Here is a 57076-nt window from a genome sequence, read left to right on the forward strand (position 1 = left end):
ACAGCTTTGCCGGCTTCATCGCCCTGGCTGACAAACTGCGCCCCACAGCGGCCCAGACCCTGCAGGAGCTGCACGCAGCCGGCATCTCCACCGTACTCCTGACCGGCGACAATGCGGCCGCAGCCCGCGCCGTCAGCGCAGCCCTGCCGCTGGATGAGGTGCATGCGCACTGCCTGCCCGCCGACAAGCTGCGCTGGATCGACAGCAGCCAGCAGCGGCAGCGGCCGGTGTGCATGATCGGCGACGGCATCAACGATGCTCCGGCCCTGAAAAAGGCCTTTGTGGGGGTGGCCATGGGCGGTGTGGGCAGCGACATTGCCGTGGACGCCGCTGATATGGCCCTGGTGCATGACGACATCAGGGAGCTGCCGCATATCGTTGCCCTCTCGCGGCGCATGATGCACACCATCAGCGTGAATCTGGGCTTTTCCCTGCTGCTCAACTTTGCCGCCATCTTCCTGGCCATGGCCGGTCTGCTCTCCCCCGTGGCCGGTGCCCTGGTGCACAATGCCGGCTCGGTACTGGTCATTGTACATTCCGCCCTGCTGCTGCACTGGCAGCGGCAGGAGCGCCGGTCTTCTTCCGCCGCACAGGCATGAAAAACGGGGCCGCCAGGATATCTTCCTGGCGGCCCCGTTCGCAGCACAGGGCATGTCCTGCGGGAACCTGTTCCTGTCACGCGGTCTTGTCAAAGGGGCCGACCGCCGCCAGCGCGCGGAAACGCCCCCCTTCCGGTCGCAGCGCCCACAGGGGAACCCATCCCGCGCCTAGACGGGCAGACTGCCGAACATGACAAAAAGAAAGAGCAGCAGCGGCATCAGGCCCAGCAGGGTCCGCGGCCAGTCCAGCCGAAAGGCCACCCGGCAGCCGTTGACGATGCAGGCAATGCTCCACATGACCCCCACCTGCGATCCCAGCAGCGGAATGATGCTGAGCAGCACCGGCGCGGCACTGTAGGCCATGATCTGGAACATGATGACAAAACTGGCATGCCTGACCCCGGTGAGACGATATCCCAGCAGCAGCAAGGCACTGATCACATAGAGCTGCAACACCAGACTGGCCACCGAAACCAGCGCGAAGAGCAGCGGATGTGTGAGCGAAAAATGCAGCACCTGCCCAAAGATGGAGTTGTTCTGGGCAATGGCCTGTTCCAGAATGTCACGGCTCATGCTGGTCCACACAAACTGACTGACCACCAGCGCCAGCACCACCACCAGATAATAGAGCAGCGCCCGCAGCTGCGGCGCTTCCGGGTCCAGTCGGGCAAAGAAGCGGCCTGCGCCGAACATGACCCGCAGAGTCGTCTGGTAGAAGGCGCTTGCATAGCCGGAGGGATAGGGCGCCATGTCCCACGGATTGCCCTCGTCCGGCACCGAATCCTCTGCCACTTCCGCGTGATGGTCTGCATGGCGCTGGCGGCGCCGTTCCTCGCGGGAGGGGCGTTCGTCCTCCGGCTGCGGCGCGTCCGTCGTATGCGGCGCATGCGCCGCGTTGTCCGCGGCAGACGGCCTGTCCTCCGGCCTGGCCGGGGCTGCCCGTTCATCCTCCGGCCTGGTCTGGCCGGACGAAGCACCCGGCACAATGGCGCCGGGAGGCAGGGGGTCATCTCCGTCCTCATGCGGAGCGTTGTCCGTGCCGTGACGCAGCACGTGGGAGGAGGCATCCTCCGGCACAAAACGAAAGCGGCAGGCACAGTGGGGGCAGGTCGCGATGACAGGTTTCGCGGGAACTCGATCCGACGGCAGGTCGCGGCTGAAACCGCAGTCCGGGCAGGTAATTTTCATCGTGAAACCATAGCAGAGAGGTCCGCCCTCCGCAAGCGTGTTCATTTTCCCCGTCCCGCCGGCTTGACAGCGCACCGCCGCATGCCTACAGTAACAGCCACTCAAGGGGAGTAACTGGGACAGCAAGTCCCTGGCAGCATCAACAGCCTGACAATCCTTTGTCTGGTGCTGCCGTCGGCACAACCGATTAGTGAGACCTTGGCATATGACATGCCAGGGTCTTTTTTTTGTTTTCATGGAAACAGGAGACCCTATGACACTGCGCAGCCTGCGACCCTACCTTCTGGCCGTTCTCATGACCGTGCCGGCCTTTGCCATGCACCTTCTGGCCGGTCCGGACACCTCTCCCATGCTTGTGGCCCTGCTGGCCGGCCTGGCCATTCTGGGCGCCTCCTTTCTGCTCACCTGGTCCTGTGAAGTGGCCCAGCTCGACATTCCGCAGGCCGTGGCCGTGGCCGTGGTGGCCTTTATTGCCGTGCTGCCCGAATACGCGGTGGACATGTATTTCACCTGGATGGCCGGCCAGCATCCCGAAAGCGCCTACTCCCACTATGCCATTGCCAATATGACCGGCGCCAACCGCCTGCTTATCGGCATTGGCTGGACAGCCATCGTGCTCATTTTTGCCGAGCGCTTCCACAGCGGGGTAGAACTGCATGCCGACAAGCGCACGGACGTGCTCTTTCTGGGCATTGCCACGACCTATGCCCTGTTCATCCCCCTCAAGGGATCGCTGACCCTGTTTGACGGCGTCATCCTGCTGAGCATCTATGCCGGCTACATCTGGATCATCGCCCGCCGCCCCTGCGAGGAAGAGGAGCCGGAAGGGCCGGCCGCCGTTCTGGCTGCCCTGCCCCGGCGGCACCGCCTCAAGAGCGTTATCGGGCTTTTTGTCTTTTCGGCTCTGGTCATCCTGCTCAATGCCGAATCCTTCAGCGAAGGGCTGGTGGCCAGCGGCAAGATTCTCGGTGTCAACGAATTCCTGCTGGTGCAGTGGCTGGCGCCCATTGCCTCCGAAGCGCCGGAATTCATTGTGGCGCTCATGTTCGCCTTTCGCGGCAATGCCGGTCTGGCGCTGGGCAGCCTGCTTTCCAGCAAGCTCAACCAGTGGACCCTGCTTGTGGGCATGATTCCCGGCGTCTACGCCGTTTCCTCCGGCGGCACCACGCCCATCAATCTGGATGCCCACCAGTTGCAGGAAATCCTGCTGACGGCGGGGCAGTCCCTCTTTGCCGTGGCCCTGCTGCTGGACATGCGGCTGGGCGTGCGCGAGGCCGCGGCCCTGCTGGTGCTCTTTGTGGCGCAGTTCCTGTCACCCATCTACGATGCCCAGCTCGAGGCTCTGCTGGGTCTGCCCCATGACCCCCTGCGCCTGCACGATTTCTATGCCTACGTCTACCTGATTCTGGCGGCTCTGCTGCTGGTGCGGCAGCGCCGTCTGGTCTGGGAACTGCGGCACGGTTTCAAGGTCTAGACGCCGCTTGACGAACGCCGGCGCAAGCCATACAAACGGCTCTGTCACCCCCCTGTGACAGAGCCGAATTTCCTTCTGTGAGGTTGCTCCATCATGCACGCTGCCGCCGCTTTTGCGCCGGGCCTGCCCCTTCTGCTCACCCTGCTGGCCTGCTTTCTTTTTTCCGGCACCGGAACAAGCGCATGTGCGGCCATGGAGCTGCCTGAAGAACAGGCCCTGACCGACCCGGCTGCCCCCGCGGCGGCGCCCGCCCGCCCTGTCCGGAAGGAACGCGTCATTCTGCGGCAGGGGCGTCCGCTCATGCCGGAAATCGGCCTGAGCTATCCTGTCATCGGCAACGATATGGTGGACAGGGACGTGCAGCGCTGGATTACCAATATTGCAGACACCTTTGACAGCGAAATCGGCGCGCTGGGCACCATGATCGACATGGACGGCAATGCCCCGGACGTGAGCCTCTATGCCCTGCAGGGGTCCTGTTCGGTGCTGTCGCCCTCGCCCAATGCCATCAGCCTGGTTTTTGAGCTGTGGACCTATACGGGCGGCGCCCACGGCAATCTTGACCTCATTGCCCTCAACTACAGCCTGATCAACGGGCAGCGGCTCAACTTTGTGGATATTTTCGAGGACGTGGACGGCGCTCTGGAACTGCTGTCGCGTCTGAGCCGTGATATTCTCGCGCGGCGTCTGTCCGGCGGCACGCCCAATCAGATGATTCTGGACGGGACGGCCCCCACGCTCAACAATTTTGCCAGTCTGGGGCTGACGCCGGAGGGCATACGCATCTTTTTCCAGCCCTACCAGGTGGCACCATGGTCCGCCGGTGCCCAGAAGGTGGATATTCCGCTGGCCGAACTGGCTTCGGTGCATCCCTTTCTGCAGTTGTGGGGAAAATGATGCCCCCCCTGCCTTCCCCGTGCGATCTGTGCTTTCCTGACGCGGCCTTTCTGGAAGACCATTTTCCCGCTGCTCCCTGCCTGCCGGGGTCCTGTCTGCTCGAGACGGTGCGCCGCAGCGCCGAGGCCGCCTTCCGGCGGCGGGTGGCCGCTCTGCCCCAGGCCCGCTTTCGCAGCTTTGTGCTGCCTGACGTTCCCTGCCGCCTGTACTGGCTGCCCCGGCAGGAAACGGATATGGTGGGCTGGCAGCTGCGCCGGCTCCCTGACAAAGGCAGCGGGGAGCAGACCGGCAGGCATCAGGACGCGCCCCTGCCCCAGGGCGCGGGGCCTGTCCTGCCCGCCTTCCCGGCAGCGGCGGAAGCGCTGGCGCCTCTGCTGGCCGACGGCCTGCTGCTGCTGGGCGAGGCCCTGCCCGCCCCCCGTTCCTGACGATACCGAGGACCTGTCATGCACCTGCACTTTTCCGGACCTGTCCTGCTGCTGGGTGGCGGCTGCCAGCTGGGTCTGGCCGTGGCCGACGCCCTGCGCCGGGAAGGCGCCCTGGTGCTCGCTGCCTGCGGCAGCGCCGCAGGGCAGCAGGCCTGCACCGCGGCCGGGGTTCCCGTGCTGCCCCTGGACGAGGCCGAAAGCCTGCCGCAGCGCTGCGCCACCCTGGCAGGCAGCACGCCTGCCCATGTGCTGGACCTGCGCCACTCCCGCTTTGAAAGCCTGCTGCCCGCAGCCAGTCCCGACGCCATCCAGCGCTGGGCTGCCGACGATATTGCCCTGCGGGCACGGCTGCTGCGCGCCCTTTCCCGGGCCATGCTGGTCCGGCGCGAGGGGCGCTGCGTCTTTGTTTCCTCCTCAGCGGCCCTGCGACCGTCACCGGGACAGGGCTGGTATGCTGCGGCCAAGCTGGCCGGCGAGGCCCTGTATCGCAGCCTTGGGGCGGAACTGGCCGCACGGGGCATCACGGCCTGCTCGGCCCGCCTGAGCTGGCTGGACGCGGGACGGGGGCGCCCCTACCTGGCGCAGCACAGCCGCGCGGCACGGGCCATGCCCGCCGGCCGACCGCTGGCCCTGGATGAGGCGGTGCAGGCCCTGGTCTTTCTGCTTTCCCGCGAGGCTGTGGGCATCAATGCCTGCAGCGTGGACATCGACGGCGGCCTCAATGCCGTCAAACTCCCGGAGGTATCATGAGTTCCCTCACCTACGATGCGGCCCTTGCCCAGGTCTGCCGCACGGTGGCTGACCTCTTTGAACGCGATGCCGGCAGCCTTTCTGCCCGGACTCGCCTCATGGAGGACCTGCCCTGCGAATCCATTGACCTGCTGGAAATCAGCGTCAGGCTGGGAGCTGCCCTCAAACTGCCCATGGATGACGATGCCCTTTTCCTGCAAAGTCTGCGCTACCATGCTGCCCGTGGGCCGGAAGCCCTGGCGACGGCATATCCGCATCTGGATGCGGAACGGCGCGCAGAGCTGCTGCGCTGGGCAGCCTCCGGCGACAGCCCCTCGCCCCTTACACTGGGCGATCTGGCCTCCTGCCTTGTGCATGCGGCAGCGCAGCAGACCGTCTGAGCGCATGCGCCCCCCGTCTTCGTCTTTCCGCCGCGTGCTCATTACCGGGGTGGGCTGCTGCACGCCGCTGGGCCACAGTCTGGACGACATGGCCCGCGCCCTGCGGGCAGAGGTCAGCCCCTTTGTGCCCTCCACGGTGCTGCCCGGCTACAGCGTCAGCCCCGTATCCTTTGATGCCGCGGCCCGACCCCAGCCGCAGCAGGACGCGGCCCTGCGGACCCTGCTGGGCTGGCGGCACCGGCATTACTGCCAGCGCGGCGGACAACTGGCTGTGCTGGCAGCCCTGCGGGCCGCCGCAGATGCCGCAGACGCCGCTGCGACGGCTGACGCACCGCAGCAGCTCCTGCCCCATGACACGCCCATGGTGGCCGCCCTGGGTCCCATGCTGGATATGACCGGCGAACCGGGACTGCCGCCCGGCAATACGGATGCCCTGGGCGCTCTCTGGCTGCTGCGCTGGCTGCCCAATACCCCGGTGGCCGCCGCGGCACAACTGCTGGGCCTGCATGGCGAGGGGCTGACGGTCAATGCGGCCTGCGCTTCCGCCCTTCAAGCCCTGGGCGAGGGCTTTCGCCGCATCCGCTGCGGCCTGAACACACGGGTACTGGTCATGGCCGGCGATTCGCGCCTGTCACTGGGAGGGCTGCTGGGCTATGCCAAGGCACAGGCTCTCAGCCGCCGTGGCGGCACGGAAGGCCCCCGGCCCTTTGATGCCTCCCGCGACGGTTTTGTGGCCGCTGAAGGCGGCGCGGCCTTTGTGCTGGAGGATGCGCAAAGCGCCGCCGCCCGGGGCGCCCGCTGGTATGCGGAAATTCTGGGCTATGGCGCTTCGCTGGATGCCGGCAGCCTCACGGCCCCTGATCCCCAGGGCCGGCAGGCCCGGCAGGCCGTGCTGACGGCACTGGCACAGAGCGGTCTGGACAGGCCGCACTGGATTTCCGCCCATGGCACCGGCACGCGCCTCAATGATGCCGCGGAATCCGCCCTGCTGGAGCAGCTCTTTCCCCGTCAGCCCCTGCCGGCCGTCATGGCCTGCAAAAGCCTGCTGGGGCACGGCTCCGCCGCGGCGGGGGCCCTGGAACTGTGCTGTGTGCTGGCAGGCTGGCAAAACGGCCTGATGCCGCGCATCCGTGGTCTGGAGCAGCCCTGTTCCCCGCAGCTGCGTTTTGTGCGCCAGGCATGCCCCTTTCCGGGACCGGACGGGCTGCTGGAAAACTTCGGCTTCGGCGGCCAGAATGCCGCCCTGGTGGTGCGCCTGTGCCCGCGCTGACCCGTTTTCTGCATGCGGCGCCACGCCCCTTTGTGCTGCTGGATGCCATAGACCGGGTGCATGCCCATGGCCTGCGGGGCATGCGCCATTTTCAGGGGGCGCCCTTCTGGCAGCTCTGGGAAGCCGGGGCGCAGTGCGCCGCCCTGCATCAGCGCCAGGCCTGCGGCTTCCGGCGGCATGCCTTTCTGCTGGGCATGTCTCACTGTCCGCTGGATGCCCGGCGGGCAAACCTGCCCGACGGCCGCGTCCTGCTGACGGCCCGGCGGGAGGGACAATCCAGCCGTGCGGCCCTCTATACGCTGCACTGCACCTTTCCCGACTGTCCCGGCTACAGTCTGCCGGGCGAAACCGGCGCAGCATGGGAAGTGCGCATCGGCCTTGTGGACTATGATGCCCGTTTCCGGCAGGAACTGCTGCAACCCCGCTACGAGGAGATATTTGCATGTCTGTGCCAGCAGGCAGCCTGTATGCCCGACTGAGCGCCTGCCTGGCGGCGGACAGCCGTGCCGGGCTGGAACGCCATGCGGAACGGCTGCGCCCCCGTCCGGGCGCTCTGGACTTTCTTTCCAATGACAGTCTTGGCCTGGCGGACGACGCCGCCTGGCGCCAAACGCTGGCCCGCTGCGTGGCCCGCTGGGCACCGTCCGGGCAGGCCTCGTGGGTGGCCGGCGGCCGTCATGCCCTGGCGGAAGAGGCGGCCACAGCCTATGCGGCCTATTTCGGGGCAGCGGAATGCCGCTTTTTTGCCAGCGGCTATCAGGCGCATCTGGCGGCTGTGGCCGGTTTGCTGCTGCCGGGGCAGCCCCTGCTGGTGGACCGGCGCATGCACGCCAGCGCCACACGCTTTCTGGCAGCCAGCCATGCCCGGATCATGGCCTTTGCGCATGCGGACATGGCGCATCTGGACCGGCGCCTGCTGGCCTGGAAGGCGGAAGCCCCTGCGGAACAGGCCATTGTCATGACGGAAAGCCTGTTCAGCATGGACGGCAGCCTCACCGATCTGGGCGCCCTGCACGCCCTCAAGAAAAAATACGGCTTTTTCTGCTGGGTGGACGAGGCCCATACCCTGGGAGCCTGCGGCCCGGACGGCCGGGGCTGCTGTGCCGAACATGCCGGCCTGGCCGATCTGCTGCTGGGCAGCTTCGGCAAGGCCCTGGGCTACTGGGGGGCCTTTCTGCTGCTTCCGGCGGGTTTCGGGCGCATTCTGGAACAGCGTTCCTCACCGCTCATGCACACCACGGCCCTGCCGCCGGCCCATGCGGCCGGTGCGCTGGCCCTGCTGGAACGTCTGCCCCGTCTGGAAGAGCGTCGTCAGGAACTGGCCAGCAAGGCGGCCTTTTTCCGGCACTGCCTGCACCAGGAGGATCTGCCCGTGCAGGGACAGGCCCATATCGTGGCCATTCCCGTGGGGGATGCCCGGCGCTGCGCCCGCTGGGCGGACCGGCTGGCCGGCCACGGCATGCTGGTGCTGCCCGCCCGCTGGCCCACGGTCCCCCACGGCCAGGCCCTGCTGCGCTGCAATGTGCGCGTGGGGCACAGTGCTGACGATCTGCGCCGGGCCGCCCGTCTGCTGCGTCTCTGCCAGCCGGAGGCCGACGCACGGCAGCCGGCCTGACCGCCCGGTTCGCCTGCGGCCGGCAAAGGGTACTCCGCCGCGTGCCGCGTTGTGACGCACGGCAGGCGGGATGCCCGGGCCGCCGGGGCTGGCGCCGCCACGCTCAGTGCTCAGTCTGCAGATGCACGCCCTGACGCAGCGCCTGCTCCACTGCCGCGCACAGCTGCTGTATGTCCTCCTGCGGGCTGATATAGGGCGGCATGAGATACACAAGATGGTCAAAGGGCCGGATCCAGACGCCCTGCTGCACAAAAAAGGATTGCAGAGCCTGCATGGGAACAGGCTGTTCCGTCTGCACCACGCCTATACCGCCCAGCACCCGCACATCGGCCACGCCGGGCAGACCGGCACAGGGCGCCAGACCAGCGCGCAATGCCCCCTCCAGAGCAGCCACACGTCCCTGCCAGTCCTCTTCCTCCAGCAGGTCCAGACTGGCCAGGGCCACAGCGCAGGCCAGCGCATTGCCCATGAAGGTGGGGCCGTGCATGAAGACCTGCCCATCCCGGCAGATGCCCTGCGCCACCCTGTCGGAACAGGCTGTGGCGGCCAGCGTCAGCACCCCTCCGGTCAGGGCCTTGCCGCAGCAGAGGATGTCCGGCGAGACGCCTGCGCGTTCGGCCGCAAACAGCGTGCCTGTTCTCCCGAAGCCCGTGGCAATCTCGTCAAAGATAAGCAGCGTGCCGGCTTCCCGGCAGAGCCGGGCCAGACCGCGCAGATAGTCGGGATGATAAAACCACATGCCGCCGGCGCCCTGCACCACAGGTTCCAGAATGACGGCAGCCACTTCCGGGCCATGCGCTTCCAGCATGCGCCGGGCATCGTCTAGACTGGCCGGATCAAAGGGCGCATCAAAACGGCAGGTCGGCCGCTCCATGAACAGCTGCTGCGGCAGCATGCGGGCAAACAGGCTGTGCATGCCGGTGACGGGATCGCAGACGCTCATGGCGCCGATGGTGTCGCCATGATAGCCGCCGCGCGGCGTCAGAAAGCGCACCCGCCGGGGCTGGCCCGTGGCCTGATGGTATTGCAGGGCCATCTTGAGAGCCACTTCCACAGCCACGGAGCCGGAATCCGCAAAGAAGATGCGGGAAAGTCCCTGCGGCAGCATACCCAGCAGGCGCTCTGCCAGCTCCACGGCCGGCGCATGGGTCAGGCCGCCGAACATGACATGCGGCATCCGTCCGGCCTGGGCACGCAGCGCGGCCAGCAGGCGGGGATGATTGTAGCCATGCACAGCCGCCCACCAGGACGACATGCCGTCCACCAGCTCGCGGCCATCACTGAGCACCAGACGGTTATGGTGACTGCGCGAAACCGCAAATACCGGCAGCGGCCTGACGGCCGACGTATACGGATGCCAGAGCACGCGCTCATCACGGCGGCACAGGTCCTGCGGGTCCGTGGCGTCCCGTGCGGCAGCCTCATGCAGGCGCTGCACCAGCGCCTCCGCCACCGGCGCGCAGGCCGCTTCCAGGCGATCCCAGCCACAGGCATCCAGCCGGTCCACCCAGGGCAGGACGGCCAGGGGGGCATTCCGGTACTCCTGCCGCAGCCAGCGGCGCAGGACGCGGATATTGTCCTCGCCAATGAGGGCGTCATCATCCGACAGCGAGCTGTCCGGCGGCTGCACCAGCACGAAGCCCGCCAGGGAAAGCCCCCGGTCCCGCACGGCCCCCAGCGTGAGCCGGATGGCGTTGAGTGCGCCCAGACCGTTGCGCCCGGCCAGAATCACCGGCAAATCCAGGGCAGCCATGAGGTCCAGCGTCTCCTCATGGGCATTGAGGGGCACCGTCACGCCTCCGGCCCCTTCCAGCAGCAGCGCCTCTGCCCCCGACGCCTCCCAGTGCCGGACCATATCCTCGCGCAGCATGCGCACGCTCAGGCTGCGCCCCTCGCGGGCTGCGGCCAGATGCGGCGATGCCGGCAGGCGAAAGGCATGCAGGGTGGCCGCCGGCGCGGGCAGCCGGTCCGCCGTATCACCGGCCGCCGCCGCATACAGCGCCGCATCCCCTTCCCTGGCGGCATCCTCCACGCCGGTCTGCACGGGTTTCACGGCCTGCACGGCCAGCCCCCGGTGACGCAGGGCACGCAAAAGCGCTGCCGTGGCCACGCTCTTGCCCACATCCGTTCCCGTACCTGACACAAAAAAGCCGCGCAGCGGCCGCAGAATTTCTCTGCTCATGGCCGGATCACCTCCAGACCGGCAGCGGCAATCATGGCGCAATCCTGCTCCACGGCGCTGCCATGCGTGGTCAGGTAATCCCCGGTCATGAGCGCATTGGCGCCGGCGCGAAACATGTCTGCCTGGCGCGCGCCCAGAACCAGCGGCCGCCCGCCGCAGATGCGCAGTGTGGTCCGGGGCAGGATATGCCGGAACAAGGCAATGATGCGCAGCGCCTCTTCGGCGTCCAGCGGCGGCTGGTCTGCCAGGGGCGTCTGCGGATGGGGATGCAGAAAGTTGAGGGGCACGCTGTCCACCCCCAGTTCCCGCAGGGAAAAGGCCAGGGAAATGCGATCATCCCAGCTTTCGCCCAGACCGAACAGGCCGCCTGTGCAGGTCGAAAGACCGGCCTGCCGTACCCGCAGAACCGTATCCCGGCGCTGATCCCAGCTCTGGGTGGTGCATACCCGGGCATAATAGCGGCGGGAGCTTTCCAGATTGTGATGGAAGCGCTGCACCCCCTGCCCGGCCAGACGGCGCAGGGCAGGCAACTCCAGCCGCCCCAGCGAGGTGCAGACACGCGAGCGCACGGCAGACGGCAGGCTGCGCACCACGGCAAGCACCTGCTCCAGTTCCTCGTCCCGCAGGGCACCGCCGCTGGTGACAATGCCTATATGGCACACAGGCCAGCGCGCCAGGTCAAGAAGGCGCTGCCGCAGCACATCCGGCGCCAGCAGCGGAAAAGTTTCGATGGGGGTATGGTTATGGCTGCTCTGCGCGCAGAAACGGCAGTCCATGCCGCAATTTCCGCTGCGGGCATTGATGATGGCACACAGCGAAATTTTTTTGCCAAAGGCGGCCTGGCGCAGGGCATCGGCGGCATCCAGCAGCCGTTCCGTGCTCAGGGCCAGCAGAGCATGAGCCTGTTCAGGGCTGGAAACAGCCTGAGCAGGCAACGCGGTAGTGGTATACATACTCTCCTTTTCCTCACAAACATGCTGTAGTGTGCTGCTCTGACACAAAATTATACCGGACAAAAGAACAATCGTACATTCATACTTTTTGTTGCAGCCCTGTTCAGAACTCTCAGAACATGCCCGTTCCGTACCGGAACGTCATGCGCTGCATGAAACGATATGCGTAGAAAAGCATCCGGCCGCATGCGCTGCATGCAGGCTGTGCTGTGGCGGACATCGTTTCAGAAAAAACGCCACCATACCGTATACGGCACAAAAATATCTGTAGTATAGTCATTTGCAGCAGCATATCGGCGCACAACAGGCCATGGCAAACAGGAAATCCATGCAGCAGCAATCATTCCGGCGTATATGCCCTGCATCGTTCGTCAAAGCCAGCCATAAAGAGCTGGCCCATGTAAAAAAGCCCGCCACAACAGCGGGCTTTTTCTTTTGACATCAAAAGCGAAATGCGAGACTAGTCAGCCTTGCGCCGCTTTTCCCACAGCTTCATGTCCTTCATCTTCTTGCGGCGTTCACGCTGCAAAGCCTTGCAGACCAGCGGCGAATCCTTTTTGAATCCCCACTTTTCGCGATAGGCGGCAGCGTCCATGCCATGCGACGCCAGATGACGCCGCGTCAGAATCTTGAAGGTTTTGCCGCATTCCAGGCAGGTAACCGACTTTTCTTTGACGGATTTACGTGCCTCAAGCACCATATCGCCACTTTCCAGCTCGGCAGGCGTTTCGCCTTCAGCCACGGAACGTATTCCCTGGGCCAGTTTCTGAATGAAAGACGTGATCTCGTCTTCGCTCATGACACGAACACTGGCCTGAGCGCGGGCAATTTCCAATGCTTCCTTCAGATAATCATCCATAGCGCACCTCTTGAATGGATGTAGGTCAGTGAAATATCCGAAAAAATCTCACGCCTTAAGGGAGGCTACCCTACACGTTCCCCCTGTAGGCGTCAATGCTTTCTTCCTGTGCGCGGGCGCACATTCCGTGCATCAGTCAAACGTCGTCACATCACGCATGGTGACGGTTCCCAGTATCTTTTCATCCAGATACTGCCAGCGCACGCCATTGGCCATACTGTTGCGGATACTGGCAGCGGGAACGCTGCCGCCAAGGCGGAAGGCTTCCCGGGCACGCTGCTCGAATTCCGCCAGCACATTGGCCTGCCCGTAGGGCAGCGCTTCAAGGGTTGTTATCCCCTGCGGCAGCGGTTCACGATATTCCAGCACAATCTTGACCTGGTTGAAATCGCTGCGGGCCGCAAATACCCGGGCCACCCAGCGGCGGGGCGGCACTTCTCCCTTTTCGGCAGCCGCCTGGGCCTCCGGGTCCATGAGTGCCAGGAAGGGGTCCCGGCGCTCGCTTACCATATAGGTGCAGGCTTCAAAGCCCATACCGTCAATGACTTCCGGTCGCCAGTCCACGGCAAAGGGATGATACAGGGCACTGTTCCAGAACCACAGCGGGTCCAGTTCCGCCATGGCCACCACGGCAAAGGGACCCTTGCCCGGATCCTTGCCGTAAATGGCAAGCCAGGTATCCACATTCAGCCCGCCCAGCACGCCCGTATCAGACAGGCGCGCAAAGCCGAAGCCCGAGGTGAGCAGGGGCAGCGATGCCGCCCTGGCCGCAAATACCGGACGTGCTGTGGACACATAGGTATCTCCGGCCATGCCGCGCTGCTGGGCAGCGGAACAGCTGACCAGCGCAAAACACAGCAGAACAAGACAGATTGTCCAGCGTTTCATGAGCTATTGTCCTCCTTGGGTAACAGGCCCCTGCGGACACTGTTGCCCTGTTTGGGGATACGGCGAACGGAGCGCCCGCTCAGTGCGCCCGGAAAAGGCCCCCGGCCTGATCCGCAGGCTGCGCCGCAGGCTGTGTTGCCACGGACGCTGCGGCAGCGCCCCTGTCCGCAGAAAAATTCAGACGCATGATGCGCCGCACCCAGGCCGCCTCCGCCGGATAGCCCGCAGCGGCACAACTTTCTGCCAGATGATGCAGCGTTCCGTCAGTGGCGCTGCGCACAGGATCCAGATTGACCGCCAGCCAGAGGCTTGCCAGTTCCGCCTGGCGCTGGCCCAGTGCCAGCTGCTGCACAGCCAGCAGCCGCAGCAGGCCCTCGTGCCGCAGATAGCAGCGCGGCCAGCGCTTCAGGGCCACATCCACAAGGGGGGCGGCCTCCTTGTAGCGCTCCAGACGGATCAGCGCCATGATCAGCCCTACGGTGGCATCTTCCAGTGCCTCGCTGTGCGGATAGGACCTGACCACCGTGGCAAAGGCTTCCAGCGCCTCGTCACAGCGGCCGGCACGCAGCTGGGCCTGCCCCAGACGCAGCAGCGCGGCGGGCACCTCCGGCGCCTGAGGAAAGGCGCGCAGCAGCGACAGCGTATAGGCCCTGCCTTCATCCAGGCGGCCGCACTCCAGACTGATCATGCCCAGACGGGCGGAAGCCAGCGGTGCGCACCGATGGCGGGCATCCCCGGCAAGCGCTCTGCCGGTGACGGAAAGCAGTATATCCGAAGGAAATGGCGAAAGGGAATGGCGCAGGCGCCACAGGCTGTCGCTCAGGGCATAGAGAGCCTCCGTGCGCAACGCTGCCGGCAGGTCCGGCCGGGAAAGCAGCTGCCACAGGCCGTCCAGCGCAGCGCCATGGCGCCCTGCGCGCCGTTCTGCCTCACAGGCAGCCCACTGCGCCCGTGCCGACAGGCCCGTGGCACCGGGCAGCACGGCATGCGTCACGGGAAAGCGCAGGGCATTTCCCGCCGTGGCAGACAAAAAGACGGTCCGGGAATGCAGCCCCTGTTCCGCCGGCCAGTCCTCAGCGCCTCCCTGATTGACGGACGCCCGGACCTCGTCTGCTGCCCAGGCCGCCGCCTGCGGCAGTGACACTGCCAGGGCGCAGCACAGCAGTACCGCCGGCAGCCACAGCGCGCACGAACCATGCCCGCACGCCGCCGTTGCTCCCGCTTGCGGAACCCGCAGAAAATTCCCCCGAAAAGCTGCTTTCATACCAGACCTTTCCTGACCATAATGGTACGCAAAGAGTCGGCAAAAGCCAAGCCCGGACATCCCCTTCCCGAACATTCTTTGTTGTCCGGCAGCGCAGTGCCTTGCCAGTTCGGGCATCTGCGGCTACAAGAAGAAAGGTATTTCCCCTGCGGCCATACCGTGTCCGTACCGGCGCACAACAGAAACACGACATGCCTTCTGCGCATGAGCGCCTTCTGGATGGGAAAAAGAGCCTTTCATCAACCTGCTGCTGTCCTTTTCTGCTGCCATGACATCATGTTCTTCCCCTTCCTCCCCTCTTGCCCAAACGGCACTTCCGGCTGATCTTGACAGTCTGCGTCCTGCCCTGCTGGAGCAGCTCGAAAACGGCCCGGTGCTGCTGTGTGCGCCTCCCGGTGCGGGCAAGAGTACCCGCATTCCGCTCTGGCTGCTGGAGGCGCCCTTTCTGCAGGGAAAAAAGATTCTGCTGCTGGAACCGCGCCGTGTGGCCGCCCGGGCGCTGGGACGCTATCTGGCTGGTTGTCTCGGCCAGAAACTGGGAGAAACCGTGGGCCTGCGCATGCGGCAGGAAACCCTTGTCAGCGCCGAGACCCGCCTGGAAGTGGTGACAGAGGGCGTGCTGGGGCGGCTCATTCTGCAGGATGCGGAACTGCCGGGCGTGGGTTGCGTCATCTTTGACGAATTTCATGAACGCAGCCTTCAGGCGGACACCGGGCTGGCCCTCTGCCTGGAAAGCCAGCAGATACTGCGCCCGGACCTGCGCCTGCTGGTCATGTCTGCCACCCTGGAGGAAGAGGCGCTGCGCCGTGTGCTGCCACAGGCGCCGCTGCTGTGTTGCACAAGTCGCCAGTTCCCTGTGGATATCCGCCACCTGCCGCCCCCGCCGGGAACAAGCCTGCTGGACATGCCCGCCCTGCTGCGGCATGCCGCCGGGGTCATCACCCGTCTTATGAGCACTGAGGGTGGCAGTCTGCTGGCCTTTCTGCCAGGCACCGGCGAAATCCGCCTGCTGGCCGACATGCTGTCCCCGCACCTGCCCGCCGATGTGGACCTGTACCCCCTGCACGGCCGGCTGGATGCCGCCCGGCAGGATGCTGCCATTGCCCCGGCCCCTGCGGGGCGGCGCAAGCTGGTGCTGGCCACCAATATTGCGGAAACGTCCCTGACCATCGACGGCGTGCGCCTGGTGGTGGATACCGGTCTGGCCCGCGAACCGCGCTTTGACCCGGGCAGCGGCCTGACGCGCCTGGCAACCTGCCGCATTTCCCTGGCATCGGCCCGGCAGCGCAGCGGTCGTGCCGGCCGGCAGGAGGCCGGCATCTGCGTGCGCCTCTGGCATCGGGAAGAGGAAAATGCCCTGCGGCCGCGCATCCGCCCCGAAATTCTGGATGCCGATCTGGCGCCGCTGGTCTTGCAGCTTGCCGCATGGGGCGTGCCTTCTCCGGCGGAACTGCCCTGGCCCGATACCCCGCCGCCGTCTCATGCGGATGCCGCCCGCGAAAGCCTGCTGCGCCTCGGCGCGCTGGATCCGCAGGCGGCGGGCAACCGTCCCACGCCGCTGGGCCGGGCCATGGCGGCGCTGCCCGTGGCGCCACGCCTGGCACGCCTGCTGCTGCTGGCCGAACGCCAGCACAATGCCGCCCTGGCCTGCTGTCTGGCGGCTCTGCTGGAAGAACGCGATCCCCTGCCCCAGGGGGATGCCTCGCTGCTGCGCCGGCTGGACTGGCTGTGCCGCTCCGGCAATCAGGCCCAGCGCAGCCGGCAATGGGCACTGCGCCTGGCACGCCTGACGGACTGCCCCCGGGAACATCTTTTCGAGGACGCCCAGAAGCAGGACGTCTCGCTGGGCTTTCTCACGGCGCTGGCCTTTCCCGAGCGTGTGGCCCAGCGCAGCGGCGAGGCCGATGGCCTTGCCCTCTACCAGCTGCGCAATGGCAAGGCCGCCTATCTGCCCCTCACCGATCCCCTGAGTCGCCACAACCTGCTGGCTGTGGCCATGCTGGACGGCGGCAGCGGCGCCACCGCCCGGGGGCGTATCCGCCTGGCAGCCGTGGTGCATTCCGCTGAACTGGAAATGCTCTTTCCCGACGAGGTGGAAAAGGAAACCGTCATTGATGTCACGGACGACGGCCGGGTCATGGCGCGCCAGCGGCGGCGCCTGGGCGCGCTTGCCCTGGACGAACTGCCCCTCCCGCGTCCTGACGCCCGGGCCTGCGCCACGGCCCTCTGTGCATACATCCGCCGGCGCGGCCTGGACTGCCTGCCCTGGAGCGACGGCATGCGGCAATGGCGGGCGCGCGTGAACTTTCTGCACAGCCTGGACGCCGCCACCTGGCCGGACATGTCCGATGCCGTCCTGCTGGACACGCTGGAAGACTGGCTTGGCCCCTATCTGGGCACCTGCACGGACCTGCGCCGCTGGTCCGCCAGTCAGCTGGCCGATGCCCTGCGCGGGCTGCTGCCCTATCCCCTGCCCCGCCGCCTGGAACAGCTGGCGCCCTGCCAGTGGACCACACCCGCCGGCACCCTGCGGCCCATCATCTACGGGGAAGAAGGCGGCCCCTACATTTCGGCCAAACTTCAGGAGTTTTTCGGCTGCACGGATACGCCGCGCATCGCCGACGGGCAGTATCCCCTGACCCTGCATCTCAATTCCCCCGCCGGACGCCCCCTGCAGGTCACGCGGGACCTGGCCGCCTTCTGGCGCAACGGCTACCGGCAGGTCCGCGCTGAAATGCGCGGCCGCTACCCCAAGCATCCCTGGCCCGAAGATCCCCTGACGGCTCCCGCCGTGAGCAAGACCAAGAAACAGCTGGAACGGGGCTGACCCCGCTGACGGCCTGTCCCGCTTGTCAGCCGGCGCCTTTCCCGCTATGGCAGGAAGATGAAACCGCAGCCTTTCTCCCTTGTCCGTCTGCTGGTGCTGGCGCTGCTGCCGCTGCTGGCCGCCTGCGGCACGTCCTATCAGGTAAGCATTCATGCCCTCAATGACGGCAGCTCGCCCCGGGGCAGCTACTATCTGCTGCCCCTTGACGAACGCATCGACGAAAGCGACCTGCTCTTCCGCGCTGTCCGCGACGAGGTGGCCACGGCCTTTGCCGCCCAAAACATGCCCCTGGCGCCCCGCCGGGAGGATGCCGCCTATGTGGCCCGCATTGCCTACGGCATGGGCGATCCGCAGACCATCATCTATACCTGGACGAGCTTTCACTACCGCACATTCTACCGCCACGGACGCGCCCGCAGGGTTCTGGTGGAGGAACCGCACATCAGTACCCGCATCCTGTACAATGCCCATCTGCTCATTCAGGCGGCCAGACAGGAAAACAAAACGGAACGGGAACAGGTATGGCGCACGGAAATGACCGTGGTGGGCGGCACGGATGACTTTCCGCACCTGCTGCACGTGGGCATGCCCGTCTTGCAGCAGATGCTGGGCAGCCGCAGCGAGGGGCTGCAACATTTCACGGTAACCGAAGACCGGGAAGGCAGCCTGGAAATCGCGGATCACTGACCCGCGTACCTGCTTCCCCGTCCGCCCCTGCCGGAAAACGACGCTGCCCGCGGCGCAGCGGGACGGTTAGCATCTCCCGCAGGCCCGCTGCCATGCCACACGCGGCACGCGGGAAGGCTGCCGCCCGTCCAGGGCGTGGCAACACCCATTTCCACAGTATCGCCCCCAGGACTATGGGCAACGCCTGCCCCGTGACCATGCCTGCCAGATGCTCCCGCAGGCCATGGCAAAAGTCCGCCGGCAAAGGAACCGGGACTTTCCCTTTCCACAAAAAATCTTGCCTGCTGCCACGCCCCCCGGCCCTACAGACAGAAAAACGGCCTCCTTCCCCAACCGGGGAAAGAGGCCGTTCCAATTCAGGCGCCAGCGGCGCGGCTATGGCGCGACAAAGGCCTGTGCCGCAGCCTCCTCCAGCTGTGCGCCGGAATAGACATCCCGCAGCACCACGGGCTGCTGTGCCATGTCCCCTGCCGGGAAAAGCGCCGTCAGCGGAATGCTGCGACTGCCCAGCGCATCCAGCAGACGCATGGCATAGGCATTGGGCGCCGTCAGGTCAACACGCACCAGCTCCACGCCATAGCGGGAACGCAGGGTGCGCAGGCGCTCGGTGGTCAGCACCGTAGCCTCCAGAAACTTGCAGTTGGGGCAGTAGTCTGCCGTAAATTCCAGCAGCAGCGGCTTGCTGCCCAGCTCTTCGCTGAAGGTTGCGGAGGAAAAGTCCCGCCAGTGCGGCGTGGGCGCCGGAGGCCGCAGCACCCAGACCACGCCTGCCACCAGAAGCAGCAGACTCAGACCGCCGATGAACAGACGGCGGCGGCGGCGCGGCGCATGAAATCCGCAGTACTGCCCCCACAGCCACGCCCCCAGCGACACCAGCAGCAGCACCATGAGCACCTGCATGTGCTTGGCCGCCGGCAGAATGGACAGCAGATAGATGGATGTGGCCAGCAGCAGAAAGCCCATGATCTTCTGACAGACGACCATCCAGCCGCCGGGGCGGGGCAGGATATAGGCAAAACGCGGCCAGATGGCAAAAAGAATGTAGGGTAGAGACATGCCGATGCCCACGGACCAGAACACCACCACCAGCACCAGTAGCGACTGGGTAAAGGCCCAGGCCAGCACCCCCCCCAGCAGCGGACCACTGCACGGCGTGGCCAGAAAGGTGGCAATAAGCCCTGTCAGGTAGGATTCCAGCGCCGGATGGCGGCTGCGGCTGTCGCCACGCAGGGTAAGCATGGGCAGGCTGAACACGCCCAGCATGGACAAGCCCATGAGAAAGACCAGCAGCAGCATGACCAGCAGCACGCTTTCGTTCTGATAGAGCTGCCCCCACATCATGTCGGCGGCCCCCAGCATGAGGCCCAGCAGGGTGAACAGGGTCAGCACCCCCGCCGAAAAGCAGATATTGTGCTGCCGGAAGTGCCGCAGCCCCTCCTGCGTTCCCCCGCCCACAAGCAGCAGGCCGCTGATCTTGAGGCTCAGCACCGGCAGGACGCAGGGCATGGCATTGAGAATGAGACCGGCCAGCAGTCCCACCAGCACCGCTGTCCAGAGGCCGGAAATTTCAAAGGTTTCCGCCAGATAGCGCGGTTTCAGCTCCAGGCCGAAGTCATCCGGCGCCGGCAGGGCCTCTTCTTTCTGGGTGCGTCCCAGAAAAGCCGCCACCGACTGGGACATGTCTGACGCGCCCCCGGCCGTACTGAACATGCTCTCCCCGCTGTCCGTGGCGGCATCCACGGGGGGCTGTCCCTTCAGGGCCTGCCAGGCGCCCGCCCAGGGGCGGCTGGCCACGTCGGGCCAGGGCCAGGGCGGCAGCGTGCCCTCTTCCCGGCGATCAATGGGCACGCAATGCCTGTCGGAACACAGCAGCAGGCTGATGTCCAGCTCGTAGCGCTGTGCACTGCCAGCAGCCGCGCCCTCCCCTGCCGGCGGCAGCAGGGCCACAGCGCCTTCGGGCAGGGCTGCGGCCTGCCCTTCTGCCGGAACAGACGGCGGGGCCAGCGCCACGCTTGCTCCGGCGGACGCTGTTTCCGGCAGGACCGTAAACAGGTAGACCTCCCCTTCATAGGCAAAAATGGTAGCCGTGGGATCATAAATATCCCGCTGCATGGTGCCCTCGGGATACCAGACAGGCAAAGGAGACTGTCCGGCAAGGGCAAAGGTGAGGGTTGTGGGACGGCCGGCATCACCGGCCCTGTGGGCATAGGCATGATAGCCGGCGGGAATGCCCAGACGCACCGCCACCACGCGGCGCCCGCCGTCACTGGCCACATCCACCTGAAGCGCCACATCCTGCGCCGCAGCAGGCAGGGAGAGCAGCAGGCAGCATATCATGAGGAACGCGCCCCAGAGGCGCGACGAAAGCACAAAGGGCATACGACGTTTTCCACGGAAAGAGGTTCGTGTATGGCGCAAGCCTAGCATAAAAATTTTCCACTTTCCGCAAAAAAAAGCGTTGACAATTTCGTCCGACATGAGTAGATATCTTTTCACGCAATGCGGGTCATTAGCTCAATTGGTAGAGCAGCTGACTCTTAATCAGTTGGTTCGGGGTTCGAGTCCCTGATGGCCCACCAGAAAAAAAGACGGACTTGCAGACGAGTTCTGCAAGTCCTTTTTTTATTGGCATGCGTCCTGGCGTGCTCCTTCTGTCCCGCAACAGTCGCTTTCTGTGTCGCCACGGCAACGACGGAGCACCGCACGCTCCCTCCGTCATCCCACCAGACCGGGAGACGATCTCCTCGGGCATGGCGCCGTCCGCCCCATGCCATCCCCGGCCACGCTGCCCGAAGCCGTGCCGGCATTCCCGCAGAACAGCCCTTTCCTGCTGAAACAACGCCCCGCCGCCTGCTACGCTTCCGAGGCTCTGCACGCAAAAACGCATCCAGCGCCCGGCCAGTTCGCCGAAAACGGCATGTGCGTCGCCCCGGCATGCTCCCGCGCCTGGCGTCAGGCGAGGCCCCCGGCAGGACATGCGATCCCTTTCCGGCCGGTGAAGCCGCTGTTGTATACCCGGCTCCGGCCCGCCACAGGTGCCGGCTCAGGCGTCGGCCTGGGTGCTGCTGCTGCGGTTGCGGGCCAGCGTACAGGCCACGGCCAGAAGGTTCAGGATACCGAAAACCACCATGTTCATCTGCATGCAGCGCAGAAAGGCATCCATATTCCCTTTGCCCACCGGTTCGTGCCCCAGAAAAAGGCTCAGCGTCAGCGTGATGATGATAAGATTGCTCAACATGCCTGCCGTGCGCACCGTGCCCACCAGGCCGGAAGCCTGCCCCACCCGCGCGGGGCCGGCTGCCTCCATGATGATGGTGGTATTGGGCAGGGCAAAGATGCTGGACCCGGCGCCAATGAGACACTGGGCGCCCGCAATGATCCAGAGCGAGGAATCCATGTCAAGAAAGGCGGCACTCAGCAGGCCCAGACCACAGAGCACCGTTCCCGCGGTGCTGATGATCCCCTGGTCATAGCGATTGCACAGACTGGCCGCCACAGGACTTGCCAGCGACTGCACCGCAGCCTGAAGCGCCAGAATCAGGCCCGCTTCCTGCACGCTGAATCCGCGCCCCACCTGCAAATACAGGCTGAAAAAGAAAATCATGCCAAAAAAGGAGCAGTAATTGACGAATGCCGCCACCAGCGAAAGGCTGAGCACCCTGTTCCGGCGCAGCATGCGCACATCCACCATGGGGAAGGGGCTGCGCAGCTCCCGGCGGATGAAGCAGACCAGCAGCACAAGGCACAGCAGAAACAGCAGGCCGCCCACCAGATGATCATCCGCCATGCAGGATGCCGCAAAGGTCAGGGCTGTCATGGCCCCGCCATAGAGCAGACAGCCCGGCACGTCAAAGGTGGCCTTTTCCGTCATGCGCCATTCCGTGGGGACGCGAAAGATCATGATGCACATGGCCGCCAGCGCAGCCATGCCCGTTCCCCAGAACAGCCAGCGCCAACCCAGCCAGCCCGCTATCAGGCCGCCCACCGGAGGACCGCAGGCAATGCCCGCGTAAATGGCCACGCCATGCACCCCCAGATAGCTGGCCCGCAGCTCCTTGGGGGCGGCGGATACCAGCAGGGCCAGACTGGCGGAACTCAGCAGCGCGGCCCCCATGCCCTGAAACAGACGCAGGGTGATGAACAGATCAATGTTCTGCATGAAGCCCAGCACAAGGGCCAGCACGCTGAACAGGCTCAATCCGAAAAGAAAGACCCGACGGCGCCCGTAAATGTCGCCCAGGGTGCCACCGGCCAGCTGAAACACCACGAGTCCCAGGGTATAGACGGCGCCCAGCAGGCTGAGTTCCCGCGCGCTGGCTCCCAGACTTTCCCCCAGCGGAGGCAGCACGGCACTGACCCCCGCCACCATGAAGGGGATAAAGAACTGTGCCGCGCATACGGCCAGCAACAACCAGCGATCTTCTTTGGCAATGCGCATGCACTCTTGTAGAATGGCGCGGAAGGGCCGTCAACCACATACGCAGGAAAGAACGACAGCCCACCCCGTGCCGGACATGGTGAAGCAGCCGCATGCCATCCGCGAGAGGAATATTCCGAAGCGCGCTTGCGTCGTTTCCGGCAGCCGGGACGGCGGAACAGCAGACCGTGCGGCCATGGCCGCCCTGCCGTCACCTGTTCTGCTGCGGTCTGCTCCTGTCCGGCGACGGACAGACGGGAAACCGCGCCAACGGTTCCGTCCCTGACCGCCTGTTTGCCGCCGGCGTGCCGCTGAAGCCGCCGGCCGGGCAGGAAGCCTGCCGGAACTCGTACCGCTGCATGCCCTAGCCACGCTCTGCCGGGGAATGCCCGCCGACCCCGCCCTTGTGCGGATGCACCACACGCCATGTGCTGCCCTCCCGTTGCAGGCGCCCCAGAACACGCCGCAGGCGCGGCAGCGGACTGCCGCAGGCACAGGGCGCCGCATCCAGAACAGCCACGTCCCCCGTCCGGTAGCGGACAAGGGGCAGGGCCTCGCGCCGCAGGGTGGTCAGCACCAGCTCGCCCGCTTGTCCCGGCGCCAGCGGTCTGTCTGTACAGGGGTCCAGAACTTCAGGCAGCAGGTCCAGCGCCTGCCAGTGCAGCCCGGTATGGGCCGGGCACTCCACTGCGCCGGCAAAGGCGCTTTCCGTGGAGCCGTAATGCTCCAGCACGGGAATGCCCCAGGCCTGCTCGGCACGCTGCCGCAGGGCCGGATCGCACCAGTCCGCCGCACACAGCACGCCACACAGGCCCGGAGGCCGCCGGGGAAAGGCGCGCAGCAAGCCTTCCAGCTGCGCCGGAAGCAGCACCAGCCCCGCACCGGCCTGGCAGACGGGCAACGCTTCCCAGCAGCGGCGCAGGTGTTCTCCGCTACCGGACAGGCAGGCTTCCGCCAGTGCCGGCGCTGCCGCCACCGCGCTCTGCTGTCCGGCCAGTCCCTGCCGCAGCAGGTCCGTGATGCCCTGTGGCCGGTGCGCGCCGGGCAGCAGCACCCACAGGCGCTGCCCCGGCCCCACCAGCAGCCGCATGCCCACGGCAAAAAACTCCCGCGTGCGGGCCAGGTCCCCCAGGCTGAATGCCAGCCGCTTGGGAACGCCCATACTGCCCGAGGTGCTCACCGTAACCATGCGCTCCACGTCAGAGCGAGAAACGCAGAGCATGTCCTCCCAGTGCCGCAGATCATCGGCAGTGGTACAGGGCAGCGTCTCCAGCGCCTCCAGCGAGTCCAGACGTACCCCCGCCAGACGCGGTGCATAAAAACGACTGTGCTGCGCCGCATAGGCCAGCTGGGCATTGAGCAGAAGCAGCTGCTGCTGCCGCAGACGTTCCGGCAGGTCCTGCGGGCTGCTGGCGCCGCACTGCCCGGCCAGCCAGGCATCCAGCCGGCAGGCAAAGGGAGAACCGTTCATGCCTGCGCCATCCTGTGCGGATACAGGGGCTGGCCGTCGCTGCTGGTGCAGTTGTGCAGGCAGAAAGGAATCATCCTGCCGTCCGGCCGCATGACGTGAATGCAGCAGCCCCGCACCCGCTCCAGGTCCAGGTCCAGGGCATCCTGAAAGGCCATGCAGGACAGGGTGAAACGGCGCTCCACACCCGCCCGGGCCAGAAAGCGGTCAAAGTCATCCGCCATCCCGGGACTGACTGCCGAAGGGGGCGCCTGCTCCGGCACCTCGCCCTTCCAGTGGGCCGCCACGAACTGCCGGGCACGCCGGGCGCCTTCGGCAGCCTCCTGCGGCGCGGACGACGGGGAACAGCACGTGGCCGCCTGCGGCAGCCAGCGCAGCCGGGGGCTGCCGTCGGCCGCCTGTTCCCGGGCATAGACCGCACTGAACGAGCACAGCACATGCTCGCAGCCCGGCGGATGAAAATGCTCTGCCCGCAGCATGTCCGGCACCTGCTCGCACAGGGCCTGCATGACATCGAACAGGGACAAACGCGGCGCGCTGAGCAGATCGCCGGGATAGCGCCCGAAGCGGGAAAGCGGTTGCAGGTGCAGACCGCGCACCACAGGCCCCAGCCGCAGGGCCTGCCGCAGCAGATCGCCCAGCCGGGACAGATTGGCTTCCGGCATCAGCGTGGCCACCAGCACCACGCCCAACCCGGCGGCAGCGCAATGCCGCACCGCCGCTTCCTTGCAGGCCATGAGGCTTTCGCCGTGGGGCAGCCTGCCGCGCAGGGGCGCGCATGCCGCATCATCCGGGGCATCCCATTGCAGATACACCGAGTCCAGCCCGGCCTCGCGCAAGCTCCGGGCATACGCCGCCTCCCTGCCCAGGCGCAGCCCGTTGCTGTTGACCTGCACCAGGCCAAAGCGGTGCCGGCGCACGGCACGGATGATATCGGGCAGGTCCTGCCGCAGGGTCGGTTCGCCGCCGGAAAGCTGCACATTGCAGCCCGGCGAAACGTGCTCCAGACGGTCCAGCAGCTGAACAATCCGCTCCTGCGGCGGGTCTTCCGGCAGCGGCCCCTGCCCGGCCGAAGCAAAACAAACCGGGCAGGCCATATTGCAGCGCATGGTCACTTCCAGCAGTGCGGTACAGGTATGCTGCGCATGGGAAGGGCACAGGCCGCAATCATACGGGCAGCCCTGCACCGTGGCCGTCAGGGGATGCCGGGGATAGGAAGGTGTCTTGCTCCGCTGCCAGTCGGCAAAGGGCACGGGCAGGGCCATGCCGCCCGCCGGCCGGCGTACTGCCACGCGGAACGGGCCATGCTCCGGGCACTGCTTGCTGAAGTATACCGTGTCCCCTTCCCGTTCGTAGCGGGCATCCACCCGTCGCAGACAGACGGGGCACAGGCTCCGGGTGCGATGGAGCAGGTTCACGCCTTTTCCCCCGGCGATACATGAGCCATGTAGTCCAACTCATAGGTCTGCATGAGGTCCAGAATCTTTTCCCAGCAGTCCGCCAGCAGATCGCCGCAGCCGGCCGGATCGGCAGGCTGACCGGGCACGCTGGCCCGGCCCTGTTCCGCCGCCAGCCCCGGCGCCACCTCGTCACAGCCCGTACCGCCATAGGCGCGCGTCCGTTCCGCAAACCACTGGGCATAGTCGTTGAGCAGCGCATTCAGCTGCGGATGCGCCTGTTCCGCATCCTCTCCCTTGCCGGCTACCAGCGCCAGGGCGGCGGCTCCCCCTGTCAGCAGTCCGCATGGTCCCCCCGCATAGCCGATGCCCACACACAGGCCCTGCATGGCGCGCACCAGGGCGGGATTTTCCACACCCTGCGCCTGCAAAAGCAGCAACAGCAGGAGCTGACTACAACAATAGCCCTGCCGCACCCACGGCAGAAGCTCCAGCAAAAGCGGATTCATGATGCCTCCTCATTGCGCATGGCCACCCAGGCCCCGTATCCCGGACGGGCACAGCCTGCGCCCGGCACCGTGGCGCACAGTCCCAGACGGGCCAGTCCCGCACGGTCGCCATACCAGAGCAGCTGTGCCGCCAGGGCAGCCAGGGCGGCGCTTTCATCCATCATATAACGTACTGTCAGTCCGGCATCCCGCAACAGCTGTTCCCAGCCGGACCGGGTGCGCGCACCGGCCGCGCAGCCCGTCTGCCCACGGGGCCGGGGCATGCTTTCCTGCCGCCAGTACAAATCGCTCAGACCAAGTACACCGCCGGGGCGCAGCGCCCGCACCGCCTGCCGCAGAAAATCCTGCGGCCGGGGCAGAAGCGAGGCCACGCACTGGCAGAGAATCACATCCAGACTGCCCGCCGGCAACGGAAGCCGTTCCAGACGGGCCACCCCGAACAGCGCCCCCGGCGACGCCTCCCGCCAGGCCGCATGCGGCACGCTGTCCAGTCCCAGCACATGGCAGCCCTCACCGGCCAGACGGCGGACCGTCAGCCCCACACCGCAGCCGGCATCCAGCACACGCAGCCCACCGGCGGACGACGGTGCATCACCCGGCAAACAGCGCAGACAGCATTGCCACAGGCGCTGCGTGGCCGGCCAGCCGCCGGGGTGCCAGTGTCCACCGCTCACTGCCTGAAAAAGAGGGTCCGTATAGGGCAGGCTCACTTGTCTTCCAGCAGGCTTTCCACTTCCAGCATCTTGCCCTCGGCCAGGGTGCGGGGCACCATGGTCAGACCGCACTGCGGGCAGCGCGGCAAAAAGACATCAAAGGCGCTGTCCAGATAAAATGCCTGTACCTTGCCCTGCTCCACCGGGCAGCCACAGCGCCCGCAGCGCCACGGTCCGCCATCCGGCTCGTAACTGGGTCCCATGCTCATGGTCTACCTCCCGCAACAGGCTGCCGGCGCCCCGTCCGGCTCGTCCACACAGCCGCTGCCGGGAACGTGCATGCGGTGGCACCACGCCCCGTGCAGCACGTAGCGGCCATCCGCTGCCGTATACTCCACCCAGAAGGTCACGCGGCGCGGCCGCCAGGACCCCAGGCGGTGCCCGTTGGTTTCATTGACAAAATAGGCTCTGTGCCGTTCCACCCTGGTCACGGCCTCCTGCACGTCCGTCAGCAGGATATGGTGCGCCTCCAGCTCATCCAGCAATGCCGGCGCTACCTCCAGCGGCAGCAGGTCCTGCGGCAGCGACGCGGCCTCTCCGGCCAGGGGAAAGATTTCCAGCAGCCGCTGGCGCAGGCGGAAGCGCCCGCTCCGGCGGGCAGACAGCCCCGGCCCCCGTTCCGTGGCCGGCGGATGCGCCGTGCCCGCCAGCTGCGGCAAAAGGTCCAGCAGGTGCAGGCTTTCCTTGCCGGAGGCCGCCAGACGATCCCGGCACATGATGCAGGAAGTGAGCGCCGTATGCGCAAGGCCGGCGGCCCTGTCCTCCGTCATGGCCCGGGCCGTTTCCGGCTGGGCGCACCAGACCAGACCGCCGTAGCCGCAGCAGGCCGTATCGGCCCCGTGCAGGCGGGGTTCCTCCACCTGGCAGCCGGCCTTGACGGCCAGGGAACGCACGGCACGCTGCCAGCCGGCATGATGCCGCGCGGTGCAGGGGTCCTGCACAGACAGCCGCCGGGGCGCTTCCGCCTGCGGCCCCCGGGGCCACGGCAGGGCATCCAGCAGTTCCCAGAGCGAAAGGGGGCGACTCTGGGGCAGTACCTCCTGCACGACCGCAAGACAGGACGCGCAGGCCACCAGCAGACGGGGCCGGCCGCTCTGCTCCCAGAGGCGGCGCAGCTCCTCCGCCAGCGCCTGGAAGCGCGCCTCGCGCCCGGCCCAGCGTGCCGGAATGCCGCAACAGCGCGCCAGCAGCCCCACAGGACCACGCTCCAGACCGGGCGCCAGCTCGCCCGTACCGGCAAGGGCCTCGCGCAGCCAGCGGAACAGAGCTGCCACCTGCTCGCCCCGGGCTGCCGTGAGCTGACAGCCCGGAAAGAACAGCCAGCCGGGGCTGGCGGCATCCGGTGCTGCGGCCGCGCCGCCGGCGGGCATGGACGGCGGAATGCACAGGGCACAATCGGGCGCACAGGCCGCCTCCATGTCTTCCAGCGCAAATTCGTGAGCCGATGGCGGCATGTAGCCCCGCTCCACCATATCCCGCCTGGATTGCAGGCAGAGTTCGGCCATGGAGAAATTTTCCGGGCACAATTCCTCGCACTGGCCGCAGAGCGTACAGCCGTTGATGAGCGGATTGGCCAGATGCAGCCCCATGACAATGGCCGCATTATTGAACATCTGCCGGGCATAGACGCGCGGATAGCCCTTGTATTTTTGCAGCAGCACGCATTCCTTCACGCAGATGAGGCACTGGCATTGCAGGCAGCGTTCCGCCTCCCGGCGGGCCTCTGCCTCGTCATAGATCTGCCCGGCCGGCTCCACCCGCTCCACGGGGGCGATGCCGTCCAGACGGGTGTGCAGCTCGCGCAGGTCACCGTCGCGGGCGGCCGTAAGCGAAACGCCCGTGGCCAGCCGCTCCAGACTGCGGGCGGCCTGACGGCCCTGCCCGGCCTGGCGGGAAGCAGAGACATAGGCATGCCCCGTGGGCGAGCGCACGGGCCAGCCGGCACAGCACACCTTTCCCTGCCAGTGCAGGGTAGCCGCCTCCACGTCCTGTTCCGCCGGCGCCAGTTCCGGCAGGGCATGGGCATCCAGCAGCACGGCATCATAGCGGGCGGCAAGCCTGTCCGGCAGCGGGTCATCCTCTGTTTCCAGCGGAACAAAGCGAACCCCCCGCCGCTCCAGCAGGTGCTGCTGCGCCGGCCAGAGGCCGGCCACGTCCGCCTGCTGCGAAAAATGGGCACACAGCACCGCCTCGGGCGTGCCCGCATGCAGCACGGTCACGGCGTAGCCCTTGGCCGACAGATCCCAGGCCGCCACCAGTCCGGCCAGTCCCGCGCCGAGCACGGCAATGCTCTTGCCTTTGCGCGGCATGGGCAGGGAACGCAGTTGCGGCCCCAGAGCGGACAGACAGAAGACCTCCAGACCGCGCACATCCAGCGAGCCGCCCAGATCGCGCCGGGCGCAGCCCTCCTCGCAGGGATGGTCGCACAGGCGGCAGAACAGCTCCGGCAGGGGCAGATGCCGCTCCAGAATCTTGCGGGCAGCGCTCCATTTGCCCTGCGCGGCCTGCTCCAGAAAGGCGCGGACATCAAGGTCCAGCGGGCAGTCCCGGCGACAGTGCGGCGGGCTTTCCTGGGTGCAGCGGGACTCGGCCCGGCGCAGATAGTCCTGATCAAAAACGGTCATATGCGTTCCCTCGTGGCGTGGGCGGCATGCTGGCTGCTTTTTGGGGGGACGGGGACCCCCTCGCTCTGCTGCTGACGCCAGCACTGGTCAGTTGTGAGGGGGAAGAAACCCGCTATACTACAAGAAGAAATTGACACGAAATAACCTTTCCAAGTCGATAGCATTTGGCAACGAGCTGTATACACACCCGTCAGGATATACCTTCAGATGATGTGTCCTGCTCCCTGATAAAAGCGCGCTGGGGAAGGGATGGGGGGCTTTGGGGGGAAGGGGAACCCCCTCCCTCGCTAGGCGAGGGGTTCCCCTTCCCCCCAAAACAAGCTGCGGAGCGGATAGAGTTACCAGGCCCTCGTGGGGGGAGGCAAACCTCCCCCCGTTACAGGCAGTGAGCGCCCTTACTTGGGCATGGCCGCCAGCACCTTTTCAGGATAGGCGGGCAGGTGGGTCACCCGCGCGCCGCAGGCGTTGTAGATGGCGTTGATGATGGCCGGATGCGGGCCGCACAGCGGAATTTCCCCGGTGCCGGACGCGCCGAAGGGGCCGTCGGGACGCGGAGTTTCCACATAGATCAGCTCGATATTGTCCGGGATGTCCTTGATGGTGGGAATGCCGGCACCGGCCATGGTGCTGTGCTTCTTGATGTCCTCGTAATCTTCGGTGAGGGCAAGGCCGATGCCCTGGGCAATGCCACCGTAGAGCTGGCCGTCGGTGATGAGGCGGTTGACCACCTTGCCGATGTCGGCCACCATGGTCATCTTTTCCACCGTGGTCTTGCCGGTGGCCACTTCCACGGCCACTTCGGCCATGAACAGGCCGTACATGTAGCAGCAGAAGGGTTCGCCCTGGCAGTTCTTGCCGCAGTCGCGGGCAGGGGCCGTCCACTTGCCGTCATAATGCACGGCGCGGCCTTCGGCCTTCATTTCGTCATAGGTGTAGAAGCCGCCGCCATTGGGCTTGCGCATGCCTTCCACCAGCATTTCGCAGGCCACGCGGATGGCATTGCCCGTCATCACCTGCGAGCGCGAACCGCCAGCCGGGCCGGAATTGGGCGTCTTGCTGGTGTCGTTCATGACCAGGCGGATCTTTTCCACGGGCAGGCCGAGGGGCCGCAGGGCCTCATGGGCCGTGCACTGCGCGCCGGAATCCGCGCCCTGGCCGTGGTCTTCCCAGGTGCTGCCCACGGTCACCGTGCCGTCGGGATTGAGTTCCACCCAGGCTTCGGAGGAGTCCGGGCCGTCCAGACCGGCGCCGTAGACGGCAAGGGCCAGACCCACGCCGCGCTTGACCTCGGCGGTGGATTCGGCCTTCACACGGGCCTTGGCGGCTTCATACTTGGGCCGCAGGGCCTTGAACATGCTGGGCAGGTTGATGACTTCGGGCTTCTGGCCGGTGGGCGTGGTGTCGCCCTCCTTGTAGCAGTTGAGCTCGCGCAGATCGAAGGGATCCATGCCCAGCTTTTCGGCCAGTTCGTCCATGAGCACTTCGGAGGGGAATTCCGATTCCGGGCCGCCGTAGCCGCGGAAGGCCGCGCCCCAGGCATGGTTGGTGGCCACGGTGCGGCCGTCGCCGCGGATGTTGGGAATGCCGTAGCCCGCGCCGATGAACTGCGCCCCGCGCAGGGTCAGCAGGTCGCCGAATTCGGAGTACGGGCCGTGGTCGCAGGTCCAGTCGGTTTCCATGGCCTTGATCTTGCCGGTCTTCTTGTCGGCGGCCATGCGCACGGTGGTCCAGAAGGGCGAGCGCTTGCCGGTGTACTGCTGCTGTTGCTGGTAGTTGTAGCGCAGATGGCAGGGACGGCCCGTGGCCAGCACAGCCACGCCGATGAGGGCTTCCATGGTGGGGCTGAACTTGTAGCCGAAGGTGCCGCCCGTGGTGTTCTGCACAAGCACCAGCTCTTCGGGGAACTTGACGCCCAGGCCGGGGGCGATCATGAGCGCATGCAGATGCAGACCGATGGACTTGGAGTGGATGACGAGCTTGCCCTCTTCATTGAGGTAGCCATAGCCCACGTCCGGTTCGATGTTGAGGTGCGGCTGACGCTGGGTATAGAAGCTGTCTTCCACCACCACGTTGTTGGGGTCGTCAAAATAGGGCTTGGTGTCCTCACCCTTTTCGATGTGGGGTTCGTAATAGACGTTGGGCGTGCCGGGATGAATCTCGATGGCGTCCGGGGCCATGGCTTCGGGCGCGCTCATGTATTCGGGCAGCAGCTCCAGATCGAACTTCACCTTTTCGGCGGCGGCGCGGGCATGCTCTTCGGTGTCGGCGCAGACGATGGCCAAGGCGTCGCCGTACTGGAACACCTTGGTGTCATTGAGGATGGGACGATCCCAGCCGTCGCCCTTGTTGTCGGCAAAGGTGATGAGACCGGTGATGCGGTTCTTGCCCTTCACGTCCTTGTGGGTCAGCACGCGCACCACGCCGGGCATCTTTTCGGCTTCGGAGGTGTCGATACCCTTGATGTTGGCATGGGACACCTTGGCCTGGGCCAGCGCCAGGTGCAGGGTTTCCGGCGGCATGTGCACGGCGGCGTCCGCGCCGTATTCGGCAAGGCCCGTCACCTTGGCCACGGCGCTGGGACGCGGCAGGCGCGAACCAAAGGCGCGTCCGTCAGCCGGCAGCTTGTAGCGCAGTTCCTCGATATCCTTTTCGCCGCGCAGCACGGCGGCGGCGTCCATGACAGCATCCACCAGCGGGATGTAGCCGGTGCAGCGGCAGACATTGTGATGTTTCTGGAACCAGTCGCGCACGTCCTCGCGGCTGGGATTGGGGTTGCTGTCCAGCAGGCCCTTGGCCGACACGATGAAGCCCGGCGAGCAGAAACCGCACTGCGCGGCACCGTGGAAAATCCAGGATTCCTGCAGGGGATGCAGATGCTCCGGCGTGCCGATGCCTTCAAGGGTCGTCACCGCGGCATTTTCGGGCACGCGGCGCATCTTGATGATGCAGGAGCGCACCACCTTGCCGTCAAGAATGACGGTACAGGCGCCGCACTGGCCCTGCCCGCAGCCCACCTTGACGCTGGTCAGCTGCAGCTGGTTACGCAGAACGTCCACAAGGGTGGCGTCAGGACTGACCATGACCCTGCGGGGAATGCCATTGACCACAAGCGTTTTCGTTTCCATACGCGACTCCTAGAAACGGCTTGAGTTGATGACCGGCCGGAAGACCCGGCCATTGTGGATGCGGCAGCAGGGGCAGTCGTGGCGTCTGGCGCCTCCCCGCTTCCGCCCGGTATCCGTTCTGCCAGCTTCCCCGCGACGGGAAGGGCTGCACTTTTCCGGCAAGAAAAAAGGCAGCCCGGCATACGCGGCATACCGTGCTATATGGATACCATGCTAGCCTATTTGGACGGGAAGCGAAAGCCCTTTTTCGCATGACCCGGGCCGCTTGCTCCTGCCCCTGGCATCCGGTCCGGTCCGCTGGGCCCTCAGCCTGCCGTGGACAAGACGCCCCATTTCTGCCACCAACAGAACAATGCCCTGCCACAGGAGATGTGCCATGCCTTCTGCCGCCCTGCTGTCCATTCTGCTCTCTCTGCTCTGCTGTGTCGGTATGCTGCTGCCGGGAACATCGTGCCCGGCGGCCGAGCTGGAAATCCTTGCCGCCGGCGATACCACACCGGGCATGCGCATGCTGGAACAGCGCCCGGATGCCCTGTTTTCGCCCGAAGCGCTGGCGCGCATCACGGCGGCAGACGCCTTTCTCTGGAATTGCGAAACCTCCGGCCCCTCCACCCGGGGCAAGGACAAGCCCTTTCTCTTCCGGGCCGATGCGGCCCTGCTGGCAAAGATGGCCCTGCCCAACGGCATTGCCGTCACCGCCAACAATCACGTCTTTGACGGTCTGGCCGAAGGGGCCGCCAATCTGCTGGCCCTGCTGGACGGGGCGGACATACGCCACAACGGCCTGTATACCACGGCCAGCTATGCGCCCCTGCGCCTCAGCGCGCCGGAGCAGCGGCCCGTCTATCTGCTCTGCGGTTCGCCCATCGCCCGCGGCGGCAGCGGGCCGTACCTGCGTGTGCCGGATTATTCGCAACTGCTGCGCACCACCATTGCCCTGCGCCGGGAGCAGCCCCAGGCCCTGCTCATCCTGTTCATTCATGACGGCACGGAATCGCAATACGCACCAGACGCCCGGCAACGGCAATGGGCCGACATGCTGGCCTGGGCAGGGGCGGATGTGCTGCTTTTTGCGCACAGCCACCGCTATGGTCTGCTGGAGGTGCTGCATGATACCCCGCGCAGAACCCTTGTGGCCTGGAGCCTCGGCAACTTTCTGTTTGGCGGCAACCGGCGCTGGCGCAGTCACCGCGATGTGCGCATCCTGTCTCTGCGCCTGAATCTGGATACCGGCAGCCGGAGCGCCCGCTGGCTCTACGGCTACACCGACAACTGGACCTTCTTTCTGTATCAATAGCCGGCATGGCACAGGCCGACATACCTGCTTCCCACTATCAGGAAAATGTATCGAAAACCATGCTGCTCTATTGTGCCGAAAAGGATGTTTACGGGGACAGCACGCAAAAAAATTGTGCAGTTTTCTCCGAATATCCACAGGCAATCCTTGCCAAGCGTAAAGCATTCTTATACGGTCTTTCAAAACGCAAGGAGAAATTGTCCATGGCTCTTGATGACAAAGATATTTTTATGGCCATTTTTAACAAATTCAGTGACCAGCCCATCGAATTTGTGATGGCCCAGTACGAAAAGGCCAAGATACTCAATATGGAAATCGAGCGTCGCCGCTCCCAGCTGCCCGAAGCAGAGGCTCTGTCGCCGGCTTCGGCGCTGTCGGCCGCAGACAGCCTCATGGCTGCCGAAGCCCAGGCGGAAGCTCCCAAAAAGAAAAAGCTGACCCGGCGGGATCTGATCATCAATCCCGAAGAGGCCATTACGGACGACAGCGTCAAATGCTGCCTGTGCGGCAAGGAAGGCTCCTCCCTCACTTCCCGGCATCTGGCGCAGCACGGCATCAGCGTGGAGGAATACAAGAAGCTCTGCGGCTATGCCGAAAACCAGAAGCTCATGTCCAGAAATTTCGAGCAGAAGATGCTGCACAATGTGCAGCGCGCCCAGCAGGTCAGAATGGACAAGCGCAAGGAACAGGGAGAAGCGGCTTCGTCAGGCCAGGATGCCTAGGCGTCCCGTCTGTGCCGCGCGGTCTTTTCGGCAGGGCCTGCCACCGGAAACACGCGGGTATGGCGCGTTGTCATACCGCACGGTGGATGTCTCACCATGCGGAAAAGGCAGCTTTGCCGCAGGTGGTGTACGGCGTCTGGTGCCTTGCCACGGCGCTGCATGCCCAGGTTTCTGTGAAGGGTGATCCGGGGGGGTCACCCTTCTTTTTTTGCGCCACCTGCGGTTCCCTGCACGGGGCAGAACAGGAGTTTCCCCCGTGATGCGGCCCAAAGACAGCCTGTGCCGGCCAGAACGACACCGGCCGGGAGCCGCCCATGCACAGAGCCATGCCGCAGCAGTGACACTGCCCGGACGGAAAGAGCACAGCGACCGGCAAGCGGCCCCGTCCCGCCAGGGCACAAGCCCCGCTGCCGGCGATTGGCGGCGCCGGGAAACATCGCGCATAAAAAAAGACCGCAACCTTACGGCTGCGGCCCTTGCGTACTCATGGTGCCGAAGGGGAGACTCGAACTCCCACTCCCTTGCGAGAACTAGACCCTGAACCTAGCGTGTCTACCAATTCCACCACTTCGGCGCGAAAAGAACCATACGACAAAGGGACTGCCCTGGCAAGCATTTTTTACGGACAGGAAAAATTTTTCCCAAAATCCCGGACCGGCTTTGCCTGCCGGGCAGATGCGCCGCCGTTCAGTACAGCTGCCGGTTGTCCAGGCGCAGCCATTCGTCATACAGCGCCCTGCCCTCCGGCAGATACAAGCGGCGGATATCCAGCGACGGCAGGTGAACATCCCCGCAGGCAGAGGGCGTACAATGAAAGACCTGGCCGAAATCCCGCAGAAAGGCCGCATCGTCAAAGCCGATCTCCCGGGCCATGGCGTAGTCATTGCAGTAAAAAAGCGTGGAAAGCCGTGACCAGAGGATGGCGCCAAGACACATGACACAGGGAAAGCCCGTGGCATACAGGGTATAGCCGCGCATATCCAGACGTCCCACCCGCCGCAGGGCAGCCACCTCGGCATGCATGCTGCAATCGTGACTGGCCAGGACCTCGTTATGGGCCACGGCAACCACCCGACCATCAGGATCCGTAATCAGCGCCCCGAAGGGGCCGCCCCTGCCGGCGCGCATTCCCGCACGGGCTACCTTGATGGCTGCCAGCATATGCTGGCGGTGCCGCGCTTCCTGTTCATCCATGGGATCATCCTCCCTGTTCTCTTGTTCCGGTCAGCCTCTGGCCGGGACACGCCCGGCGGCGGGAAAGCGCTCTTCGCAGAGCGTTCCGCCGCAGCAGCCAGACGGCAACCAGACAAAAAGAGCCGCAACCTTGCGGCTGCGGCCCTTGCGTGCTCATGGTGCCGAAGGGGAGACTCGAACTCCCACTCCCTTGCGAGAACTAGACCCTGAACCTAGCGTGTCTACCAATTCCACCACTTCGGCGCGAAAAGAAACATACGGCAAAGGGACTGCTCTGGCAAGCATTTTTTTGCCCTTTTGGGCATGTATGCTGAAATTTTGTGGTAACACATGAGAAATATTGACAAAATATTTCTCTTTTGACCTTGCCGCCCTACAGGTCTAGCATGGCGTCATGGCCCGCATCCCCCGATGCAAAGGATATGCACATGAAAAAAGACTTTTCCTATTATCTGCACCTCTGGAAAACATCCTTTCCCACGGCCCGTCGCCTCTGCTGGGAAGAGGACCACATTGCCAATGACTACTGCGCGGACTGCCGCTTCTGCTGCGGCCCCCAGGATTCCCCCGTGCCCTTTCCCATGCCGCTGCTGCCCTCCCAGCTGCGCCCCGGTCTGGACAAGGACTTCTACCTGCTGGACCCGCAGACGCCCTATCTGGATGCGCGGGGCTGCAAGTCCTGTGGTCCGCAGGGCTGTCAGCTGGAACGGGCGCGCCGTCCCATTGCCTGCGGCCTGTTCCCGCTGGTGCTGACCACATGTGGCCTGTATGCCTATGCCTGCTGTCCGGCGGTCATCAATGCCCGCCTGCGGGACCTGGTGGACCTGGGCAGACAGGCGGCGGACTGGCTGAGCGGTCTGCCGCAGGAGGATGTGGCACGGCTCAAAATGTCCCTGGATGATGCCACCCTTGCCCGCCACTACCTGCCCCTGGGCATCGCGCTCTGAGCCTGGCAGCCACCCTGCCCTGCATTCCGGGCGCGGCTCCTGCCCCGGCCTGTCGTCTGGGGGGAATGGGCGCCACCGGCAACGGCCCTGACAAAAGCACCGGCCCCTTCTGTGGAAGGGACCGGTGTTATCGTTTCCTTGATGCAGCAGGAAGCTAGGACAGGGCCTGCAGGGCATCCAGCAGGCGTTCCACATCCTGTTCCGACGGCTTTTCCGGCAGGCTCATGAGCATGCCCAGGCCCTCCATGGCATCGTGAAAGACATCCTCTGCCATGGTGCTCACCGCTGCGGTATGAATCATGGCATTGATCTTGAGCACCTCGATGACCGCGGCCCGCAGGGCAGGAGCCTCCAGCCCCAGGTCCAGGACCACCAGGGCCGGGGCCGCGGCACGCAGCTGCGGCAGTGCCTCATCCAGCGAAGGCACAGTGCGCAGCGAGACGCCCCGGCGTGTCAGCACCGGCTGAAACGCCTCCCACAGGTCCGGCCGGGAAGTGATGCACAGCATGTCCATGCCGCTCTCCTAGTGGTGCCCGCCACCGCCGCAGGTGAAATCCATGGAGAAGGGCGGCAGCTTGCCTTCCAGAAAAGCCTGCACGGCCGCGCCCACCGTGGGATACTGGCCGGCAAAGTAGACTTCCACGCCCACCTGCTGAAAGCCCATAAGCGGACGCATGCCCATGCCGCCGGCCAGCAGCTTGTTCACCCCGTGGGAGGCCAGATGCTGCACGGGCGCCATGCAGCCACCCTGCTGATGCGGCACGTTTTCCAGCGTGGTTACGGATTTGATGGCATTGTTTTCCACTTCCACCAGGGTGTAGATGTCGCAATGGCCAAAATGCATGCCCATCTGGGCGTCAAGGCCGCCAGGCAGGCAGGAAGGAACAGCAAGAAGAAAACTCATGATATACAACTCCAGCGTCTGGTCGTTGATGCGCGTGACCTAGCGGTCCGTGTGCAAATCCTGAAGGGCCGACCACATGTCCTTCAGGCTGTTTCCCACAGGATTGTCAAATTCGGTCAGGGCCTGCCGCCGCACCATGGCCTGGGTGACCACAGGGTCAAAAGGCAGGCGGCCCAGCAGCGTATGGCCGTTTTCGGCACAATGTGCGGCAATGGCATCCGCTTCCTGCCGGTTGAGGTCCGCCTTGTTGATGATGACGGCCACCGGCACGCGGAAATGCCGGCACAGTTCCGCCACCCGGGCAAAGTCATGCCGCCCCGATGGCGTGGGTTCCACCACCCCTACGGCCAGCGTGGCCCCGGACAGGGAGGAAATGACCGGGCAGCCCACCCCCGGCGAACCGTCGCACAGGATGGTGTCCAGCCCCAGGCGCTTGGCCTCTTCCCGGGCCTGGGCCTTGAGCAGACTCACCAGGCGCCCGGAATTTTCCTGCCCGGGGAAAAGCTGGGCATGGACCATGAGGCCGAAACGGGTATCGCTTACGTACCAGTCGCCGCAATGCACCTCGGGGTAATCTATGGCCTTTTGCGGGCACAGGGCCACGCAGACCCCGCAGCCTTCACAGCGCAGCGCGTCCACCACAAAACTGCCGTCCCCGCTGCGGGAAATGGCCCCGAACTGGCACAGGCCGGCACAGCGGCCGCAGCGGGCGCAGTCTTCCTGCCGGATGGCGGCTTCATGACCGGACACAAAGGCCGTTGTCCGGCGAATGACCGGATCCAGCAGGATATGCAGGTCCGGCGCATCCACATCCAGATCACAGATGACCTTGCTGCGGGCCAGGTGGGCAAAGGCCGCGCTTATGGTGGTCTTGCCCGTTCCTCCCTTGCCGCTGATGATGACGATCTCACGCATGGTGCACCTCCGCTGGGTGAATGCCGCAGTCGCGCGCCGTCCGGCGCAGGGCATCGCGCAGGGCCGTGAAGCGCTCCCGCCACAGGGGGGACAGATCGGCCAGCAGCCGGCCGGCCGCATACTGCTCGGCCGCGGCCTGCTCAAAGGGCAGCTCTGCCAGCAGCGGCAGGCCGTTGTGGCGGCAGTAGTCGCGCACGGCGGCGTCGCCCGCCGCATTGCCCGGAGCATCCGCCCGGTTGATGAGCGCCGCCATGGGCTTGTGCAGGGGCACAAAGGCCTGATGGGCCAGACGGAAATCATGGAAGCCGAAGGGCGTGGGATCGGCCACCAGCAGAATCATGTCCGCATCCCGGGCCACCGTGACCGCCGGGCAGCTCACGCCAGGCGGCGCATCCAGCAGGGCATCGGCCGGAAGCTCGCGCAGCATTTCTTCCAGCAGCGTCTGCTCCTGGCGCAGCAAGGGCGGCGTCATGGCTTCGCCAATGCGCGTCCGGCCCATGAGAAAGCGCACCCGCCCCGCGCACACGGTCCCGTTTTCCAGACTGCCCAGCTCGCGCCTGCCGTGCATGAGCGCGCCGGCAGGACAGACGGCAAAGCAGCCGCCGCAGCCATGGCACATATCGGGAAAAATGCGGATATGCCCCACAAAGGACGCAATGGCCTTGTACGAACAGATGTCACGGCATTTTTCGCAGTGCACGCACTTTTCAGGGTCCAGCTGGGGAACGTCCAGCCAGCCTGTACGCTGCCCGGTGATGACCGGTGGCAGAAACAGGTGCAGGTTGGGGGCTTCCACATCCGTGTCCACGGCCACCAGGGGCGCATCCCACACGCTGACAAGCGATGCCGTGACGCTGGTCTTGCCTGCCCCGCCCTTGCCGCTGGCAATGGCGATACGCATATGCCCTCCGCTACTTGTTGGGGGCGTCGGCAAAGGGCAGTTCTCCCTTGCAGAAACGCTCCACCGCCTGGCGCACGCTGCCGCCATCCACATTCTGGCAGACCTTGATGCCCGCCGCCTGCAGGGCCTCAAAGGCCTTGGGGCCCACAAAGCCGCTGAGCACCACCTCCACGCCGGCACGCGCCATGCGTTCGGCGGTCTCAATGCCCGCCCCCATGCTCATGGTCTGGGAGGCGCCATTGTCAATATAGCTCACCGTCATGTCCGGCAGCTCCACCACCACAAAGCCGCCCGCGCGCCCAAAGCGCGGATCAACGGCATCATCAAGCGTGGGGCCTTCACTGGAAATGGCTATTTTCTGCATGGTATTCTCCTTTGGGATATCTGCCGCGCCCTCGCCCGTTCTGACGGCGTAGGTACCGCCCTCGATGCGCAGGGCCTGACCACAGCACAGGGCCGTGGCCACACGACGCCGGGCCGCCGCCAGCGTGCGCCCGAAAATGTGGCGCGACACCCGCATGCGGCGGGCGGCCTCAATGGCCGTCAGTCCCTCCATGTCGGCCAGGCGCAGGGCCTCCAGCCCTTCCACGCTCAGGCAGACCTCTTCCAGTTCCGTCAGGGGGATGCCCCGGGGCTTGAAGTAGTTCACACAGGGCGTGGCGCTGACATAGCGGCAATGACGGGGACGGGGCATGGCATGATCCTCTGCTCATGGGCTGAGCCATTTGTTTTGCACAAATGAGCATAATATCAGCGGCAGCCATGTCAAGCAAACTTTGGCGAAACCAGCAAAAAAAACGGCACCCCTCCCGGCGGGAAGGGTGCCGCGCGAAGACACACGGCTGGCGAGCCGTTACGGCAGGCTAGATATTGTTGTCGCCCACGATCCGGACCTCGTGGCCGCGGCCCCAGTACTGCACCGTGCCCTGGTCGCAGAATTCCCGGATGAGCATGTCCTCCGTCTCGCGATCCGGTGCGTGGAAGCGCAGCGTCACGCCGCGGCGGCCGTCATCACGGATATTGGACAGCACAGTGACCACGCGGGTATTGGCCTCCTTGAGGCGGTCCAGAATGGCCCGCAGGGTGCCGGGCTTGTTTTCCAGCACAAAGGCGATCTGCACACTCTGGGTGGTGCGCGAGCCGGTGATGTCCACAAAGGTCTTGAAGATGTCCCACTGGGTGATGATGCCCTTGAGGCAGTCGTTGCTGTCCACCACGGGCAGGCAGCTCAGGTGCTTGTCCACCATGAGCACGGCCGCGTTTTCCACCGTTTCGTCAATATGGATGGTCTGCGGGGCCACGGTCATGATCTGCTTGGCCGGGGTTTCGGCAAGAATGTCCAGAAACTCCAGCACTTCGAGAGGGGTCGTTTTCTGGGGAGAAAACTCCTTGATGGCATTGATGCCCAGCAGACCCACCACATGATTATCCTTGTCCACCACGGGCAGGTGGGCGATGTTCATGTCCCGCAGCAGGCTTTTGCACTTGAGGAGCGAGGTCGACGGCGACACGGACACCACATCGGGCGTCATCCACTGTTTGATAAGCATGGCAAGGCTCCTTTTGGCCGGGCCTGTGCCCGGCCATTTTTGCGATAAAAGGACAGACTACTTGTGCTGGCCGCAGCCGCAGCCGCCGGAAAGGCGCTTGCGGATGCCTTCGGGCAGCCAGCCACGCACGGATTCGATGCTCACCATGCGCCGCATGATGCCCAGCTGATCCTGCAGGGGCAGCTTCTTGGGGCAGATATCCTCACAGGCCAGCAGCCCCATGCAGCCGAACACGCCGTTGTCATCACCGATGAGGTCATAAAAGTCCTCGGGGGTGCGCTGGTCGCGCGGGTCGATGTAGAAGCGGGCCATGCGGTTGATGGAGGTGGCACCGATGAAATCCTTGCGCATGAGCGCCGTACCGCAGGCCGCCACACAGCAGCCGCATTCGATGCAGCGGTCCAGCTCGAATATCTGGGTTGCCAGCTCATTGTCCATGCGCTCTTCCTGCGCCTCGGGGTCAAAGGTCTTGTTGGTATGGATCCAGGACTCGATCTTCTTGCCCACATTGCGGAACCACGTGCCCGTATCCACCGACAGGTCGCCCAGCAGTTTGAACACCGGCAGCGGATGCAGGGTAATGTGTTCCGGCAGGTCCCTGGTCTGGGTATGACAGGCCAGACCGGGCCGCCCGTTGATGACCATGCCGCAGGAGCCGCAGATGCCCGCCCGGCAGCAGAAATCAAACTGCAACGTGGCATCCTGGGTTTCGCGGATCTGGTTCAGCGCCACAAAAAGGGTCATGCTGCGCTGTTCTTCCAGGGTGAAGGTCTGCATGTGCGGCGTGGACAGGGGGTCCAGCGGATTGTAGCGGAATATTTCAAAGGTCAGAATGCGTCCCATGGTTCACCTCCCTTAGGCCTGTTCGTCGTAACCGATGACCTTTTCGCCGGTCATGTCGCCTTCGATGATCTTGCCGCCGCCGTAGCCGCGGTCGCCGGGAGGCAGGATGAACCACGGGGTCGCGCGTTCATATTCCAGCGTGGGCAGGTCTGCCCCTTCCTTCCAGTAGGCCAGGGTACGCACCAGCCAGTCCTTGTCGTTACGTTCGGGGTAGTCCTCGCGGGCATGGGCGCCGCGGCTTTCCGTGCGCATGAGTGCGCCGTAGGCCGTGCAAAGCGCCAGCTTGATCATGCCGGGCACGCGCAGGGCCATGGACATTTCGGCGCTGGGGCCAGGGGCCTTGCCGTCCAGGCGCATGTTCTTGCTGCGTTCCAGCAGAGCCTGCAACTTTTCCACACCGGCCTGGAGGTCCTTGCCGTTACGGAAGATGCCCACGTGCTCCATCATGATGTCCTGCATCTCATTGCGCAGGGTATAGCAGCTGTCCCCGGTACCGCGGCGCAGCTGGGCGATGCGGTCTTCCACCTGGAGCATGGCCTCGCGGGTGGCCTGCGTGGAGAAGGTGGTTTCGTAGCCCTGGAGGAATTCCACCAGCTTCTGGCCGATGACCCGGCCGGACACCACGGTTTCGGCCAGGGAGTTACCGCCCAGGCGGTTGAAGCCGTGCATGTCCCAGCAGGCGGCTTCGCCCGCTGCGAACAGGCCCTTGAGGCCGTAAGCATGGCCGTCCTTGTTGATGCGCACGCCGCCCATGCTGTAGTGCTGGGTGGGACGCACGGGAATGAGCTGATGCACGGGGTCCACGCCGAGGAAGTGAGTGGAGATGTCGTACACTTCGCGCAGATTGGTCTTGATGTGCTTTTCGCCCAGGTGGCGGATATCCAGCCAGAGATGCTCGCCGTAGGGGCTGGGCACGCCAAAGCCCTTGCGCATGTGCTCGGTCATGCGGCGGGACACCACGTCGCGGGAGGCCAGCTCGGCCTTTTCCGGTTCGTAGTCGGGCATGAAGCGGTATTCGTTCACGTCCAGCAGGGTGCCGCCGTCGCCGCGGCAGCCTTCGGTCACCAGAATGTCCGTGGGCACGGTACCCGTGGGATGGAACTGCACGGCTTCCATATTGCCCAGCGGCACCACGCCGGTATTGAGGGCCGTGATCTGCCCGCCGCCGTCGCAGATGACGGCATTGGTGGTGGCGCGGTAGATGCGGCCGTAGCCGCCCGTGGCAATAAGCGTGGCCTTGGCCAGATAGGCCACCAGTTCGCCGGTGCGCAGATCGCGGGCAATGCAGCCCATGCAGGTCTGCCCGTCATGGATGAGGGCCTCGGCCTGGGTGCGGTCATGAATGGTCACGCCCAGCTGCAACAGGCGGTTGTCCAGGGTGAAGAGCACGGCATGGCCCGTACCGTCCGAGGTGTAGCAGGTGCGCCATTTGGCCGTACCGCCGAAGGCACGGGAATGGATAAGGCCCTCATTCTCGGCCTTTTCCGTGGCCTGAAACGGCTTGCCGCCCTTGTAATAGGTGTGCTCGCCGGGCACCACGCGGCTCCACGGCACGCCGAGGAAGGCCATTTCGCGCATGGCAATGGGCGCGGTATTGGCAAAAATGCGCGCCACTTCCTGGTCACAACCCCAGTCGGACCCCTTGACCGTATCGTTGAAGTGAATTTCCGGGCTGTCACCATCCCCCATGATGGAATTGCCCAGGGCTGCCTGCATGCCGCCCATGGCCGCCGAGGAATGGGAACGCTTGGGAGGCACGACGCTGAGGCAGATGACGCTGAAACCAGCCTGGGCCGCCTCCACCGCCACGCGTTCGCCGGCAAGGCCGGCACCCATGCACAGAACGTCCGTTTGATAAATGCGCATACTTCCCCCCTATCCCTGGAACCAGACACGCGCCAGGGCCAGACAGCCCAGCACGAAATAACACGCCATGACGATCCAGATGCGCTTGCGCCACACCTGGCGGGTCGCGCTGGTACAGATACCGTACTTGACGGCAATACGGTACACGCCAATGCCCGTATGCAGAATCACGCAGGGCAGAAAGACAATATAGAAGGCCAGACCGCCGGCATGCAGACGCGCGGCGCTGCGGGCCACCGAAATGGGCAGGTCGGTCATGACCGAATACACATGGAAGAAGGCCCCTGCCAGAATGATGATGGCCGTAAAGACCTGCACCAGCCAGAGCGCGGTATCCGGCTCGCGGAGCGTGCGGCTGTGGCGCACGAAAATCCCCAGTTCACCGGCCCGGAAGGGCATTTTACGCGCCGCCACATAGAAGTGGAACAGCACCAGCAGCACGATGATGGGCGCGGAAATCTGCGCCACAAAGATCGCTTCCATGAACCAGGCAATGCCGTTGGTCAGCGAGGGACTCAGCACCACCGTGCCTTCGAGCAGCAGGTGCACGCAGACAAAGAGTGCCAGCAATGCCCCCGACGCAGCCTGAAGAAAATCCAGGCGGTTGCGCGGGCTATCCGGTACGTTACGATCCGTCATGTCAACTCCTCTTTTCTAGAAATTCTGCCCCCGGACGGGAGCGGAACAGTACGCAGGCTGTCGCCTACAACTCCCTGTACGGGGCCTGACCGCTTTCGTAGTAATTGTCACCCGTGCTGTCGATGACCACAATGGCCGGAAAATCCTCCACTTCCAGCGCGGCCACGGCCTCGGGACCCAGGTCCTCGTAGGCCAGCACGGTATACTTGCGAATGCTGCGGGCAATGAGCGCCCCGGCTCCCCCCACGGCGGCCAGATAGGGCACGCCGTACTGTTTCATGGCTTCCACCACCTCGGGCTTGCGATAGCCCTTGCCGATCATGCCGCGCAGCCCCTGAGCAATGAGGGTGGGCGTATAGGCATCCATACGGCCGGAGGTGGTAGGGCCGGCTGCCCCGATGGCCTGGCCGGGCTTGGCCGGACTGGGGCCGACGTAGTAGACCACCTGCCCCCGCAGATCCACCGGCAGGGCCTCGCCCCGGGCCAGGGCTTCCGTAAGGCGCTTGTGGGCCGCATCGCGGGCCGCAAGGATGGTGCCGGTAATGAGCACCCTGTCCCCTGCCCGCAGGGAGCGGGCCGTAGCTTCATCGAACGGCGCGCGGATGCGCTTGACATCTTCGCTCATGTGCTCCTCCTACAGCAGCACTTCGGCATGACGCGCCGCGTGGCAGTTGATGTTGACCGCCACCGGCAGGGAGGCGATATGGGTGGGCGCCCATTCCACATGCACCTTGAGGGCCGTGGTCCGGCCACCAAGGCCCTGGGGGCCGATGCCGGTACGGTTGACCATTTCCAGCAGCTCGTCTTCAAAGGCGGCATAGCGCGGATCGGCATTGCGCGAGGCCAGGTCACGGGCCGCGGCGCGCTTGGCGCAGAGGGCCGCCACCTCCATGGTGCCGCCCAGGCCCACGCCCACCACCATGGGCGGGCAGGAATTGGGGCCGGCCGCCAGCACGGTATCCAGCACCACCTTGCGCACGCCCTCGATGCCGTCGGCGGGCACCAGCATCTTCACCACGCTCTTGTTTTCCGAACCGGCCCCCTTGGGCGCCAGGCGCAGGCGCAGGCCGTCGCCGGGCACCAGCCGCACGTGCAGCACGGCAGGCGTATTGTCGCCCGTATTCTTCCGGTCAAACAGGGGTTCCGCCACGCTGGACTTGCGCAGATAGCCATCCACATAGCCGCGGCGCACGCCTTCGTTGACGGCAGCCGTGAAGTCGCCGCCCACGATGTGCACATCCTGCCCCACATCGGCAAAGACAACGGCAAGCCCCGTGTCCTGGCAAATGGGCATTTCTTCCCGTGCGGCAATGTCCGCATTGTCAAGCAGCTGTTGCAGGATGTTGCGCCCCACCGGGGAGGGTTCGCTTTCCTTCCGCTCGGCAAAGGCCTGGCAGACATCGGCGGGCAGGTGGCAGCATGCCTGCACGCACAGCCGGGCCACCGCCTCGCTGATATGGTTCACATGAATCTCTTTCATGATGCACACCCGTTCCGCGGCTTAGGGATGGAAGGGCCAGATCATGGGGATGAGCAGCCAGCACATAAGCAGGGCAATGACCTGCAGGGGCCAGCCGGCCTTGATGTAGTCAAGGAAGCTGTACTTGCCGGGACCCAGCACGATGGTGTTGGGCGGCGTGGCGATGGGCGTCAGGAAGCAGGCCGAGGCCGACATGGCAATCCCCATGACGATGGGCAGGGGCGAAATGCCGGAGGCCGTGGCAATGGGCAGGGCCAGGGGCGCCATGAGGGCCGCCGTGGCCGTATTGGACATGAAGTTGGTGACAATGGCGGTCAGCGCGCAGCAGACCAGCATGAGCATCCAGGGGTCGGACACGCGGCTCACCACGGCATTGGCCACAATGGCGGCGGCGCCGGACTTGTCCATGGCGGCGGACATGGACAGCATGCCCGCAAAGAGGAAGATGGTGGTCCAGTCCACGCTGCGGAAGGCTTCACGCATGGTCATGCAGCGGGTGATGACCATGAGGCAGGCGCCCAGCACGGCGGCGGTGGTGAGGTTCATGTATTCGGAGGCCATCATGGCCACCACAAAGGCAAAGATGCCCACGCTGACCCACATTTTTTCCGTGCGGCGCACGGTTTCTTCGGCCATCATTTCCTCATGCAGCTCGCGACCCTTGGGCAGGAAGCGGTGACCAATGAGACCGTAGTAAATGAGGCCCACGATGAGCAGCGGAATGCCGATGAGACCGAATTCAAAGAAGCCGAAGGGCTGCACGCCCATCTGTTCCAGCATGGAATTGACGATGCCGTTGGGCGGCGTGCCCACAAGCGTCACGGTACCACCCAGCGAGGAGGCAAAGGCCACGGGCATGAGAATCTTGCCGGGAGCCAGCTTGGCGGAAATGCACATGCCGAGAATCATGGGCACGGCCACCACCGTGGTACCGGTATTGGACAGCACCGTGGACAGCAGACCAATGGCCGCCATGGAAAAGACCAGCAGTTTTACTTCACTGCCCTTGGACATGGCCACGGCGGCGCGGCCTACCTTGTCAGCAAAACCCGTAATGAAGGTTCCTTCACCTACGATGAACATGGCCATGAAGAGCACCACGGTGGGATCACCGAAGTAGCCGAACGCCGTCTTTGAGGGAATTACCTTGAAGATCGAAAGCGCCACCGGTACCAGTAGGGCCGTAATGGGCAGCGGCACGATTTCGGTGAAGAACATGACGGCTGCCACAAACAGGATGCCCAGCGTTATGTAGGCTTTCGTGGGGTCTTCAGGCAGCTTGATTTCCATGGCGGGAGCCGCCATCGTCTCCTGACAGGACAGGAAGACGACACCGACAACCAGCAGAGCGACCAGGAAAAGAAGGCGTTTCATGTACGGGTCTCCTCGCGGTAAAAGGTGAAAGAACCATCCGTGACATGGCACGGAAAGATGTAACCCTCCCTGGCTGCGCATCCCCCGGGCAAATGCCCGGGGTGGCGCAGTCCTTCAAGATCATGTTGCCGCAGGGCGATATGCCCCGGCGGCTAGGCCACAGGCCCCTGTTCTGCCAGCATCTTCACATAGGGACGGATGCGGGCCTGCGACGCCTCCACGCGGCGGCGCAGCTGATCGGCATAGGCGTTCAGGTCCGCAATGGGACGAGTCGCCACGCCGGTATCCATGGCGGCCTTGGCCACAGCAGGCGTCACGGCCGTGAGAATGCGCGGATCCAGCGGCTTGGGCAGCACGTAGTCGCGGCCATAAACCAGCGAATCCACCCCGTAGGCCTCCAGCACGCTGGCAGGAACCTCTTCCTTGGCCAGGGCAGCCAGCGCGTAGGCCGCCGCAAGCTTCATTTCTTCATTGATGACGCGGGAACCCACATCCAGCGCGCCGCGGAAGATGTAGGGGAAGCCGGAAACATTGTTGATCTGGTTGGGATAGTCGGAGCGCCCCGTTCCCATGATGGCGCTGGGGCAGGCCTCCTTGGCGTCTTCATAGGAAATTTCGGGATCAGGATTGGCCATGGCGAAGATGACCGGCGAATCGGCCATGGAACGCACCATGTCCTTGCTGACCAGGTCCTTTCTGGACAGGCCAAGGAAGACATCCGCGCCCTTGAGGCAGGCAGCAAGATCGCCCCGGTTTTCTTCCTGGGCGAATTCTTCCTTGTACGGATTGAGACCCTCGCGGCCCTTGTAGATGAGGCCGCGGGAATCAAACATGCAGATGTTTTCCCGCTTCACGCCCAGCAGCACGTAGAAACGGGCGCAGGCGATGCCGGCCGCACCGGCACCCACCACCACGACCTTGAGATCGCCGATGTTGCGGCCGGTGATCTCGCAGGCATTGATGAGCGCCGCACCGGAAATGATGGCCGTACCATGCTGGTCGTCATGGAAAACGGGAATCTGCAGCGCAGCCTTGAGCTGATCTTCAATATAAAAGCATTCAGGAGCCTTGATATCTTCCAGGTTGATGCCGCCAAAGGTGGGTTCAAGACACTTGACCACATTGATGAGTTCATCGCTGTCTCTGGTGGCCAGGTTGATGTCGTAGACATCCACATCGGCAAAGGTCTTGAACAGAACCCCCTTGCCCTCCATGACGGGCTTGCCGGCAAGAGGACCGATGTTGCCCAGCCCCAGCACGGCCGTTCCGTTGCTGACCACAGCCACGAGGTTGGCACGGCCGGTATAGTCGGCGGCCCGGGCCGGATCTTCCTTGATGGCAAGGCAGGCATGCGCCACTCCCGGGGAATAGGCAAGCGACAGGTCAAGCTGATTGGCGCACGGCTTGACAGGAACAACTTCCAGTTTGCCGGGGCGCGGCACCCGGTGATATTCCAGCGCGTCTTCTCGAGTAAACAGTGCCATACAAAAACTCCTCGCAAATCCTCTCAGGGAGCGGCCGTTTTGCCGCCTGTTGTCAACTGAACACCATGTCTTTCTTCCCCGCTGGAAAAGAGGCATGTTGTGTTTTTATATTCCGCCCATACTATGGAGTCAATGCAGTTTGATCAGACAAAGCGGTTACTTTAAATGTAAAAATATTCACAAACACAATATAGAACTGCAACACACAATTTTATTGCATGTAAATAAAAAATATATGCGCAGAAACATTGTTTGATCACTCAATCTGCCTTTATATCTTCATGTGTAACATGTAAAAAAAAATTTCATTTATTTTTTTGCAGTATGTTTTTTGAAAATATCATTAGCCATGCAAATACATATAAAAAATATACATTTTCTGCATAAAAATTCGCAGAGGGCGCAGCCGGAAAGGCTGCCAGCTTCTGTCTGTAAAAATTCCTGTCGCAGACGTGACCCCCCCTTTTTTTCCACGTTTTTGGAAATGACCCCCTTTTTTTTTCTTCCTCAATGGCAAAGTTGGCCTGCAAAAAGGGGGGTCATCAAAAAAGAGGCATCTTTTTTGCCTGCTCACGCGGAAAATGGGTTTGAGGGTGGCGTGTCCCTTTCTTCCTCTCAGCGCCGGCCAAAACGTATCCGCCACGTATGGAAAAACGGCACAACCGGCCGTGTCCGGCGGTCAACTCCCGGCAGCGCCAGCGCCGCTTCCCGGCATTTCCCGGCTGGATTTCTGCACACATAAATAATATATTTCAATATATTATGAAAAATATTCCTGCATGATTCATTCCGCCGGAAAAAAATTTTTCTCTTTCTGACAAAAAAACATTGACGACGGGGGAAAATGTGCGTAGACACATTCCTGCGTCGGGATGTAGCGCAGTCTGGGAGCGCACTTGAATGGGGTTCAAGGGGTCGAAGGTTCAAATCCTTTCATCCCGACCAGACGCAAGCAAAAAGCCAATCTTCGTGTGAAGATTGGCTTTTTTCGTTTCCGGCGACGGTGCCTGCCCGGACGCAGGCCCCCCTTGCCTGACCATTGCGTCATGACGGCATGTCTGGGGAAAACGGCATCAGCTCGTCTGCCAGACGGCCCTGATCAGCATGGAAAGACCGGACAGGCCGATGACCACCGCCAGAAGATGCTGAAAGCTGACCTCGCCGATACGCCGTGCCACGGGATAGGCAAAGACAAGACCGGTACCGCAGCCCAGTGCCGCAGGCAGAAAGGTGTGCATGACCTCGGCCGTATAACAGCCCAGACGGTACTGCAAGATAATGATGGGGCAGCTGATGATCACGAACAGCAGGCTCAGATTGGCGCGGATCATGTCCTTGTCCCAGTGGGCGCGCTGGGCATACATGGCTGCCGGCGGCCCACCAATGCCGCTCAGGGCCTGCACAAATCCGGCCAGTCCGCCGGCCATAATGCCCCACAGCACGGGCCGGGCAGGCGGAGTGTGGGGATGAGGCACCAGCTGCCAGATCATGTGCGCCACCAGCATGATGCCCAGGCACGTCTGCAACAGCCGCCCAGGTATCACGGAAAGCAGCGCCATGCCTGCCAGCATGCCGGGCAGCATGCCTGCCAGCAGGGGGCGAAGCAGACGCGGACAAAGATACCGGCGGTGCTGCCAGCCCACCACCGCCGGCAATGGCAGCGAAATGAGACAGGCCGCCAGCGAAGCCGCCCGCATATCCACCACACAGAGCATAAACGGCATGGCAATGACACCTGCGCCCAGGCCGCTGACGCCATTGACAAAGCCGCCTATCCCCCAGGCCAGAAAAATAATGGCAAAGCCCCATGCCTCCATGCGTCCTCCCGGCAGGATTGCCGCATGACACCGGCGGATACCACAACGACACACTGCCGCCCTGTTCCTGTCCCTTTGCCAGGCCCTGCGGCCCGGCCCGTGCACACGGCATGACCTTCCTGCGAAATATCCTTTGTGTATCGCGCCTTGCTTCACATGGCAATGCTGTCATGCAGTCTGAAATGGTGCAGCGGGCAGTCCGGCTTTACGACCTGCACGGGAGAGGCTATAGAAAACCTCATCATTTCTCTTTGCAGGAGGCTGCCATGAAAGCCCTTCTCATTCTTGCCGTTCTGATCCTGGCGGGACTTGCCGGATGCCGTCTGCTGGGCCAGCAGCCGCCGCTGCGCGGCATGCTGCAGGACGATGCGGGACAGCGTGTTCTCATTTCCCGGGCGCGCCCGGCCGTCATCTTTGCGCCGGCGGACGGCATGCGCCTGTGCGCGTCCGGCTGGCGCAGCCTTGCTCCTGAATCGCGCACCACTGAACCGGGCAACGCCCGACTGTGGTTCGCCACCTATGAAAACGGCACGGGCCTGCTCATCACCGCCCTGGCCGAGGCTGAAACCCCCTGGCGCTGGGAACCTGCCCAGCATTGTCCCTACCCTGCCCTGCGGACCCTGCACTATGAACAGGACGGGGAAATGCTGTACGAAAGCCTGTTCTGCCTGACGGCGGAACAGGATGCCTTCCATGCGCATGACGGCCAGTCCTGCCTGGTCTATCGTGCCGCCTTCCTGCTGGACTTCCGCCAGATGCAGGTCATCGCCGAATATCACGAACCCCTGGACCCCGTGCTGGCGCGAGACGTGGCCTACGACGCCGCCCGCCTCAATGCCTTTCAGGACAGGGCGCGCCGGGCCTGCCGCATTCTCTTCCCCGAAAAGACCGCGCAGGCCGAGCTGAAGGAGCGCATCCAGAAGATGGACCCGGCGGACGATGCCTTTTCGCGCACGCGGCTTTCCCGCTGGGTGGGCGAAATGCAGCGCCGCAAGGACCTCTAGGTTCCGCCATACGGGGCACTCCCTGCCGTGCCCGCCGCTGTCATGAAAGGAAGCCCCAGCGGGCAGACCCGGCCATCGGACAGGGAGCCATGCCGCCCGGGGCCTTTCCGGCCCTGGTCGCGGCGGCTGGCGCTGGCAGACCGAGAACGAGGCCGGCCATGCACGGTTCCCCACGGGCAGTATGGCCGTCCCGATCAGCCCGTGTCACCGGCAAAGCCAGACAAGGTGACCGGCACGCTTGACCCCGTGTCCGCTTTTCTGTACAGGCAGGGACGGTGACGGACAGTCCCGTCCCCGCTCAAGGAGTTGTTATGCCATCCGACAGTTACCCGAACCAGCCCCATCTGTCCCTGCCCCGCCTGTTCCTGTCCTGACGCCCTGCCTCCGCGCATGCGTCCCGGCCCGTGGAGGTTTCCCCTTGCTGCTCTTCCATTTTCCGTCCCGTCCCCAACGGTCTGCCGCGTTCTGGCCCATGCTGCGATCATCGCATGGCCAGCCCTTCCCGCTGCGCACCATCGCCTACATTCTGCCTGTCCTGTCATAGTGAAGCTGCCTGACGGCAGTTTCTCCGTCCCTGCCTGAGGCCCTCTCCGGCAGAACGGCCCTGTCATCACAACCCCCAAGGAGGTCTGCCATGCCAGCCCATCCCGACCCTGTACCCGTGTGTTGCCCTTCGTTGTTTCGCCCCAGGACAGCCGCCCCTCCCGGCGGCAAAGGAGCCGTATCATGCGCCTGTTTTCCCGCGTTTTCCTGTCCCGTCCGCGTCCCGCTCATGCCAACGGCCAGAGCGCCGTTACGCCCTCCCTGCGCCCCACGCATCCTTCCGACATGGCCGAAAGCCTGCGCACCCTGCCGCAGCAGGCTCTGCTGCACCGTCTGACCGCCATGCCCCCGGCCGAACGGGCCGACGTTTTTGCCTATCTGGACCGTTCCCTCCAGGCTGCCCTGCTGCCCCGGCTGCCCCGTGCCATGGCGCGGGATATCTTTGCGCATCTGGCCGCAGACGAGCGCACCGATCTCTACAAGACCCTGCCCCCGGAAGAGCGCCGCGCCCTGCTGCCCGCCCTGAGCCAGCAGGAACGCGACGACATGCTGCGTCTGTCCGCCTACGAGGAAGGCACCATCGGTTCGCTGACCACCTCTGATTATGTGGCGGTTGCTCCAGACATGCGTGTGGACGAGGCCCTGGCCCATGTACGTGCCACGGCGCCGGACCGGGAGACCATTTACGTGCTCTATGTCCTGGACGCGCATGCCCGCCTCTGCGGCACGCTTTCTCTGCGCGATCTGCTGCTGGCCGATGACCACCGTCTGGTACGGCAGATCATGCGCCCCCGGCCCGTGGTGGCCCGCGCTCTCTGGCCCGGCCGGGAAGCCGCCGACCTCATTCGCCGTTATGATCTGCTGGCCCTGCCCGTGCTCAATGGCGACGAACGCATGATCGGCATCGTCACCGTGGACGATGTGCTGGACATGACAAAAGAAGAGGATGCCTCCCGCCTGGCCCGGTTCGGCGGCACCACCGGCGATACCGGCAGCGATCTGGATATTCTGGCAACGCCCCTGCACCGCATGTTTTCGGTACGGGTTTTCTGGCTGGTGCTGCTGACCCTCTTTGGCATCATCACCAGTACCTTTGTGGCCACGCAGGAGGAACTGCTGTCACATGCCTTGGTGCTGGCAGCCTTCATTGCCCCCATTGTAGACATGGGCGGCAACGTGGGCAGCCAGTCCGCCACGCTGGTCATCCGCGCCATGGCGCTGGGCGATCTTTCCCCCTGCTGGCGTGACGTGCTGCGCGTCATCTGGCGGGAACTGCCCGTGGCGGCGGCGCTGGGGCTGGTGGTAGCGCTGCTGGAAGCCGTGCTGGCCCGTTTTTCCAAGGGCGTAGGGCTGGATATTCTGCTGGTGGTGGGCCTGAGCATGCTTTGCTGCACCCTGCTCGGCGGCCTCATCGGCGCGCTGCTGCCCTTCCTGGCCCGGCGCGTCCATGCCGACCCGGCCACGCTCTCCTCGCCGCTCATCACCTCCATCATGGACCTGGTGGGCGTTCTTACCTACTTTGCCCTTGCCTCCACGCTGCTGGGGCAGCTCATGAACTGATGCCTGCGCCTGCAGCCTGAGGGCTTGCGCTGCCCTGTCCGCATGTCATCAACGGACAGGGCACACAGGCTACCTGTGTACGGTAAAAAACTCGGCGTGCCACGGCCTCCCGACGGAGGCGTTCTTCTACTGTTATCGCCTACCCCGGCCGCCATAAAAAAAGCCCTCGATACGAAGGCTTTCCTTAACATATAAAATATTATTAATGACTCATATGCCAAGAACAATCATTGGCACATCCATACTTTTTAGTAAAACTTTTTACAGCCTTTTCACCATTTTCCTCTATAAAAAATTTTATAATGTAGTTTTGATACCTATTTAAAAAATAAAAACACTTCTTACACACCCGTCTTCTATGACAGTACAACATCTTTTTATAATATATTGAGGCCATATAATTTTTCTTAATAATTCTATCATAAATGAAAATATCTTCATGTATATAAAATTTTAATGTAGAATCCATGCTGAAAATGTTTTTACACAGCCTGCAGACATGAAGAACCTCTTTAGGCTTTTTTACCTTTTTAGGAAGTCCCAACAAATCTCGTATATGGATACGTTTCTTCATTTATATCCCTTGAATAGTAATTATCTCCCGCAGGCGTTGCATGGCCTGCCGGTCAAGCACGCGCTGATTCTCGCTGCCGCGAAAGGTCAGTTCAAGATTGCGCAGGGCCTCCACATACGGGCCATCCACCAGAATGTCGGCCTCGTCAAGCAGGCGGCGCACTCCGTCGTCAGCGGCAGCACGTTGCAGCAGTTCTTCATAGGTATACCCGGAATAGACCATCACATCCTTGCCGCGCCGGTGGACCTCGCGGGCCAGGTCAGCCAGGGGGGCAGGCTGCAAAAACGGCTCGCCGCCGGACAGGGTTATGCCGCTCAACAGGGGATTCTCGTCAAAGCGGGCCAGCAGGTCCGCCGTATCCATGAGGCTTCCCCCGTCAAGGGCATGCGTCTGCGGGTTATGGCAGCCGGGGCAGTGGTGCAGGCAGCCCTGCACAAAGACCACAAAGCGCAGCCCCGGCCCGTCCACGATGGATTCTTCCACCAGCCCGCAGACCCGCAGGTCAGGCATGCTTCACCCGGTCGTGTTCCTCGGCGCGCTTGGCATTGTTGAAACGGTCCAGCGTGCCCACAAGATAGCCGGTAATGCGACGCACGCGCTCAAAGGCCACACCTTCTCCCACCATCTTTTCCTGTACGGCGGGCCGGGCATCCTTGAGTTTGGACGGCATGAGCATGGATTCTTCCTCCTGTAGTAAACCTATTTGCAGTGGCAGTTGTGAAAGGGCGTTGTCTGCGGGAAGCGGCGGCGTATTTCGCGCAGCTTTGCTTCGCTCACGGCTTCGCCGTCGCGGCGGCCGCAGCGCGGGCACTGGTCGTTGATGACGCCCACATAGCCGCATACGGGGTCACGGTCCAGCGGATGATTGATGGAACCGTAGCCCACGCCCTGGTCGTGCATGTAACGGATAATGTCTTCAAAGGCCTTGAGATTCTTGCAGGTATCCCCGTCCAGCTCCACATAGGTGATGTGTCCGGCATTGGTGAAGGCATGATAGGGCGCTTCAAGCTGAATCTTACGGAAGGCCTTGATGGGGAAATAGACCGGCACGTGGAAGGAATTGGTGTAATAGTCCCTGTCCGTAATGCCGGGAATGTCGCCGTACTTGCGCCGGTCAATGGCCACAAAGCGGCCGCTGAGACTTTCGGCCGGCGTGGCAATGAGCGTGAAGTTCATGCCCGTCTTTTCGGATTCCTCGTCGCAGCGGCGGCGCATGTGGCCCACGATTTTCAGCCCCAGGCGCTGGGACGCCTCGCTTTCGCCATGATGCGCGCCCACAAGGGCCTTGAGGGTTTCGGCCAGGCCGATGAAGCCCAGGGTCAGGGTGCCGTGCTTGAGCACCTCGCCCACGCGGTCATCCCAGCCCAGCTTGTCCGAATCCAGCCAGATGCCGTTGCCCATGAGGAAGGGATAGTTGCGCACCTTCTTGGCGGCCTGAATCTTGTACCGGTGCAGCAGCTGCCGGAAAACCAGGTCGATCTTTTCGTCCAGCAGGCGGAAAAAGGCGTCCACATCGCCATGGGCCTCAATGCCCAGACGCGGCAGATTGATGGATGTAAAGCTCAGATTGCCGCGCCCGCAGGTAATCTGCCGTGACGGGTCATGCACATTGCCCATGACCCGCGTGCGGCAGCCCATGTAGGCCACTTCGGAATTGTAGCTGCCGTCGTAGTACTGCCGGTTGAAGGGCGCATCCATGAAACTGAAATTGGGAAAAAGCCGCTGGGCCGACGTGGCGATGGCCAGCTGGAACAGGTCATAGTTGGGGTCGCCGGTATTGAAGTTGACCCCTTCCTTGACCTTGAAAATCTGCACCGGGAAAATGGACGTTTCCCCGCCGCCCAGCCCGGCCTGCGTGGCCAGAAGCAGATTGCGCGTGACCATACGGCCTTCTGCCGAGGTATCCGTGCCGTAGTTGACGGAGCTGAACGGCACCTGCGCACCGGCACGGGAGTTCATGGTATTGAGATTGTGCACAAAGGCTTCCATGGCCTGATAGGTGCGCCGCTCAGTGGCCATGTGGGCCTCTTCGGCCGCATAGGCATGGGCCGCCCGGATGAGGGGGCGCATATCTTCGGAAAACGGCTCTTCAAGCCAGCGACCGCCATATTTTACGCACAAGTCAAGACAAATGTTTTTTCCAGCGGCTACAAGCAAACTGTCCACCAGCTGGCTGGCCTGCTCCAGCGTCATGTCGGCCTTGATGCGCAGGTAGGCAATCATGGCGCGGGCATATTCCTTGCGGAAGGTCTTGGTCACGCCGCCGGCCATGCAGTAGTCGAAATGGGGCACGCTCTGGCCGCCGTGCATCTCGTTCTGATTGGCCTGAATGGCAATGCAGGCCAGTGCCGCATAGCTTTCAATGGAATTGGGTTCGCGCAGGAAACCGTGCCCGGTAGAAAATCCGCCCTTGAACAGCTGGATAAGGTCGATCTGGCAGCAGGTTTCCGTGAGCATGTAAAAGTCTTTGTCGTGAATGTGGATGTCGCCGCTGGTATGCGCCAGCGAAATATCCTTGGGCAGGACGTAATTGTCCGTAAAGAACTTGGCACCCTCGGACCCGTACTTGAGCATGGTGCCCATGGCCGTGTCGCCGTCGATATTGGCATTTTCGCGCTTGATGTCCTCTTCGCGCGCCGGCGCATAGGTGAGGGTCTTGTAGATGTCCATGAGGTAGGATTCCGCATGGCGCAGCTTGGCATGCTCTGCCCGGTACAGGATGTAGGCCTTGGCCGTGCGGGCATAGTCAAAGCGGATGAGGGTTTCTTCCACCACGTCCTGGATTTCCTCCACGTGGGAAAGGCCCTTTTCGTCCAGCTTGTCGCAAACCTTGTCCGTCAGAAAGGCCAGGTCCGTAGAGCGCATGGCTTCGCCTTCCACGGCGCGGTTGGCACGGGAAATGGCGTTGAGAATCTTGACGGAATCGAAGGGGACGACAGAACCATCGC

The 57076-nt window shown here is 64.0% G+C and carries 49 protein-coding genes and 4 tRNA genes (2 of these 53 running past the window's edge); 18 read left to right on the top strand and 35 right to left on the bottom strand.

Translation table 11 applies throughout. The features are described from left to right. Positions 1-599, top strand: the final stretch of a protein-coding gene (locus Q0J57_RS06245) for a cation-translocating P-type ATPase (RefSeq protein WP_297218370.1). Its footprint begins 1294 nt before the window's first position; only the last 599 of its 1893 coding nucleotides appear in the window; its start codon lies off the left edge, out of view; it ends in the stop codon at positions 597-599. 168 nt (positions 600-767) lie between these two features. Here Q0J57_RS06245 and Q0J57_RS06250 read toward each other — a convergent pair whose 3' ends face one another. Further along, entirely contained in the window at positions 768-1787 is a 1020-nt protein-coding gene (locus tag Q0J57_RS06250) for a YIP1 family protein (protein ID WP_297218371.1), read from the bottom strand. Between the two features lie 253 nt (positions 1788-2040). Here Q0J57_RS06250 and Q0J57_RS06255 point away from each other — a divergent pair, with 253 nt between their 5' ends. The 8 genes from Q0J57_RS06255 (at position 2041) to Q0J57_RS06290 (ending at position 8601) form a co-directional block, all read left to right on the top strand. Then, the gene (locus Q0J57_RS06255) at positions 2041-3261 is read left to right on the top strand and encodes a sodium:calcium antiporter (protein ID WP_297218373.1); all 1221 of its coding nucleotides are present in this window, start codon (positions 2041-2043) and stop codon (positions 3259-3261) included. Positions 3262-3354: 93 nt separating this feature from the next. Continuing rightward, on the top strand, positions 3355-4158 hold the full coding sequence (locus Q0J57_RS06260) for a DUF3298 and DUF4163 domain-containing protein (protein WP_297218375.1): 804 nt from the start codon (positions 3355-3357) through the stop codon (positions 4156-4158). After that, positions 4155-4586 (top strand): hypothetical protein, encoded by a 432-nt coding sequence (locus tag Q0J57_RS06265; RefSeq protein WP_297218377.1) that lies wholly within the window; start codon positions 4155-4157, stop codon positions 4584-4586. Before Q0J57_RS06260 ends, Q0J57_RS06265 begins: the two co-directional genes overlap by 4 nt. An 18-nt stretch (positions 4587-4604) precedes the next feature. Further along, on the top strand, positions 4605-5336 hold the full coding sequence (locus tag Q0J57_RS06270; protein WP_297218379.1) for an SDR family oxidoreductase: 732 nt from the start codon (positions 4605-4607) through the stop codon (positions 5334-5336). Further along, positions 5333-5716: a hypothetical protein gene (locus Q0J57_RS06275; RefSeq protein WP_297218381.1), complete on the top strand. Its 384-nt coding sequence runs from the start codon at positions 5333-5335 to the stop codon at positions 5714-5716. Before Q0J57_RS06270 ends, Q0J57_RS06275 begins: the two co-directional genes overlap by 4 nt. 4 nt (positions 5717-5720) lie before the next feature. Next, entirely contained in the window at positions 5721-6986 is a 1266-nt protein-coding gene (locus Q0J57_RS06280; RefSeq protein ID WP_297218383.1) for a beta-ketoacyl synthase N-terminal-like domain-containing protein, read from the top strand. Beyond that, positions 6974-7465 carry a hypothetical protein gene (locus Q0J57_RS06285; protein ID WP_297218385.1) on the top strand — a complete coding sequence of 164 codons (492 nt, stop codon included), beginning with the start codon at positions 6974-6976 and terminating at the stop codon, positions 7463-7465. Before Q0J57_RS06280 ends, Q0J57_RS06285 begins: the two co-directional genes overlap by 13 nt. Then, positions 7429-8601 carry an aminotransferase class I/II-fold pyridoxal phosphate-dependent enzyme gene (locus Q0J57_RS06290; RefSeq protein WP_297218387.1) on the top strand — a complete coding sequence of 391 codons (1173 nt, stop codon included), beginning with the start codon at positions 7429-7431 and terminating at the stop codon, positions 8599-8601. The genes Q0J57_RS06285 and Q0J57_RS06290 overlap by 37 nt, the downstream gene beginning before the upstream one ends. Before the next feature lie 103 nt (positions 8602-8704). Here Q0J57_RS06290 and bioA read toward each other — a convergent pair whose 3' ends face one another. The 5 genes from bioA to Q0J57_RS06315 all read right to left on the bottom strand — a co-directional run bounded on the left by bioA (position 8705) and on the right by Q0J57_RS06315 (position 14747). Next, positions 8705-10783, bottom strand: coding sequence for an adenosylmethionine--8-amino-7-oxononanoate transaminase (gene bioA, locus Q0J57_RS06295; RefSeq protein WP_297218389.1), 2079 nt, complete (start codon positions 10781-10783; stop codon positions 8705-8707). After that, entirely contained in the window at positions 10780-11736 is a 957-nt protein-coding gene (bioB, locus tag Q0J57_RS06300) for a biotin synthase BioB (RefSeq protein WP_297218391.1), read from the bottom strand. The genes bioA and bioB overlap by 4 nt, the downstream gene beginning before the upstream one ends. A 460-nt stretch (positions 11737-12196) precedes the next feature. After that, positions 12197-12595: a MucR family transcriptional regulator gene (locus tag Q0J57_RS06305; protein ID WP_297218393.1), complete on the bottom strand. Its 399-nt coding sequence runs from the start codon at positions 12593-12595 to the stop codon at positions 12197-12199. A 132-nt stretch (positions 12596-12727) separates the two neighbouring features. Further along, positions 12728-13483 carry a DUF4851 domain-containing protein gene (locus tag Q0J57_RS06310; RefSeq protein WP_297218394.1) on the bottom strand — a complete coding sequence of 252 codons (756 nt, stop codon included), beginning with the start codon at positions 13481-13483 and terminating at the stop codon, positions 12728-12730. Positions 13484-13562: 79 nt separating this feature from the next. Further along, positions 13563-14747: a tetratricopeptide repeat protein gene (locus Q0J57_RS06315; RefSeq protein WP_297218396.1), complete on the bottom strand. Its 1185-nt coding sequence runs from the start codon at positions 14745-14747 to the stop codon at positions 13563-13565. A 268-nt stretch (positions 14748-15015) separates the two neighbouring features. Here Q0J57_RS06315 and hrpB point away from each other — a divergent pair, with 268 nt between their 5' ends. Together hrpB and Q0J57_RS06325 are read left to right on the top strand one after the other, a co-directional pair. Next, positions 15016-17574 (top strand): ATP-dependent helicase HrpB, encoded by a 2559-nt coding sequence (hrpB, locus tag Q0J57_RS06320; RefSeq protein ID WP_297218398.1) that lies wholly within the window; start codon positions 15016-15018, stop codon positions 17572-17574. A 57-nt stretch (positions 17575-17631) separates the two neighbouring features. Next, positions 17632-18261 (top strand): hypothetical protein, encoded by a 630-nt coding sequence (locus tag Q0J57_RS06325; RefSeq protein WP_297218400.1) that lies wholly within the window; start codon positions 17632-17634, stop codon positions 18259-18261. Between the two features lie 375 nt (positions 18262-18636). On the opposite strand, the gene Q0J57_RS06330 is transcribed toward Q0J57_RS06325, so the two are convergent. Next, positions 18637-20640 (bottom strand): cytochrome c biogenesis protein CcdA, encoded by a 2004-nt coding sequence (locus tag Q0J57_RS06330; RefSeq protein WP_297218402.1) that lies wholly within the window; start codon positions 20638-20640, stop codon positions 18637-18639. 124 nt (positions 20641-20764) lie between these two features. Here Q0J57_RS06330 and Q0J57_RS06335 point away from each other — a divergent pair. Further along, a tRNA-Lys gene (locus Q0J57_RS06335) sits at positions 20765-20840 on the top strand. A 464-nt stretch (positions 20841-21304) separates the two neighbouring features. On the opposite strand, the gene Q0J57_RS06340 is transcribed toward Q0J57_RS06335, so the two are convergent. From Q0J57_RS06340 to Q0J57_RS06375, 8 genes are all read right to left on the bottom strand, one after another. Next, entirely contained in the window at positions 21305-22699 is a 1395-nt protein-coding gene (locus tag Q0J57_RS06340) for an MFS transporter (protein WP_297218404.1), read from the bottom strand. Positions 22700-23042: 343 nt separating this feature from the next. After that, on the bottom strand, positions 23043-24149 hold the full coding sequence (locus Q0J57_RS06345) for a DVU_1553 family AMP-dependent CoA ligase (RefSeq protein ID WP_297218406.1): 1107 nt from the start codon (positions 24147-24149) through the stop codon (positions 23043-23045). After that, positions 24146-25564: a radical SAM (seleno)protein TrsS gene (gene trsS, locus Q0J57_RS06350; protein ID WP_297218408.1), complete on the bottom strand. Its 1419-nt coding sequence runs from the start codon at positions 25562-25564 to the stop codon at positions 24146-24148. The genes Q0J57_RS06345 and trsS overlap by 4 nt, the downstream gene beginning before the upstream one ends. Continuing rightward, positions 25561-26052, bottom strand: coding sequence for a DVU_1555 family C-GCAxxG-C-C protein (locus tag Q0J57_RS06355; RefSeq protein WP_297218410.1), 492 nt, complete (start codon positions 26050-26052; stop codon positions 25561-25563). The genes trsS and Q0J57_RS06355 overlap by 4 nt, the downstream gene beginning before the upstream one ends. Continuing rightward, entirely contained in the window at positions 26049-26762 is a 714-nt protein-coding gene (gene trsM, locus Q0J57_RS06360; protein WP_297218413.1) for a DVU_1556 family methyltransferase, read from the bottom strand. The genes Q0J57_RS06355 and trsM overlap by 4 nt, the downstream gene beginning before the upstream one ends. Further along, complete coding sequence (locus Q0J57_RS06365) at positions 26759-26974, bottom strand: DVU_1557 family redox protein (RefSeq protein ID WP_297218415.1); 216 nt, start codon at positions 26972-26974, stop codon at positions 26759-26761. The genes trsM and Q0J57_RS06365 overlap by 4 nt, the downstream gene beginning before the upstream one ends. A gap of 3 nt (positions 26975-26977) precedes the next feature. Then, positions 26978-29389 (bottom strand): pyridine nucleotide-disulfide oxidoreductase/dicluster-binding protein, encoded by a 2412-nt coding sequence (locus Q0J57_RS06370; RefSeq protein ID WP_297218417.1) that lies wholly within the window; start codon positions 29387-29389, stop codon positions 26978-26980. Between the two features lie 395 nt (positions 29390-29784). Next, positions 29785-32514, bottom strand: coding sequence for a molybdopterin-dependent aldehyde oxidoreductase (locus Q0J57_RS06375; protein ID WP_297218419.1), 2730 nt, complete (start codon positions 32512-32514; stop codon positions 29785-29787). 376 nt (positions 32515-32890) lie between these two features. On the opposite strand from Q0J57_RS06375, the gene Q0J57_RS06380 reads away from it, so the two are divergent. After that, entirely contained in the window at positions 32891-33811 is a 921-nt protein-coding gene (locus Q0J57_RS06380) for a CapA family protein (protein WP_297218421.1), read from the top strand. A gap of 203 nt (positions 33812-34014) precedes the next feature. Then, a complete protein-coding gene (locus Q0J57_RS06385; protein ID WP_297218423.1) occupies positions 34015-34533 on the top strand; it encodes a MucR family transcriptional regulator in 519 nt (172 codons plus the stop codon). 487 nt (positions 34534-35020) lie between these two features. On the opposite strand, the gene Q0J57_RS06390 is transcribed toward Q0J57_RS06385, so the two are convergent. From Q0J57_RS06390 to Q0J57_RS06400, 3 genes are all read right to left on the bottom strand, one after another. Next, positions 35021-35107, bottom strand: a tRNA-Leu gene (locus tag Q0J57_RS06390). Positions 35108-35220: 113 nt separating this feature from the next. Continuing rightward, a complete protein-coding gene (locus tag Q0J57_RS06395; RefSeq protein WP_297218425.1) occupies positions 35221-35727 on the bottom strand; it encodes a nucleoside deaminase in 507 nt (168 codons plus the stop codon). Positions 35728-35883: 156 nt separating this feature from the next. Beyond that, positions 35884-35970, bottom strand: a tRNA-Leu gene (locus Q0J57_RS06400). A 185-nt stretch (positions 35971-36155) separates the two neighbouring features. Between Q0J57_RS06400 and Q0J57_RS06405 the strand changes: the two genes are divergently transcribed. After that, positions 36156-36674 (top strand): hypothetical protein, encoded by a 519-nt coding sequence (locus Q0J57_RS06405; protein WP_297218427.1) that lies wholly within the window; start codon positions 36156-36158, stop codon positions 36672-36674. A gap of 154 nt (positions 36675-36828) precedes the next feature. On the opposite strand, the gene Q0J57_RS06410 is transcribed toward Q0J57_RS06405, so the two are convergent. From Q0J57_RS06410 to Q0J57_RS06470, 13 genes are all read right to left on the bottom strand, one after another. Next, positions 36829-37188 carry a hypothetical protein gene (locus Q0J57_RS06410; protein ID WP_297218429.1) on the bottom strand — a complete coding sequence of 120 codons (360 nt, stop codon included), beginning with the start codon at positions 37186-37188 and terminating at the stop codon, positions 36829-36831. 9 nt (positions 37189-37197) lie between these two features. Further along, the gene (locus tag Q0J57_RS06415) at positions 37198-37581 is read right to left on the bottom strand and encodes a NifB/NifX family molybdenum-iron cluster-binding protein (RefSeq protein ID WP_297218482.1); all 384 of its coding nucleotides are present in this window, start codon (positions 37579-37581) and stop codon (positions 37198-37200) included. A 36-nt stretch (positions 37582-37617) separates the two neighbouring features. Beyond that, positions 37618-38493 (bottom strand): ATP-binding protein, encoded by an 876-nt coding sequence (locus Q0J57_RS06420; RefSeq protein ID WP_297218431.1) that lies wholly within the window; start codon positions 38491-38493, stop codon positions 37618-37620. Then, positions 38486-39394, bottom strand: a complete 909-nt coding sequence (locus Q0J57_RS06425; protein ID WP_297218433.1) for a 4Fe-4S binding protein — start codon at positions 39392-39394, stop codon at positions 38486-38488. Before Q0J57_RS06425 ends, Q0J57_RS06420 begins: the two co-directional genes overlap by 8 nt. A 10-nt stretch (positions 39395-39404) precedes the next feature. Further along, positions 39405-40088: a DUF134 domain-containing protein gene (locus Q0J57_RS06430; RefSeq protein ID WP_297218435.1), complete on the bottom strand. Its 684-nt coding sequence runs from the start codon at positions 40086-40088 to the stop codon at positions 39405-39407. A gap of 169 nt (positions 40089-40257) precedes the next feature. Beyond that, positions 40258-40944 (bottom strand): CBS and ACT domain-containing protein, encoded by a 687-nt coding sequence (locus Q0J57_RS06435; protein WP_297218437.1) that lies wholly within the window; start codon positions 40942-40944, stop codon positions 40258-40260. A gap of 57 nt (positions 40945-41001) precedes the next feature. Beyond that, positions 41002-41787 (bottom strand): fumarate reductase iron-sulfur subunit, encoded by a 786-nt coding sequence (locus Q0J57_RS06440; RefSeq protein WP_297218439.1) that lies wholly within the window; start codon positions 41785-41787, stop codon positions 41002-41004. A 12-nt stretch (positions 41788-41799) separates the two neighbouring features. Next, positions 41800-43653 (bottom strand): fumarate reductase flavoprotein subunit, encoded by a 1854-nt coding sequence (locus Q0J57_RS06445; RefSeq protein WP_297218441.1) that lies wholly within the window; start codon positions 43651-43653, stop codon positions 41800-41802. A 9-nt stretch (positions 43654-43662) separates the two neighbouring features. Then, on the bottom strand, positions 43663-44292 hold the full coding sequence (locus Q0J57_RS06450; protein ID WP_297218443.1) for a succinate dehydrogenase/fumarate reductase transmembrane subunit: 630 nt from the start codon (positions 44290-44292) through the stop codon (positions 43663-43665). A 64-nt stretch (positions 44293-44356) separates the two neighbouring features. Then, the gene (locus Q0J57_RS06455; RefSeq protein ID WP_297218445.1) at positions 44357-44917 is read right to left on the bottom strand and encodes a Fe-S-containing hydro-lyase; all 561 of its coding nucleotides are present in this window, start codon (positions 44915-44917) and stop codon (positions 44357-44359) included. A 9-nt stretch (positions 44918-44926) separates the two neighbouring features. Next, a complete protein-coding gene (locus Q0J57_RS06460; RefSeq protein ID WP_297218447.1) occupies positions 44927-45772 on the bottom strand; it encodes a fumarate hydratase in 846 nt (281 codons plus the stop codon). A gap of 21 nt (positions 45773-45793) precedes the next feature. Continuing rightward, a complete protein-coding gene (locus Q0J57_RS06465) occupies positions 45794-47146 on the bottom strand; it encodes an SLC13 family permease (protein WP_297218449.1) in 1353 nt (450 codons plus the stop codon). A gap of 152 nt (positions 47147-47298) precedes the next feature. Further along, positions 47299-48630 carry a malic enzyme-like NAD(P)-binding protein gene (locus tag Q0J57_RS06470; RefSeq protein ID WP_297218451.1) on the bottom strand — a complete coding sequence of 444 codons (1332 nt, stop codon included), beginning with the start codon at positions 48628-48630 and terminating at the stop codon, positions 47299-47301. An 868-nt stretch (positions 48631-49498) separates the two neighbouring features. On the opposite strand from Q0J57_RS06470, the gene Q0J57_RS06475 reads away from it, so the two are divergent. Next, positions 49499-49575, top strand: a tRNA-Pro gene (locus tag Q0J57_RS06475). A 128-nt stretch (positions 49576-49703) separates the two neighbouring features. On the opposite strand, the gene Q0J57_RS06480 is transcribed toward Q0J57_RS06475, so the two are convergent. Further along, the gene (locus Q0J57_RS06480; RefSeq protein WP_297218453.1) at positions 49704-50447 is read right to left on the bottom strand and encodes a sulfite exporter TauE/SafE family protein; all 744 of its coding nucleotides are present in this window, start codon (positions 50445-50447) and stop codon (positions 49704-49706) included. Between the two features lie 266 nt (positions 50448-50713). Between Q0J57_RS06480 and Q0J57_RS06485 the strand changes: the two genes are divergently transcribed. Both Q0J57_RS06485 and mgtE read left to right on the top strand, forming a co-directional pair. Beyond that, the gene (locus Q0J57_RS06485; RefSeq protein WP_297218454.1) at positions 50714-51451 is read left to right on the top strand and encodes a DUF4851 domain-containing protein; all 738 of its coding nucleotides are present in this window, start codon (positions 50714-50716) and stop codon (positions 51449-51451) included. A 726-nt stretch (positions 51452-52177) separates the two neighbouring features. After that, positions 52178-53554, top strand: a complete 1377-nt coding sequence (gene mgtE / locus Q0J57_RS06490) for a magnesium transporter (RefSeq protein WP_297218456.1) — start codon at positions 52178-52180, stop codon at positions 53552-53554. 574 nt (positions 53555-54128) lie between these two features. Here the strand turns inward: mgtE and nrdG are convergent. The 3 genes in view from nrdG to Q0J57_RS06505 are tightly spaced (at most 29 nt apart) and all read right to left on the bottom strand, a layout consistent with a single transcriptional unit that may run on beyond the window. Further along, complete coding sequence (gene nrdG / locus Q0J57_RS06495; protein ID WP_297218458.1) at positions 54129-54638, bottom strand: anaerobic ribonucleoside-triphosphate reductase activating protein; 510 nt, start codon at positions 54636-54638, stop codon at positions 54129-54131. Continuing rightward, a complete protein-coding gene (gene nrdD, locus Q0J57_RS06500; protein WP_297218484.1) occupies positions 54631-54798 on the bottom strand; it encodes an anaerobic ribonucleoside-triphosphate reductase in 168 nt (55 codons plus the stop codon). Before nrdD ends, nrdG begins: the two co-directional genes overlap by 8 nt. 29 nt (positions 54799-54827) lie before the next feature. Next, on the bottom strand, positions 54828-57076 hold the 3' portion of the coding sequence (locus Q0J57_RS06505) for an anaerobic ribonucleoside triphosphate reductase (protein ID WP_297218459.1). Its footprint extends 22 nt past the window's final position; only the last 2249 of its 2271 coding nucleotides appear in the window; its start codon lies off the right edge, out of view; the stop codon is at positions 54828-54830.

This window comes from uncultured Desulfovibrio sp. (assembly GCF_944324505.1).
Taxonomy (GTDB): domain Bacteria; phylum Desulfobacterota; class Desulfovibrionia; order Desulfovibrionales; family Desulfovibrionaceae; genus Desulfovibrio.

Bases quoted from the DNA above. Each gene is read 5' to 3' on its own strand.
- Q0J57_RS06260 (WP_297218375.1), top strand. From the start codon at position 3,355: ATGCACGCTGCCGCCGCTTTTGCGCCGGGCCTGCCCCTTCTGCTCACC.
- Q0J57_RS06280 (WP_297218383.1), top strand. From the start codon at position 5,721: ATGCGCCCCCCGTCTTCGTCTTTCCGCCGCGTGCTCATTACCGGGGTG.
- bioB (WP_297218391.1), bottom strand. From the start codon at position 11,736: ATGTATACCACTACCGCGTTGCCTGCTCAGGCTGTTTCCAGCCCTGAA.
- Q0J57_RS06370 (WP_297218417.1), bottom strand. From the start codon at position 29,389: ATGACCGTTTTTGATCAGGACTATCTGCGCCGGGCCGAGTCCCGCTGC.
- Q0J57_RS06445 (WP_297218441.1), bottom strand. From the start codon at position 43,653: ATGCGCATTTATCAAACGGACGTTCTGTGCATGGGTGCCGGCCTTGCC.
- Q0J57_RS06385 (WP_297218423.1), top strand. From the start codon at position 34,015: ATGGCTCTTGATGACAAAGATATTTTTATGGCCATTTTTAACAAATTC.
- Q0J57_RS06305 (WP_297218393.1), bottom strand. From the start codon at position 12,595: ATGGATGATTATCTGAAGGAAGCATTGGAAATTGCCCGCGCTCAGGCC.
- Q0J57_RS06485 (WP_297218454.1), top strand. From the start codon at position 50,714: ATGAAAGCCCTTCTCATTCTTGCCGTTCTGATCCTGGCGGGACTTGCC.
- Q0J57_RS06270 (WP_297218379.1), top strand. From the start codon at position 4,605: ATGCACCTGCACTTTTCCGGACCTGTCCTGCTGCTGGGTGGCGGCTGC.
- Q0J57_RS06465 (WP_297218449.1), bottom strand. From the start codon at position 47,146: ATGAAACGCCTTCTTTTCCTGGTCGCTCTGCTGGTTGTCGGTGTCGTC.
- Q0J57_RS06430 (WP_297218435.1), bottom strand. From the start codon at position 40,088: ATGCCCCGTCCCCGTCATTGCCGCTATGTCAGCGCCACGCCCTGTGTG.
- bioA (WP_297218389.1), bottom strand. From the start codon at position 10,783: ATGAGCAGAGAAATTCTGCGGCCGCTGCGCGGCTTTTTTGTGTCAGGT.
- nrdD (WP_297218484.1), bottom strand. From the start codon at position 54,798: ATGCCGTCCAAACTCAAGGATGCCCGGCCCGCCGTACAGGAAAAGATG.
- Q0J57_RS06325 (WP_297218400.1), top strand. From the start codon at position 17,632: ATGAAACCGCAGCCTTTCTCCCTTGTCCGTCTGCTGGTGCTGGCGCTG.
- Q0J57_RS06355 (WP_297218410.1), bottom strand. From the start codon at position 26,052: ATGAATCCGCTTTTGCTGGAGCTTCTGCCGTGGGTGCGGCAGGGCTAT.
- Q0J57_RS06470 (WP_297218451.1), bottom strand. From the start codon at position 48,630: ATGGCACTGTTTACTCGAGAAGACGCGCTGGAATATCACCGGGTGCCG.
- Q0J57_RS06435 (WP_297218437.1), bottom strand. From the start codon at position 40,944: ATGCTTATCAAACAGTGGATGACGCCCGATGTGGTGTCCGTGTCGCCG.
- Q0J57_RS06380 (WP_297218421.1), top strand. From the start codon at position 32,891: ATGCCTTCTGCCGCCCTGCTGTCCATTCTGCTCTCTCTGCTCTGCTGT.
- Q0J57_RS06310 (WP_297218394.1), bottom strand. From the start codon at position 13,483: ATGAAACGCTGGACAATCTGTCTTGTTCTGCTGTGTTTTGCGCTGGTC.
- Q0J57_RS06375 (WP_297218419.1), bottom strand. From the start codon at position 32,514: ATGGAAACGAAAACGCTTGTGGTCAATGGCATTCCCCGCAGGGTCATG.
- Q0J57_RS06440 (WP_297218439.1), bottom strand. From the start codon at position 41,787: ATGGGACGCATTCTGACCTTTGAAATATTCCGCTACAATCCGCTGGAC.
- Q0J57_RS06275 (WP_297218381.1), top strand. From the start codon at position 5,333: ATGAGTTCCCTCACCTACGATGCGGCCCTTGCCCAGGTCTGCCGCACG.
- Q0J57_RS06290 (WP_297218387.1), top strand. From the start codon at position 7,429: ATGTCTGTGCCAGCAGGCAGCCTGTATGCCCGACTGAGCGCCTGCCTG.
- Q0J57_RS06395 (WP_297218425.1), bottom strand. From the start codon at position 35,727: ATGGATGAACAGGAAGCGCGGCACCGCCAGCATATGCTGGCAGCCATC.
- Q0J57_RS06345 (WP_297218406.1), bottom strand. From the start codon at position 24,149: ATGAACGGTTCTCCCTTTGCCTGCCGGCTGGATGCCTGGCTGGCCGGG.
- Q0J57_RS06480 (WP_297218453.1), bottom strand. From the start codon at position 50,447: ATGGAGGCATGGGGCTTTGCCATTATTTTTCTGGCCTGGGGGATAGGC.
- Q0J57_RS06315 (WP_297218396.1), bottom strand. From the start codon at position 14,747: ATGAAAGCAGCTTTTCGGGGGAATTTTCTGCGGGTTCCGCAAGCGGGA.
- Q0J57_RS06450 (WP_297218443.1), bottom strand. From the start codon at position 44,292: ATGACGGATCGTAACGTACCGGATAGCCCGCGCAACCGCCTGGATTTT.
- Q0J57_RS06405 (WP_297218427.1), top strand. From the start codon at position 36,156: ATGAAAAAAGACTTTTCCTATTATCTGCACCTCTGGAAAACATCCTTT.
- Q0J57_RS06425 (WP_297218433.1), bottom strand. From the start codon at position 39,394: ATGCGTATCGCCATTGCCAGCGGCAAGGGCGGGGCAGGCAAGACCAGC.
- Q0J57_RS06265 (WP_297218377.1), top strand. From the start codon at position 4,155: ATGATGCCCCCCCTGCCTTCCCCGTGCGATCTGTGCTTTCCTGACGCG.
- Q0J57_RS06460 (WP_297218447.1), bottom strand. From the start codon at position 45,772: ATGAAAGAGATTCATGTGAACCATATCAGCGAGGCGGTGGCCCGGCTG.
- Q0J57_RS06365 (WP_297218415.1), bottom strand. From the start codon at position 26,974: ATGAGCATGGGACCCAGTTACGAGCCGGATGGCGGACCGTGGCGCTGC.
- Q0J57_RS06250 (WP_297218371.1), bottom strand. From the start codon at position 1,787: ATGAAAATTACCTGCCCGGACTGCGGTTTCAGCCGCGACCTGCCGTCG.
- Q0J57_RS06420 (WP_297218431.1), bottom strand. From the start codon at position 38,493: ATGCGTGAGATCGTCATCATCAGCGGCAAGGGAGGAACGGGCAAGACC.
- Q0J57_RS06455 (WP_297218445.1), bottom strand. From the start codon at position 44,917: ATGAGCGAAGATGTCAAGCGCATCCGCGCGCCGTTCGATGAAGCTACG.
- mgtE (WP_297218456.1), top strand. From the start codon at position 52,178: ATGCGCCTGTTTTCCCGCGTTTTCCTGTCCCGTCCGCGTCCCGCTCAT.
- Q0J57_RS06340 (WP_297218404.1), bottom strand. From the start codon at position 22,699: ATGCGCATTGCCAAAGAAGATCGCTGGTTGTTGCTGGCCGTATGCGCG.
- Q0J57_RS06330 (WP_297218402.1), bottom strand. From the start codon at position 20,640: ATGCCCTTTGTGCTTTCGTCGCGCCTCTGGGGCGCGTTCCTCATGATA.
- hrpB (WP_297218398.1), top strand. From the start codon at position 15,016: ATGACATCATGTTCTTCCCCTTCCTCCCCTCTTGCCCAAACGGCACTT.
- Q0J57_RS06410 (WP_297218429.1), bottom strand. From the start codon at position 37,188: ATGGACATGCTGTGCATCACTTCCCGGCCGGACCTGTGGGAGGCGTTT.
- Q0J57_RS06255 (WP_297218373.1), top strand. From the start codon at position 2,041: ATGACACTGCGCAGCCTGCGACCCTACCTTCTGGCCGTTCTCATGACC.
- nrdG (WP_297218458.1), bottom strand. From the start codon at position 54,638: ATGCCTGACCTGCGGGTCTGCGGGCTGGTGGAAGAATCCATCGTGGAC.